The sequence below is a fragment of the Sulfurovum sp. TSL1 genome (assembly GCF_019972135.1).
Classification (GTDB): domain Bacteria; phylum Campylobacterota; class Campylobacteria; order Campylobacterales; family Sulfurovaceae; genus Sulfurovum.
Genome location: NZ_BPFI01000003.1, coordinates 1 through 57,671 on the forward strand (window position 1 = coordinate 1; position 57,671 = coordinate 57,671).

The window sequence follows — 57,671 nt, forward strand, 5'->3', positions numbered from 1 at the left end:
TGTACAGCTTTTTTCAATAGTAGATTACGGATTATTGAAGATTAGCCACTTTTAGATATTTAATCTGCAAGTGGCTCTATTTTATAAGGTTTTGAAAAGAAGACATTTCTGATATACTCTTCATACTAAAATATCATCGCCGAAGGATACCAATATGACTATAGCTCGTTTAAAAATATTCTTCTTAGGCATGATATTTGGTATGTTAGTATTGATTTTGTCTGTATGGAATTTTAGAGATAACATAATCAACAAATTGCAGACAATATCTTTTATGGGCTCATCTTTAAAGAATCAAGTAGTAGTTATTCAGAAAGATGCCAAGCTATATCAAGGAAATTCAGAAATAGGATTTCTAAAAAAAGGTACTGTTTTGGAGTATACCCAACATGTGGATAAAATAGATCACTATAATTTAAGTATCATTTTTGAAGCCAGCGCTCATGAAGAACCATTAAATATCTTTAAGCATGCTACTAAAGATTATTCTATTACTACGGATTTGATACCAAAATGAAAAAATCTTTCAATGAATATTTCCGTCAAAAGTACAAAAAAGATCCTGATGGTGTTATTTCTTTTGTCTTTCTTTTTATTCTTAGCCCAATTGCTTTATTCTACATCTTTGGCTTAATAAAAGGAACATTTGTCTTTTTGTCCTTATGGGTGGTTCTCGGAGCCATACCATATATCCTCCACTATTTGACAAGCTTGAAATTTGATATTACAGATATCATTTTACTGGGTGCAATTGGTATTTATTTGGTATGGATTTTTTGTATGTATTTATATCATGGTAACTTTGAATCTACTTTGTTTCTTACATCTATGGGGATGCTATTATATGTTATTCTTAGGATAGCAAGTTGGATAGGTTCATACATAAAGTAATTTAATCAATAACAAATACCAAAGCGCAAGAGAACACTCAAAACCATATAAAGTTATATATTTTATAAGGTTTTCTATTTGTCTTTTAATGGTTTTAGAATACCATTTTCATCAAATTCACATTTTTCTTTCGCCATTCCGGATGATCCATAAACTCCTCCACTAAGTTCTCTATTAAATCGTTCATACACCATATGTCGTTTTCTTGTATTGAATTGTATTTTATTAATTTCGCTACTTGTATCACGAAATGGGTCAAGTATATAAGTTTCATTATTCTCTTTTGAATAGTATTTCCAATACCCTATACAACCAACAATATTACTTATATGATTTCTTGTTTCTTTGGCTTTACTAGGATCAACAATCACCATATTATAAGCTCTTGCACTCTGCATGAAGATACCTATTTCTATGGGATGTTTATATGTCTTGTATATCCAACGCTCCACATCATCTCTTACACCATTATTGTTGGAGTCAATTCCAAGTAATGTAGAGTTGTTGATTTTTGGGTTTGGTTCAGGTGGTAGAGTGTGTCCATTAATGGTTTCGGAATAAGTATTTGAAGTAAAAAATAATAATAGAGTCAATCCAAGTTTTTTCATATATAGCCTTTCTATTCAATCAACTATATACTATCTTAATTCCCTAAAAACCAAAACCTTATAATCTAACATATTTTATAACGTTATTCGCTATATCGACGTTTGAGAGCCATAAATTTACACCCATCCATAGAAAACCTTATAAAATGTTCCATATTGGTATGTTTTATAATGAAAACTGTAATAAACGGGTAATAGTGATTTTTAGCATATTTTATTTGAAATAAAAATGGGGAGGTAAATAAATTTGCAAGGGGAAACCTTGCAGAAGATTCCAAGGGAAACCCTTGGAGAAAGCAGTCGAAATCTCTCGAAAGAGATTTTCCAAAGACAAACTTTGGGAAAAGATCGACTATCTTTTTGAGAACTGTGGAGATCTTCTCGCTTTTTTCTTTCCTGGTTTCTTTCTTTCAACAACTCTTGAGTCTCTAGTAAGAAGTCCCATTGGCTTAAGGATCGCTCTGAAAGATGGTTCAAACTCTACAAGTGCTTTCGTGATACCATGCTTAAGTGCATCCGCTTGAGCAGCATAACCACCACCAAGTGTAGTAGCTCTGATGTTCATAGACTCAAGTTGTTTAGTTGCTTCAAGTGGAAGTCTTACTTTCATTTTAAGTGTTTCGTGTCCACCTAACCATTGGTCAAGTGTTTTACCGTTGATAAGCATTTCACCGTTACCTGGAGTCAACCAGACTTTAGCGATCGCTGCTTTTCTTTTTCCTGTTGCGTACATAGTTGCCATGCTTACGCTCCCTTATTGATTTGAGCAGTGTGTGGATGTTCAGCACCTGCATATACTTTAAGCTTTTTCAGCATTGTTCTACCAAGAGTCGTCTTTGGAAGCATACCTCTAACAGCAAGCTTGTAAAGTTTCTCTGTATGGTTTTCTAACATATCACCAAGTTTTTTACTTTTAGTAGAACCGAAGTAACCACTGTGAGTAAAGTACTCTTTATCTTCAAGTTTCACACCTGAAAATTTTGCTTTTTCAGCATTGATGATAACTACGTAGTCACCACAATCTACGTTTGGTGTAAATGATGGTTTGTGTTTACCTCTAAGAAGTGCCGCTACTTCAGTTAAGATACGACCAAAAGTTTTACCTTCTGCATCGATCAAAACCCAGTCACGTTGTACTTCAGCAGGTTTAAGAACTGATGTCAATTTCATGAATTTTCCTTGTTTAAATAGAACGATTTACACGGTAAATGCTCTTTTGTGAACGGATTCTACCCACTTAAACTTAAAATTTATTTAAATTAAGACCAATTTAAGGTTTTAATTTCTATTTTGTCCTCTAAAAGATAAATGATCATCCCCTCCGTCCTTTTTCCGGTGATCCTCCCTATGGCCTTTTGATAATATCTTACCTGTTTTTCATGTTTCAGGGCATACTTTTTTGAACTTTTATAGTCTACGACCAGACAGTGATCCTCATATCCCAGCAAAAGGTCTATCTGTTTCAGTTCTCCCTCAAAACTGAGAGACTGCTCTTTTCTGACCTTGGCCCCATCAAGTCTCTGTTGGAATGCTTTATCATGGATCAGATATCTGATACGCATTTCTATCTGTTTCATACTCGGATCAGGCAACTGCTGTCCATAACGATTTTTCAATGAAAGCATGGCTACACCCAGACTCTTTTCATCAAATGAACCCAGCATCTCCAAGGTATAATGCAAGGCTGTACCGAACAAGATAGCCTCATAGTCCTTCTCTTCTTCCTCTTCAGCAGAAAGTACTTCTTGTGTACCATAGTTTGAGATCTTCAACGCTTTTACCGTCTCAGGTACACTCTTTTCACTCTCATGTATGGGCACTGCTTGAAGTTCACCCACAGTGAGTGGTGCCATGCTGATCTCATCAAAAATAGAGTCTTTGGGTTTTCTCAGAACGATAAGCCCTTCTACGGCGCGGGTCAAAGCCACATAAAGTATATTTTTTCTGTCTTTCAGTTCTGAGACCTTCCGTGCATCCATGATTCGTTGATATGCTTCATCAAAATGTTCCCTGCCTTTGATCCTGTAGAGTATCTTATCGATAGTAAGCTGATCATTGTAATGGTAGATCAGTGCCGATTTGTCACTGTTTTTACGCGTGAGTTTATCAAGCAGGATGACATACCCAAATTCAAGTCCTTTGGATCCGTGGATCGTCATGATCTTGGCTCCATGCGCTGTATTTGCCGCAACAGCAATGGAAGAAGTACGAAACTCTTCTATAAATGTAGGTATGTCTGAAAAATGCGACGCGAACTCCAAGAGTTTCAATATATTCATATCTCCATCAAAATACCCGAACCCTCTTACCAGTCTGTCTATCACTTGCAAAGGAGACATAAATGCCGAGAACCAGGAAGTATCCATATCTTCCAATTTTTTACCCACTTTTAACACCAGTGCTTGTGCATCTATTTTCTCTCCATAGAACAGATATGCCACCATCGAGACCAGTGCTGCTATTTTAGGAATATTTTTGAGTGAACTGGAAGTCTGCAAAAGTGTATCGATACCTTCTGAGATACAGGCTTCCTGCAGACTCACCCCATCTTTGTTCGTACTGACCAAAAAAGCGATGTCATTGACATCAACCCCTAATGCCAACAATCTTTTGGCTTGTCCTACCGCTTCTTCTATCAGTGTTTCGGACTCAATGACCTCTACATACCCTGCAGGAGCCCTATCTTGACTCTTTTGAGGTACATAGCCTTCCATCGCCGGTTCAAACCATCGGTTGACCTGTTCTACCACATTTTTGGAACTTCTGTAGTTGGTGTCCATCTGTTCTATGGTTACACCATAGTGTTCAGCGACTTTGTCGAACAGCTCTTCTACCCCACCGCGAAAACGGTACAGCGACTGTTTGGTATCTCCGACATAGAAAAAGCTCTTAAATTCACTCTGTCCCTGTCCTGAAAATATCTCATCTATAAGTGGTTTGAGCAGTAAGAACTGCAATGTAGAGGTATCTTGAAACTCATCCAGCAGTATATGTTTGAACTTGGAGTCTATCTTGAAATACAAAAACTCTTTGCTGAGACTCTCATGCAGGAGCCGGTAGGTAAAATAGGTCAGATCATCAAAACTCAGTACACCCGAAGACTTCGCATTGGTGATCGTCGCATTTTTATAGTAATCGTAGATCTTAAAGAGATTATGTAATACGATCGCTTCTTTTGCTTGTGACCAAAGGGCCAACTCTTTTTTGAGCAAGGCATAAAGTCCTTCTATCTCATCATTGGCTACTTTTTTAAACCATGAGTGTTCACCCAAAGTCTCTTTTTCAAAAAGAGATTTACCAAACAACGTTTTGATACTCTTTGTGTCAAACTGATTCATACAACGTGCCGGCGCCCCTGCATCTGTCAGTGCTTTTATAAGCTTGTTCCTCAAAGCTTCACATCTCTCCTCCTGTCTGGATAGAGAAAAACTCTCCTCCTCTTGCTGAGGCAATAAAGGATCGACCTTATAAAAGTTTTGCATCAGGTCAAAGATCTTCATAAAACGTTTGTCTTCGATATCCATGGAGAGCTTCACAAGCGAAGAGAGCAACCCTGCTGCCTGGACCTCATCCAGGAAATGTTTTTCCAGTGCATCTTCACCCTGCTCTTTGGTGACAAAGTCAGGTTCAAGCCCTATCTCCAAAGAGGCCGAACGCAAGATGGAAGAGAAAAAACTGTCAAGCGTGACAATGTAGGAACTGCTGGCCAGGAAGCGTGCCAAAACCTCAGGCTGTTTTTCTAAAAGTGCTTCACGTGAAAGTCCCGTCTGTACGCAGATCGCACTGGTGAACGCGTCATTGCGTTTATCGGCCAAACTACGCAGAGACTCTACGACCCTTTGACGCATCTCCGCTGCTGCCTTGTTGGTAAACGTGGCTGCCAGAATAGCGCCAGGAGATTCTCCCATAAAAAGCAGTGAAATGTACCGAACGGAAAGTGCGAATGTTTTGCCCGAACCTGCAGAAGCAGAGTAGGCTAAAAAAGGTTTGAAACTCATAGATACTCTCCTCTCTCACACATCAACGTAAATTCACAATACTTGCATTTTTGCAGATCCTCACACTTTTCAGCCGTAAAAGAGCTTGTTTGTTTGAGTGCTATGATATGTTGTGCCAAAAGTGCGTTTTTCTCTTCAAGGGCTGTGATCTCTTCTATGGTGCCTCCTTCGAGTATCTTGACGAATGCCAAATGGACATTCTGGTATTTTCCTGTAAGCATTTGGTGGTAAATGCTCATTTGAAAATCGCTAAGCTTCTCCAGGTTCTTGGTTTTGTTGGCCTCTGCTGTTGAGCCGCTTTTATAGTCAAGCACAAGTGTATCTGTTGCATTCTGGTCTATACGGTCTATGCGTCCCTTGAAGCGTAGACCCCCTATCTCCCCCTGTACTTCCACTTCTCTTTCCACCACGCTCCAGTCAGCCTGGAAATGCTCTATCTGAGAAGTGACAAACCCTTTTAATTTCTCTTTCCAAAGCAGTTTTTTATAGGCTGTTTGGGCATCATCCAAAGGGAGTAACCGATCTAACAGAATATCTATGTTTTTTTTCATCTCCTCTTGACTGTCATACGATTCCTTTTCTCTATAGAGGTGATCCAAGAGCAGATGCAAGAATGCACCCTCATTCAGCTCCTCTTCTCTCTTTGCCTCTATCTTTTGTATATATCGATAGTAATACTTTCGCTTACACTCCAGATAGGTTTTTAGTCTTGAGGCTGACCATATCATATCCTGCGCATTAAATTGCTCTACGATCGGATCTTTCTCCTCGACAAACTGTGAAGGTTCATCATAAAGCAGAGTGGTCTGTGCCTGTGCCGGTACTGCACCTTTAAGTCCCAGTTCATAAAGGAACTTTGAGGGAAGTTTATTGTCACTGCTGCTGTAGAGTATAGTGACCTCCTTGGCTTGTTCCAGTAAGCGTTTATAATACTGCTTCTGCAACGCTTCTCTGTCATGTTTCGTAGGAAGATTGGCAAAGGCACGGACCGAGGAGTTTAGAAACTGGTCTTTGCTTGAAGCTGCGGGGACAATACCTTCATTAAAATCGACAATGACCACGCCTTCAAAACATACGCCTCTGGTCTCCAGGACACCCATCACCGTGACCAACCCGCCCCTTACATCATCGATCGTGATCTTGGAAAGCGCTTTAAGCCAGAAAAACAGCCACTCTTTTACACTCAGCTCCTCTTTTGCAAAGATCTTCAGAAAATGCAGATACTTTTCATAGACGCGCTCATTCATCTTCTCTTTTTGTTCCCCCTCAAGCAGTGGGCACTCTAAGAGTCCTAATCCATCTATCGCACTGAAAAACGCTTCTATGTTGCAGCGTTTGGATGAAGAGAGTTTCTCTACCGTTTCAAGATCAAATCCGTAACGTTCCAACAGCTGTCTGTGTTCGCTGTCAAAGCTCTGCCAATATCTATAGAGTGCTTCAAGCGATTTGTAGATACGGCCGTTGGCGTAGTCATATCCCATCGCAAAGTTCAGGTTGTTGTGGGTGTCAAAAAGCGTAAAGTGTTCTTTAAAGTCTTCATCAGGCAGTATAAGCACGATCTCTTCGGGAGGTATACCCGAACGTACCATCTTTTCTACCTCTATGAATGCAACCGCTATCTGTTCCTGTCGTTCTTCCACGGAGAAGACATGGGCATGGATCTTTGCATCATTAGGCCGGGACGAAACTATTTTTTTCTCTGTCAGGTCAAAACTGACAGAGGCATGGTTTTCCAAGGTCATTCCCAGTGCTTCAAAACGTTCCTGCATCTTCACATTGAAGTGGCTGGTCGTATAGTGAATGATGAGCTGCGTTCTCTTGGCTATTTTTTCTAGAAGTTCCAGCTCAAAGTGGCTCAGATATCCTTCCAGATGTATCTCTATACGTTCATACGCCTGTAAAAATCCCTCATTGAGTCTATAGGAGTGAGGGATCAATGCTTTGTCTGTAAAACCCTGTGCCTCAAGCACTCTTCTATAATTCTCCAAAAGCTGTTCGAGGATACCCAGATGTGTCTCAAACTCTGCATAGGCATCCGCCTGTGCCAAAGCCTCAAAGCTTATCTGTTCGGCAGCCAACTCTTCAAAAAATTTGAACAGGGCGTCACTTTTGGTAAAGAACTTTACCAGCTCCAGATTGAGATTCAATGCCTCAAAAGCTTGAAAAGAGGCTGCTTCACGTAAAAGAAGGATACGCTGCAGCGGGTCTATCTGTACTTTGTCTTCCAAAAGGATAGCGCGCTGTTCAAACTCATCCATACGCATAAGTGCGGGTAAAAAACCATCCTGTTCTTTCTGGACAGCACTGACTGTTCTTAAGGCTCGTGATGTGGGATAAATATGGAGTTGATTCATGCTGAGTAGTATAGCATAGTGCAGAAGATAAAAACGAAAAATCTGTCAATATGACAGATAAAGATGATAAGAGGGTGCATCCCTCTCATCAGAGTGATACCTTAGGGTTTGAGATAAGCGGATACTTCCGAATAACCCATCGTATCACCGACCTCTGCTCTAAGCTGCAAGGTGTATCTTCCTGCCTTGGTGATATTCACATCTGTCACCTGATATTTCCCGTTCACATAAGGAATATGATTGAAAAGTTGATCTTCATTCCTGCTGTGGGGCCGTGTCAGTAAAAAGGTGACATTCGCATCCGATACCTTTGAACCGTCTTTGGCAACCACCTCATAGGCGAAGGTATTCATCCCCTGTGATAATTTGACAGGATTTGGCTGAGGACGGTTACTGTTCACATTGTCGGTCATGACCATCGTTTCCACATCCAAGAGATGGATCTCATATGCTTGATCAAATGCTCTTCTTTTCTCCATGATCTGATTGATATTCATATCAGCCATCTGGTATTTGAGCATATACTGGTTGGACTCTTGTACCGGTATCGATGATGCTGACTTTACCGTCCAGTAACTTAACGTGATCCCAAGCACAAGAAAGCCGAGTATCATATGAGGCCAGTATGTTTTTCCGCTATTTTTTGCCATGTTTCATCCTTATATAGAGTGGTCTGATTGCAAACAACCAGAGTACCAACAGTGAACCGATGTAGATAAGCACACTTAATCCCCAGACCATATACCGTGTCTCATTGGGTATCGTTTTGCTCAGTTCAACCCCTTTTGAGCGCGCAATACCTTCTGCGAGCTCTGAAAAAGCCTGTAACACACCGATATTATGTTTATCTTCATCCGAGTTACTGTCTTTAGAAGCGACAATATTCACTGCGGCATCTCTTACATCATCATAGTCATAGAGACTGCGAAGATCATCGGAGGAGGGGATCAATCCTACCCTGCCCTTTGTTTCGATCTGATCAGTGATCCGTGCCTGTGGTGCAAAGATAAATAATACATAAGGCTTGCTCATCTGCGCTTCATACTTCTTGCTGTACTCTACCAGGTTGAAACCTACAGGAAAGTGTTCATTGGTCGCTATCACATATCCATTGATACCTGTTTTCGAAAAAAGTTCATCACCCATCTCATTAATGAGTTGTGCAGCTTCAATTTTTAGAATGTCGTCTTTGAGTATGTGTGTGGCGTTGAGAAGAAGTGGAAGTACCAAAGCAAGCAAGGTTGCCCTTACTTTTGCTTTGAACATATGTTTATCCTACGTATAGAAGATTGCCACTGAGTGACAAATAGAGTGCCGCTGCCGCTGCAAATGCCATACACGCGATAAGTACTTTATCCATATATTTAATCATTATTTATCCTTTTTCTCTGCATCTATAAATGAATACTGTTTATTCTCTACATCGATCATTTTAACATTCTGGATATCTCTGATCTTGGTTGGATCATAAGGCTTTACCGCTGCATGTCTTTGTACAACGACTACCATGAGCATCAATGTAACCAGAATTGCAAGCAAACCCACGATCGAGATCAAGACCCCAAATATTCCATGTAGTCCAAATAGACTTCGTTTTGTATTTTCTGCCATATGAAACTCCTTACTTTGACAATGACTGGATATATACAGTCAAAGCTTTCTCTTGTATAGGTGTAATAAGGGTCTTAAATGATGGCATTTTACCGATCATACCCTTTTTACCGTTTTGCACTACATGATTCATCAATGTTGCATCATACGATACAAGATTCGGTGACATACCGTTGTTGCCTTTACCATCCATTCCATGGCAAGAACCACATGCTGCATATGCTGCAGGCTGTTCACCTTTCATACCTCCGGCAACATAGGCTGCGATCGCTTCAGCGTCTGCACCTTGTGCCATACCTGCAGGCATTGCACCCATAGGATACCCCAATTGGTTTTGACCATTATTGATCACATCCAATACTTGTTCTTTACTCATTCTGGCAGTAAAGTCATGTGCTTTACCTGAAAGACCATCACCTGTCACACCGTGACATTGCTGACACTGTACCAAAAAGATAGACTCACCCATCTCTTTCAGTGTTGCTTCATCGGCATTTTTGTGGATCTCTTCAAACTTCGCATTGTAAGCCAAAACATCTTCATTGTACTCACCGATCTGGCTATATGCATTCACAGGATACCCTATGAGTCCATACCACATAGACCAAAGGAAAACTGCCAAGAATGAATAGGCCCAACCTGAAGGAAGTTCATTCTCATATTCACCGATCCCATCCCAGTTATCCTCTGCAAGCTCACCAGATGGTATGTCTGTTTTCATCTGATTGACATACTTCACCGCAACCGCTGCAGTGATCGTTGCAACCGCTATTGCTCCCCCCATTGTGATCGCATTGACAGAGTCTGCAAAGATATCAATATCCAGACTCGTTACAACGGCAATCGTTGCTATGATCAATACCGCTGCAAACGCCAGCGCTTTTATCATTAATGAATTCATTTATTCTCCTCCTTATATTCTCTTTCTGATGCGGGTTTATCTTCTACGGGTGTACTTGTCACTTCATCATCAAGTGCAATATTCCCGTATTTTTCATAATCACGCTCACCTTTCTTCTCACTTCTGTACAGGTGTATAATATACCCGTACAGCATCACTACCAAAAAAATGGTCATAAAGAAACTGGCATAGCCTTGAAGATCCCTGATGTCCATCTTCGTCTCTCTATTTCAAGCTGTTAAGGTAAGCAATCAGTGCTACGATCTCAGGTACTTCACCTCTCGCAACTGCTTCTTTAACATCTTTGTTTTTCATATCATCTGCAATCGCTTTTGCGTCCGCAAGAACTTTTGGTCTGTGTGCTTCCCATGCAGCTCTGGTTTTTTGGAACTCAGGTCCGTATGGTGTGTGAAATGCATTTTTAACGGTGACTGCTTCTGCATAGGCAGTTTCGATGTCAGCCAGGTTTGTGAACTGATGTTTATAGGCCGGCATAATTGAACCCGGAACGATCTCAGCAGGATTCAGCATGTGATTTTCATGCCAATCTGTTGTTCTGTAGTTCCCTACACGGTGAAGATCCGGACCTGTTCTTTTAGAACCCCAAAGAAATGGTCTGTCATAGGCATACTCACCTGAAAGTGAATAATCACCGTAACGATCCGTCTCAGATTTAAATGGACGGATAAGCTGTGAGTGACAAGACATACAGTTGTCTTTAATATAGACATTTTTACCTGCAAGTTCAAGAACAGTACGAGGTTTAAGATCGACTACCGGTCTTGCCGCTTTCGCAAAGTTCGGTACGATCTCAATAAGCCCTGCAAATGCAATAACGATCGAGACCCCCGAAGCGAAGAAAAACGGATTTTTTTCTAACCAATGAAAAAACATAATAACCTACCTCCCTTATGCCATAGGTGTTCTAAACTGTGGTTCTTCTGTAATCTCTTTCGCAGAAGTCATAGTTTTATACATATTGTAAGCGAACATAATGAAACCAGTAAGGTACATTACACCTGCAAGCGCTCTGATCGTGTAGTAAGGGTGAAGTACATTGACCGTATCAATAAAGCTGTACATCAAGTTACCGTACTCATCTACCGCTCTCCACATCATACCTTGTGTAATACCTGCGATCCACATAGATGTAAAGTAAAGCACAACCGCTGTTGTCTGAAGCCAGAACTGTGTCTCCATAAGTTTTCGAGAGTAAATTTCTCTTTTGAACATACGCGGAGCCATGTGGAACAACGAAGCCATGATCATAAATGTTACCCAACCAAGTACACCATCATGCACGTGTCCAGGGATCCAGTCAGTAAAGTGTGCAATAGCATTGACCGATTTGATCGCTTGGATAGGACCTTCGATCGTTGATAACATATAGAATGTAGATGCAAGCACCATGAATTTGATCAGTGGGTTGTCTGTTAACTGATTCCATTCACCTTTCATCGTAAGAAGCATGTTGATCGCCGAACCCCATGATGGCAAGATAAGCACTATAGAGAACGCAGAACCCATTGTTTGCATCCAATCAGGAACCGTTGACCATAAAAGGTGGTGAGAACCCGCCCAAAGGTAAACGAACATCAAACCCCAGAAAGAAAGCAAAGAGAGCTTATAAGAGTAGATCGCCTGTCCGGACTCTTTTGGCAGGAAGTAATAGATCATACCAACGATTGGCACAGTAAACCCGAATGCAACGGCATTATGACCATACCACCACTGGACCAGTGCATCATTGGTACCAGAATACATAGATACCGAGTGAGTGATCGCACCAAGGCCTTCCGTTGCGAAATACGTAGGGATAGACATATTGTTGAAAAGATACAACATAGCAATACCAAGGAAACATGCAAGATAGTACCATATAGAGATATAAAGTGCTTTCTCTCTTCTGATTCCTATAAGACCCATCATACCAACACCCCAAAGTACCCAAACAACCACAACCACAAGGTCAAATGGCCACTCATATTGAGCATACTCTTTAGAGCTTGAGATACCTAATAGTAAAGAGACTGTCGCTGCAAGTGCCCCTACAAAGTAGATCCAGAATTGAAGGTTTCCGATCACCATTAAAAGCTTCGATTCTGCCATAGATACCTTAAGTACTCTTTGTCCCAGGTAAAACCAGGTAGCAAAAATTCCAGAAACTGTAAATCCAAATACCACGGTATTTGTATGAAGTGGTCTGAGTCTTGAGAATGTCCCATACTCACCCAATAGATAGTTTAATTCAGGAAATGCCATTTGCGCGGCAATAATTGTACCGATCAACATTCCTAAAAATCCAAACAAAATAGTTAAAAATGTAAACTTTTTTGCCAATGAATAATCATATTCCAATGCTGCGTTTGATTGCATACATACCCCCTTGAATAATTTCTATGTTATAAAATTACAACACTCAATAATAATTATAATCTTATTTGATTATATCTGTACTTAAAAAATTATTGAATGTATATATATGGGAGGAAAGGTTACATTTGACGTAATTTCGGAGTGAATTAAGACACCAAAAGAGAAATTAACTCTTCTTTAATCTATCAATTTTATTGATTTTTTTAGGAGTATATTACTCCTAAATATGCTTTTGAGGGGCTAAAGGGAATTTATTGAAACCAGCTTTTTATCGTAGCCCAGATCCCGGTTTCTATCCCTTTGTCTTCATTATCTAACTCAACAAATCGGTCACACCCGGCTTTCAATCCGGCATCACAACCTTTTTTGTAAAATGCTTTTTCTTTTGTTCTGTTTTTTTCGACACCGAAACCGCCACGATAGATGATAGCTACATTAAAGCAGGCATCACCGCTTTTGAGTGCACACGCCTTTTCATAGAACTCTCTGGATCTGACATCATCAGGTCTTACGTCATGGCCGTCACGATAGATCGTTCCCATCGCCTCACATGCAGACTTTATGCCTCTGCTGCATGATTTTTCAAGATAGGGTATAGCTGCACCGTAATTTGCATTCTTATAGTAGTTATCGCCCATAATATCACAGGCTCTATTCTCACCAAGTGTACAGGCTTTACGGATATAGCTCAACCCCTCCTCTTTGATATCCTGTACCTTCGCATTATCTCCGGTGACCATAGGGAGTCCATGCTCATAACAGGCTGTTGCATTATTCTCACTGCACAAAACCTGTAGCGAGGTACTCTGTGATGCTGAGAGCGCCGATAAGATGAATACGCTGATTACTATAAGATGCTTTAACATACTATTTACCTGCTCTTTTCTCTTTATCCTTTTTCATCGCCTCTACAAGGTGAGTGTTTTCAGCTTCCATCTGCTGGAACGCTTCACTCATTTTAGCCTTTAGTGCATCTTCTGCCAGACCATCAGCAAGTGCCGCTTCATAATATTTTTTAAAATCAGCGTAAGGTGTCACACCTGAAGAGAGAATCATTTTAAAATCAATACCGGGAAAATAGTCCTCCCATGCTTTAGTCGCTGTTTTTAATACCTTTTTGTTGTTAAAGTAAGAGACTGCCACAACGATCTGCATCGCAAACACAAGCAGTATGATATAAAATACAATGGCCTGTGCTATACCCAACTCTTTAAAAGAGAGGGGGTTGAATATAGCAGCATACATCGCAAACGGTAAAATTAGAAATGCCAATTTGATCCATGTGTTGCTCAGTCCTCCAAACTGTGCATTATCATAAATAAGCCTTTTGTCTATTTTGTGATTTTTTTCTTTAAACACACTCTGTATGATCGTTTGGATCGTGTATTGGTTCTCTTGCATGGTTGTTCCTTAAAATGTCATTCATATAAGTGTAATAGGTTTAAATAAAGTAAAGATTAATAGCAGAAAAAATCTGCTATTGTATCTATCGTTAGAGATGATGTTTTACATACTCATCAATACTAAGGAGTATGATGATACCTAAAAATGCCGCATTGATCTTCCAGAAGATCGCACGTGCATCTGTAAGTTTAAACTCTTTTTTGAGCAGTTGCAGGGATGTAATAAACGCCCATAGCCCAAGCGCTGCAGAGAGCACAACCGTAACCGTTAAATAGACATTAAACGTATAGACCAGATAGATACCTGCATGTATGGTCAGTATGAGCCAGACAAATGTGAGTCTTTGCAGTGTACCTTCACCAAACAGACGCATGGCCGTAGGATACCCGCCGTCTTTGTAATCTCCATGAAAGAGCATCACCAAAAGCCAAAAGTGTGGTACCTGCCAGATAAAATAATAGACTGCCAAAGCAATGAACTCTAACTCAAAGAGTGTATGGCCTGCCGCAAGCCACCCGATGGCCGGCGGGATAACGCCCAGTATTGCTCCAGGAACCACTGCTACAGCCGATCTCTTTTTCAAAGGTGTATACATCAGGTTATACCAAATGAATGCAAAAGCAAAAAAGTTGATACCTGTAAGCCCTAAGAGTGAATAGATCATCACAAATGAAACAAGGATCAATACCACTGCAATGATGATCCCTGTACGAGGGGACATACGACCCGCTGCGATAGGGCGATTTTTCGTTCTTTCCATCTTGGAATCTTCTTTGTACTCTTGTACTTGATTGAGGGTCGAAACCCCCATAGCTACTAAAAGTACAGAGAAGGTAGCAATAAACATATCTACACCAATCTCTCCCTTTGCCATAATATAGGCAAAGAGTGCAGATAAACTGACTGCAAAGGAGAGAATAAACTTGGTGACTACAAAAAAGTCTTTTATCATTTGGCGTTTTCGAGATATTCAGCAATTGTTGAAATCTCTTCTTCTGTCATATCAGGGTATGCTGGCATTTGACCTATCATACCTTTTTTACCATTATGCAATACATGACCTATAAGTGGTGCATCGTATTCTACAAGATTTGGAGACATACCGTTCATACCTTTACCATCCATTCCATGGCAAGAACTACATGCTGCAAATGATGCAGGTTGTTCACCTTTCATGCCACCAGCTACATACGCAGCGATCTCTTCAGCATCTGCACCTGTAGCCATACCAGCTGGCATTGCTCCCATAGGATAACCAAGTTGATCTTGACCATGATTGATGACATCCAATACTTGTTCTTCAGTTAATCTTCTAGTTTTAAGAGAAGGTCCAACTAATACTTTATCTGTTTTAATTGCATGACATTGTGTACATCCATGTCGTTGTACGAGTGCATCACCACCTTTAGCATAATTACCTTTTGGTGTATTATCTGTACCGTTAAACCATGCATCATACTCCTTTTTTGGAAGTACTACTACTCTAGAGTACATATATGAGTGGTCTGTACCACAGTACTCCGCACATTCCACATCATACTCACCTACTTTAGATACATTAAACCATTGTTTTGTTGTACGTCCTGGTACTACATCCTCTTTCATACGGAACGCAGGGATATAAAATGAGTGGATCACATCATCCACCGGTGCTGTCATCTCCAAGATAACATCTGTATTTACCGGTACATAGAGTGCAGAGATACCCATTGTACCCTCTTCGATCACTTTACCTTTCTCATCCATAACAGGTTTTTTGAAAGCGCCACCGACTTTATGTACATATCCGCTTTTATTTGCAGGATACTCATATTCCCACTTCCATTTAGAACCCTCAACCTTGACCACAACAGTGTCATCTGTGACTGTTGGAAGTGTTCTGAACATTTGCAGTGTCGTATTACCGTAATAAAAGAAAACCATTACTGCAATGATAGGAATGATCGTCCATGCCAATTCCAATCCAGTATGATGGGTTAATGTACCAATCTCTTCATCTTTAACCTTATCTGCACGATACTTCCATGCAAAGTAGAACATCGGTGCAACCACTGATAAAAATAGTGCAACTGAAATCCATACGTGCAGCCAAAACGCAAAATCAACATCTGCGTTAAAACTTGATGCACTTGTACTAAATCCTTCTAATGTATTACTCATATAATAAAACCCCTCTTAGTGTGCTGCAGGAGCAGTAATATGACTTTCAGCTCCAAATTGGAAATTGGCAACATCAATACCAATGACGATAATAAAGAAAACTGTCACTAATGCTAATGCAAACCATACCATAGCTGCAATCAGTTTCTCACCTTTTAAGTGCATGTAGTAGATTACGATCAACCAAGCTTTAACAACTGCAATGAGCATTTGTGCCAGAAATGTTGAATGTGTCATAAACATATGCGGTTGAATAAATGTAATCGCTGTTAACAACAATAGTCCTACAAGTACTTTATAATATATTTTTTTCTCTTCTTGATAATTTACTGTATTAGTGTCCACCTGTAGCTCCTCCTGCTCCGATCATATAGTAGTAAGGAAACACGAATACCCAAATAAGGTGTACGATATCCCAGTATAGTGCGATGTTCCAGTGTAATATGTGATGCTCTGGGCTCACTTTACCCGCATTGATTCTTTTCAGTAACCAAAGCATCAAACCAATACCAATGATAATGTGGAATCCGTGGAGTCCAGTCATTGAAAAGTAAAGACCAAAGAATAATTTTTGACCAAATGGTAAAGATGACTCAGGTAATAGCTTGTCATGCATCAAGAAGATACCGTGATGGTATTCAGCTGTCCATTCAAATCCTTTGATCACCAAGAAAGCAACCGCTAAAATGATAGTCGCCCAGATCATAAGCTTGGCACCTTTCACATCACCCGCTCTCATTCTAAGGAGTCCTAGACCCATTGTAAGTGCCGATACAAGCAGGATCACTGTATTGGTACCACCCAATAGTCTATTTAAAGATGCAGATGCATCCAAAAAATCTTGTGGGTGCAGTGTATTATAATAAGCAAGGGCAAGGAACATGGCCCCAAACATCATTACTTCTGTAAGCATGAACAGCCAGAAACCTAGTTTCCCGCCGTAAAAATCACCTTGCCAACCTTGTACTTCATGTTGATTCCCATCACGATCTATCGCGATCTCAGGTACGTATTCGTGTCCCATTAGTCTATCCTTTGCATCGTTTCATAATTAAATTTAACCACTGGCTCACCATGCTTATATTCATATGGATCAAAATCAACATATGGCACTTTAGAGTGGTTATCTAGTGGTGGAGGTGATGTTGGTAAGTGCCACTCAAGTGTTGTAGCATGCCATGGGTTAGGCGTCGTTGGTTCACCTTTTGTCCAACCTTTAAAGAATACCCAGAACATATAGATAAGACCCGTAATAAAGATCACTGCTCCTATAAATGAGATCTGGTGGTAAATTTGAAATTCTGGCAAGTAGTCAAAATAACGTCTTGGCATACCGTAGTAACCAGCGATGAACATTGGGAACCATAGTAGGTTGAATCCAATAAAATTCAAATAGAAAGCGATTTTTGCTTTTGTTTCATTATACATTTTACCTGTAATAAGCGGGAACCAATAGTGCATACCGGCAAACATCAAGAATACAACCCCACCAAGAATTGCATAATGGAAGTGTGCAACCGTGTAATACGTATCTTGTAAGTGTACGTCCATACCGATCATTGTAATAGTAATACCGGTAATACCCCCGATCGCAAATGTGATAATTGTTCCTAATGCCCAGATCATTGGTGTAGAAAGAACGATTTTACCTTGATACATTGTAGCAACCCAGTCATAGAACTTTACACCTGTCGGGATAGCAACAAAGAAAGTGAGGAATGAGAATACTGTTTTAGCAATATCCGACATACCTGATGTATAAAGGTGGTGACCCCATACAAGGTAACCGATACCTGCAATAGATGCCGAAGAAAGAGCGATTGTTCTGTATCCGAATACCTCTTTTCTTGAGAATGTAGGAATGATTTCAGACATAATACCGAATGCCGGAAGGATCATAAGATAAACAGCCGGGTGAGAATAGATCCAGAATAAGTGTTGGAACAATACAGGGTCTCCCCCTTTAGCCGGATCAAAGATACCGATACCGAAATATTTTTCCAAAATAGCCAATACAAGCGTAATACCGACAACCGGTGTCGCAAGAAGCTGGATCCATGCCGTTGCATAGATACCCCATACAAAAAGTGGCATTTTAAAGAAAGTCATACCTGGTGCTCTAAGTCTGTGAATCGTCACAAGGAAGTTAAGCCCAGTAAGAATAGATGCAAAACCAAGAACAAATGCAGCCACAAGCGCCATAATAACGTTTGTTCCTGTATTCATTGAGTATGGTGCATAGAATGTCCAACCTGTATCCGCTACACCTTCACCTATAAATAGTGATGCAAGTGCAATACAACAACCCGCAATATAGAGCCAGAATGTAAACCAGTTCAATCTTGGGAAAGATACATCCTTCGCACCGATCATCAATGGCATAACAATGTTTCCAAATATCGCAGGGATCCCCGGGATAATAAACAGGAAGATCATGATCACACCATGTAGCGTAAATGCCTGGTTAAACGTGTCTCCATCCATATATTGTCCCCCTGGTGCAAACAGTTCAAGTCTCATTGCAAATGCTGTAAATACAGCTACAAAAAAGAATACAAACATTACAGCTGCATACATAATACCAATTCTTTTATGGTCGATAGTAAGCATCCACTGCATGAATGTACTCTTAGGGTGCCCGATGGCACAGTGTGTTTCGTCGAAATAAGTTTTACTCATCTATGTCTCTCCTTTGGTTTAGATGTTCCTCTTGATCTCTTCTCCCTGCCTTGATAAGCCAGATAAAAAAGATAATCGTAATCGTTAATATTACTGTTGCTGCTATCTTCTCCCAGGCAAAAACATAAGTTTTGCCTTTTGGATCGTATGCGAAACAGTAAAGTAAGGTTTTAGCTATGGTCGGTCCAACCTTTCCTTGTGCTGACTCCAACACTGCCATTTTCACATCAAAAGGAAGCTGTTCGATACCGTTAAGGTAACGTGTGATCTTCCCTTCCGGTGAAATAATGATCAATGTTGCAGCATGAATCCACTCAACCACACCTGCTTTGGATACTTCCTTTTTATATGTAAATCCAACTTTGTCGGCCAAAATAGCCGAAGAGTTGTTTTCACTGAGTAAAAAGTGCCATGCATCCTTCACGTAAGGTCTGGTCATCGCGTCGAACATCGTTTTTCTTTTCGCTTTTGCTAAAGGCGGCGTTTCATCCGGTGCAAAACTGATGGTCAACGCTTTGTAGTCAGTATTTTCAGCCAAGTCAAGTTTAGACAGCATTTTTGCCATATCTTCTAGTTGTGGTGTACAGATACCTGCACATCTAAAGTAGTTCAAAGAGATGATCGTTGGTTTCCCGTCCATATACTCTTTGAGGGTTCTACTTTTGCCGTCTTCGTCTATAAATGTCAAATCAAGTGGAACATATTCACCTAACTTTTCATTTACGCCTAAAGACTCTGCTTGTAGTACAGTTAGAAACAGTAATACAAGCATCACAATTTTTTTCATCTACACTCCCCCCGTTTTGTCTATATTTGTAAAAATACGAACAATTCTATGGCACAATCACTTAAATGGCAATGAAAAAATATTGATTAAAGTATATTTAATTGATAAATAAGACTTTTAAGTTACAGAAAGTAATTTTTTTAATTATATATAATATTTTATAATTTTTAATATTATCTGAGGTGAAGTAATTTTGTAGAAGGCTTAGATATAAGGAAAAGTTTACACTTTTCCCTTACGTATTTTGATAGTGTGGAGAATGAGACTAGAAGACGTATCGTCAGAAAAGTTTAGGCTTTGCCTTTTGCACTTTGGATGGAATGGATATATTGGTAATCTACCGCTATATGTTGTTCTTTAGGCAGATGTTTTGAGAGTCTCTCTACCATGCCTTCAAAATCTTCGAACAGGTAGTTGGCCATGGAACCCGGAATAGGGTTGATCTCATTGAGAAAGACTTCATCCTCTACAACAAAAAAATCACAACGGATGATACTTCCTCTGAACAGAGGATCATAGATCTTTTTGAAACTCTCTTGGATCTTTGCTTTTAGCGCATCTGAAATATCCGCTGCCAAGACTTGTGAATCTCTGGAAAAGTCCATGTATTTTTTTTCAAAATCCAGGAACTCCTCTTTGTGCGGCTCTTCTATGATGGAAAGTTCCCACTCATCCGTGTATGTCCCTGCCTGGTTAAACTCTTTTACCCCTTCGATAAAAGGTTCAATGATCACATCTGTGTCAAATTCAAATGCCACATCAAGCGCATAGTCAAGTTCTGAAGCTTCTTTTACGATACTCACACCAATACTGGAGCCCAAACGGACCGGTTTGATGATCACAGGATAATCCATCGATATCTTTCTCTCGTCATTTTTAGAAAGATACTCATAGGCTACTGTTTTGACGCCTAGACTCTGAGCTAAGAACTTGGTATAGAGTTTGTTGTAAGAGAGAGCCGACGCTTCTATCCGAGGAGAGATGAAAGGAATAGAATAGAATTCCATCAGTGATGCTATCTTCCCATCTTCTCCGTCTCTTCCATGGATAAGATTCAATGCCACATCAAACTCTACAGGCTTGCTTCCGAACATACCGTCTATCTGGAAACCGCCGTTTTTAAGTGTCAATGCTTTTGATTTTTTATACTCACCCGATGAAAAGAGTTTGGAATTGATCTTCTGCGTATCCATAAGATAGAATTTTCTGTTGCTGCTCACAAAGATATAGAGAAGCGTAGCGTTTTTTAAGACTTTTTTCATTGTAATGGCGGAGACGATACTTATCTCATGTTCAAAACTGGACCCACCAAACAATATCGCTATTTTCATCTCTCTTCCTTAAAGCATTTTGGCAAATTCGCCAAAGATATAGGCACTCTCATGCGGTCCGGGGCTTGCTTCCGGGTGATGCTGTACCGACATGGTCGGAGAATCATTGTATTTAAGCCCTTCTATCGTATTGTCAAAAAGATTCATATGTGTGACAGTCGCCACTTCCGTAATGTCGTCAGGTACATTATAGTTATGGTTCTGTGCCGTGATCTCTATGGAACCTGTAACTACGTTTTTCACAGGGTGGTTACCGCCATGGTGTCCGAACTTCAGCTTGAACGTATCATAGCCGTGAGCAATAGAAAGCAACTGGTGTCCAAGACAGATACCGAAGATCGGTATTTTGCGAGCAATAAGTTTTTTGATCTTCTCATGTTCGTCTGTTAAAATGATCGGGTCGCCAGGTCCATTTGAAAGAAATACACCATCGCACTCTTTTGCATCAACCTTGGCAATGACCTCTTCGGCTGACATAGAGTTGGGTACAACCGTGACTTCCATACCTGCATGCGTCAGTTCATTGAGGATATTTCTTTTGACCCCGAAATCAAATGCAATGATCTTTTTTGTGGTATTGGGTGTATCATACTGGAATGTCGTGGTGTTGTAACGTCCTTCAGGATGGAGATAACTCTCTTTAGTGCTCACCTGTTCAATGTAATTCACCTCTTCGATACGGGGTGAAGATTCCAACACTTTTTTCAGTGCATCCTCATCATGTATCTCAGTGGAGGCTACCATCATCATCGCACCTTCATCTCTGAGCATTTTTGTTAAAAAACGCGTATCTATCTCTGTGATGCCCAGTACATTCTCTCTTTTGAGCAACGCTGCCAAGGTCTCTTCACATCTAAAGTTAGAGGGACGGTCCTGATAACTGCGTACGATGATGCCTTTACAGTGAGCATTTCTACTCTCCATATCTTGTGCATTACACCCTACATTGCCTATCTCAGGTGTCGTGAATGTCACAAATTGTCCTGCATAAGAAGGGTCTGTCGTGATCTCCTGGTATCCTGTAATGGATGTATTAAATACGATCTCTCCTACAGCTGTACCCTCTGCACCAAAACTTTTTGCTTCAAGCATCAATCCGTTTTCAAAATACAAAGATATCTTATTCATTACAGCATACCTCTCTTGGAAAGTTCTTCCTGATACAATCTTTCATAGAGCAGCTCATAGTCCTGGGAACCTGGGACCACTTCTCTCTCCATCCCTTTGATCTTTGTATAGACAATATCATCTATCTCATCATAGGCATCTGCAAAGGCTTTGAAAGATTTAAAGATCACATTCTTCACCTGGTTTTCATTCACAGTATATTCCGCAAGGTAGTTTTCATACAATTCATCCAGGATAAGGTGTGCCAGGTCATTATATCGGTCATCATAGTTCATGATCACACCATATTCAGGAGCCATTTTCTTTTTGATCATAAAAAAGAGCTGTCTCTCATCGGCATGTTGAAACTCTATCTCATCATAATTCTCATCAAGGATCTTTTTGACCTTTTCATCAAGAGCACGTTCTTTTTCAAGGTTTTCGTCTATGATCTTTTTTGCTGCAGCAACCACTGCTTCTCTTCCTTTTGGCAGAGCGATAAAAGGTGCATTGGCTAGATCTATCCCTATTTTTGTTGCTACATACCCAGTCTGTTGTGGTTTTAATCTCATTGCTACCCCTTATTTATTATCGAATTATTGTATCTTCACGCTCTGGACTTGTCGAGATGATCCCCATCTTTGTTCCTATCATCTCTTCTAGTGCTAAAATATATGATTTTGCTGTCTCAGGCAAGGCATCGAATTCTCTTATACCTTCTGTTTTATCCCAACCCGGGAAACTTTTATAGACCGGTTTTGCATCATCAAGTTCATACGGTACATAGTTGATCTCTTTGCCATCTACTTCATACGCTACACATACTTTTACTTCATCAAAACCATCCAGTACATCCAGTTTCATCAGTGCTACCTGGTCCACACCATTCACACGTACCGCATGACGCATCGCTACTGCATCGAACCAGCCACATCTTCTCGGACGTCCTGTCGTTGTACCGAACTCATGCCCATTTTTACGAAGCGTGTCACCTTGTACGCCAAACTCTTCACTCGGGAAAGGTCCGTTTCCTACTCTTGTGCAGTACGCTTTTGCGATACCTGTAACTTTTCCAAGGTCTTTTGGATTGATACCAAGGCCTGAACAGGCACCCGCACTCACAGTTGTTGAAGAGGTGACATACGGATAGGTACCATGATCGATATCAAGCATCGTTCCCTGTGCACCCTCAAGAAGTATCTTCTTCCCATCATCCATGATCTCCCACATCATTTGCGTCGTATCTGTGATAAACGGTCCCAGTATGGCTTTATACCCTTCCAGTTCAGCCAAAAGTTCTGACTCTTTCGGAGCTTCAACACCCATCGCATCAAAGATAGGCTGGTTCAGTGCAAAAAACTCTATGATCTTTGCCGTAAGCTTTTCAGGATTCAGCAATTCTCCCAGTCTATGTCCTACCCTGGCGATCTTATCCCCATAGGCAGGTCCGATACCTTTACCCGTTGTTCCTATGGCTTTGTCACCCTTCAGATGCTCTTTGGCTTGGTCGATCTGGGCATGGTAAGGTAAAAGTACATGGGCTTTGTCTGAAAGGAAAAGTCTTCCTTCCAGGTTATCGAACTGCTCCATCTCTTTAATAAAATCTTTGGGAGAGAGTACCACACCGTTCCCTACAATATTTTTTGCTTTGGGATTAAGTACACCGGAAGGAATTAGGTGGAGCGCATACTTCTTGTCACCTATGACGATCGTATGCCCGGCATTATGGCCACCTGCAAAACGACATACATAGTCATGTGTCTGTGCCATATGGTCAACGATCTTTCCTTTTCCTTCATCTCCCCACTGGAGACCTACGATCAAATCTGCTTTACTCATCTACCTTATCCTCTGTTCATTTTATTACTGATACACTCATCTGTATAGAGTGCAAATCCTGCTGCTTCTACGCCGTCTATGGTGTATATCCCGCCCATTGCCAAAAGACTGTTGCCTTCAAACATTCTGAATGTCAAAGAGTCATAGTATCTCATCTTCGCATAAAAGAGCGGGGAGATCACCATGTTGTTATACGCTACTTTATCTGTTGCCTCTTTGATCTTTTCAAGTTCCGCTTTAATGTCATCAGGGAACGGGCTCAGATCTTCAAGATCACTGACTGCATTGATTCTTACAAGCTGTTCGATCCAAGGCAGATCTGCCGCCATGATCTGTTCCACATGCATTGATTTCAATACGTCCAAAGAGACCCCGTATTTTTCATTTAAAAGATGAGGGATACGTATATTGGCTATCTGCATCACCGGTGCTGACCCTATCTGTTTTAAAAGCGTTGTTGTGGTTTCCGCGATCTCTTCAAAGCGCCCGTCGATCACTTCTGCCCCGATCTGATACTGCTCTTTTGTCGGGAATGTGACCGTGGGCTGGATATAAAACCACTTTTTAGACTCTGTACTGCGCCCCAGTCTTTTTGTCACGATACGTACCACATCTGCCGTTGAATCTGCACGTAGGGTGACTTCGTGATTTTCTGCATCATTGAGTCTGACCAGGAGCTTTTGATCCTCGAAACATTCATGCTGGTGGTAAGAGAAGAGCGGTGTAACGATCTCTTCAAATCCAAGCCCCTCCAAGGTTTCACTTGCGATACGTTCTATCTCTCTTTTTACTTTGGCACTTTGGCCAAAATAAAGCCTGCTCCCACTGGGGATCTCATGTTCAAATATCATCTAGTTACTCTTCTTAAAATACGTTTCGTTAAAGACACGGCTTGCCGTACCGTCAAACGCTCTTCTGCCCAGATCGGCCAATGCCAACTCAATGGCATTCACTACCCATGCAGACTCATAGACAGGAATAAGCCCCATCTGGTTGATACGGAATATTTTACCTTTGAGGTGGTCCTGGCCTCCTGCCATATTTACCCCGTACTTCGTTTTAAGGAGTTTTCTGATTGGCTCTGCATCTTCATCGAACACCGTACTCATAGACGGTGCCGGTGTTTGCGGATACATAGAAAAACCTATCGCTTCAAGCGCAGCCTGTGTTGCTGCTGCTCTTGCTGCCGTATTTGCATATAAGGCATCGATCCCCTCTTCATCGATCGCATCAAAGATGGCATTGAGCCCAATGATCAGTGTCGTAGCTGCCGTCCATGCTGTAGTATTTTGCTGCTGCTTTTTGATCTCTGTAGCAATATTAAAATAATAATCTGTCCCTGAACCTATCTTCTCAACTGCTGCATTTGAAAGACCGATCATAGCAAGTCCAGGAGGAAGCATCAATGCTTTTTGACTTCCCGTGACCAGTGCATCGATATTCGAGACATCGATAGGCTCTACACCCACCGCTGTGATACCATCCGCTACGATCATGATATCAGGGTTGATCTCTTTGGCTCTTTTCGCGATCGCTTCTACAGGATGGCGAAGTCCGCCGGCACTTTCACATACCTGGATGAAGATCGCATCGATATCTGCATTCTCATGCAAAGCATTTTCAACGTCAGTGACGGAACAAGGCGTATTCCACTCATAGCTGAGTTCCACTTTATCTCTTCCCATTGCATCAGCGATCTTGCCGAAACGCTCACCGAACTTCCCGGCGTTTACCGTCAATGCTTTTGTCTTACAGAGGTTCAACATACATGCCTGCATCGCACCTGTACCCGAAGAGGCTATCATCACACACTCATCCATGCCGAAAAGTTTTAAAAGTCTTTCACGGGCCTCTTTAAAGATAGCCTCGAACTCTGGTGTTCTGTGGTGTAACGTAGGTGTTGCCATAGCTTGGCGTACAGACTCCGGTACTGGTGTAGGTCCTGGGGTAAAAAGTAGCATAATCATCCTCGTTTTCACCGTTCAAAAGACGGCATAATTACGTGGATTATAGCGAAAATGAGGTTAGAGAATGGTGAAGGAAAATAATTAAATAATCGCAGAAGAGAAGGAACTCCCCTCTGCCGTGTTTTTACGAAAGTACGACAGTTTGCTGACCTATCTCTTTATATCTTGCATAATAGTGCTCTACAAACGCTCTGATCTCCTCTTTTACCGGTAAAAATACGCCATTTTCTTTACGTGCATAGGTACTCAAATAGAGCATTGCATCCACTTTTGAAAGATAATTTTCTGCCAAATTTCTATAGGCATTCTGATAGGCTTCTTTCATCTGCTCATACTTGCCGTAGTCGATGTGTATCACTCTGTCATAGGTGATGATACCCGAGCTGAAGAGGATATCAAGATGGATCAACCCTTCACAATAATACGGCAGGACTTCACCGACTTCACGCCATGCCATCAGCCCTACTGCGCGGGAGACAAGGTCATCGACAATGTGATCTTTAAGTGCTTCACGTTCATTATGGAAAAACGCCATCAAACCGCCTGAAGTGGCTTTAAACTCTTCGATATTTTTAAACTGCCCCGAGCAGTTCATCTTTTTTTCCGTATCTTCATCTATCCAGAGGATATGACCGTATTCATGTCCTACCGTAGAGATATCGTATATCTCCTGCCAAAGATCAGGATCTGTATCAATAAGCTCTCTTTGCGCCTTCACAAAATCCTCACCCATTGTTTCAACTGAAAGTTTCATGATGGGTTTGGATTTTTTAGACGCCATAACAAAGTCGGCATACGCAAAGATCTTTTTCCCAAGTTCTGAGGAAACCTGTTCATCGTTCGGTACGACCTGTGCCGAGAAAAGACCATTGAACTCTGCTCCGTAATAAAGGACGGGCTGACCTATATAGAGTTGGGTTTGATCCACCTGTAAAAGATTCTTGCTCATCGTATGCAGGGCTTCTTCACCGAAATCTTTTGCCATTTCATAGGCAAAAAGCTTAATGTTGTTACGGGTACTTGAGCCTTCTTGTAATTTGGGATTGACGATACGCAGATCCCATTCCAACGCAACAGCTTTTCTATAATGATCTTCATAATACTCTAACGGATGTCCTACCTGCAATGGTGTCGTAACCGCCATCCAGCGTCTGTCCACATCTGCCCATTTACCTATGAGTTCATCGGTTTTGGTATGCGTAAAAGCGATTTTGAGCGCTGTAAAATAGGCTATCCATTCTGCTTTCTGGTCAAATACATCATCTTCCTGTTGATTCAAAAGTGCAATGAGCTGTTCAAGTGCTGTCGTCACTTTTGCCACCTCTTCAGGAAATGCTTCCGCATAGGCAATGCTTTTATACCCCCCATCCTCTTTTTTAAGTACAGAGTAAGACCTGTCACCTACAGAACCGCTCTCGTCCGTATCTAACAGAGACTCGTTCTGAAGCATCTCAAAGACTTTTGCATCATCCCCATGAAACATTTCACTGAGCTCAAGGTTCACAGAATAAAGAATATGGTGTGTCCAGTGGCTTTGCCAGACGCTCATAGCAAGACCAACATGGTGTACACCCAACATCAATGAACGGTAAAAAGGGGTAAGAAGCTGCTTCTCCTCTACCCATGCAATGAAATTTTCATGCCGTGCGATATGCATCGTACTGACAAAACCGTATGCCAACTCTTTTTTCACTCTGATCTCATCTTCAGAACAACCATGTTTTTCCAATACCTGTTCCAGCGCATCTTCACGAAGATTAACGATACGTGTCAGTGCAGCCATCGTAGCATCATCATCTCTGGGTATATCGATGAGAGTTAAAAAAGCATCCACAACCTCGTTGGCTTTGTCATGTCCCTTATCTAAAAGTTCATAGTAGGCATTAAGACTTGCCTGTCTGCTTTGTAATTCGTCATAAATGACCTGCAGATCTTCCATAAATTGTTTTTTCATGCTTTCCCCTTTAACATTTGTATGATCGGTTGTGCCAACTTCAATGCTTGTGCCCTGTGTGATATCTTTTTCTTCACATCATCATCCAGCTCACCCAGCGTTCTGTCATATCCTGAAGGGATAAAGATGGGGTCATACCCAAACCCTTTGTCCCCTCTCACTTCATCTATGACATCCCCATGCATCCATCCATGCACCACATACTCTCCATATTTGGAGACGATGGCGATGGCTGCCGTATAGTATGCCGGTGTGGACTTGACCCCTTTTTGCTTAAGTGTTTCTATAAGTTTATGGAGGTTCTCTTTATCTGTGGCACCTTCTCCTGCATAGCGTGCTGAATAAATACCCGGAGCTCCGTCAAGTAGTGGCAGAGAGATACCGCTGTCATCGGATATTACCAGATATTCTTCCCCAAGCTTCTCGTAGATCGCACGTGCTTTTATGAGTGCATTGGCCGCAAAGGTATCACCGTCCTCTACGATATCGAATTCACCTAAAAGTTCGGAAAAAGCGACCACTTCATCTTCACACATCTGTTTGAATTCACGCAGTTTCCCCTTGTTTCCTGTCGCTAGAACGATACGCATTTCAGTCTCCTTTGCAAAGCGTGAAACCGTGTGGACATTCCTTCCACTCCGGCTTCCTCGTTTTCGAGAGATGAGAGATCTTTACCTTTATCATCTACTCTTAAATATTTCGTTATATAATGAGAGAAATTTTATCTAAATAGAGGTATCACTATGATTAAACAGATCATGCCGCTCAGTCTGATCGTGGGACTGAGATTTTTTGGACTCTTTATCGTCCTTCCTGTTCTTTCCATCTATGCACTTGATATGGAAGGTGCGACACCTTTCCTTGCAGGCCTTGTTGTAGGGGGTTATGCACTGACACAGGCAGCTTTTCAAGTCCCTTTCGGACTGGCAAGTGACAAACTGGGACGTAAAAAGACCCTGCTTTTTGGTCTGATCATCTTCATTATCGGTTCCGTGATCGCTGCGATGAGTGACAATATTTACATGCTGCTTATCGGGCGTTTTCTTCAGGGGGCAGGCGCCATCGGTTCTGTGGTCTCAGCGATGGTTGCAGACCTGGTTAAAGAAGAGCAGCGGGCACATGCCATGGCGATCATGGGCGGGACGATCGCACTGAGCTTTGCCGCAGCGATGATCATCGCGCCTGTCGTGGGCGGCCACTGGGGGATAGACAAACTCTTTTGGCTTACCGCTGTGCTTTCAGTGATGGCGATAGGTATTTTATTTACTGCCGTGCCCCAGCCTCCAAAGATCGTACACAGCTATGCAGAAGAAGAGTCCAAGATGCTAGAGGTCTTTAAGGACAAGTCTCTGACACGTATGTATATTACTTTTCTTTTCCATTCGTCTATTATGACCATGGCATTTTTTATCATTCCGGTGGTAATGACACAGGGGCTCACGGATGGTGGCTTTGGCTGGGAAAAATCTGAACTCTGGAAAGTCTATTTCCCTGCGATGATCTTTGGTTTCTTTGCTATGGCACCTGCAGCCATATTCGGAGAGAAGTACGGCAAAGGGAAACAGGTCTTTATGATCTCGGTTTCTGTAATTTTCTTAGGTTTTCTTGCGATGGGATTTGCCAGTGCTGCATGGGTCTTTGTTGTGGGTGTGGTACTTTTCTTCATCGGATTCAATATGTTTGAACCCCTCTTACAGAGTTTCGTGGCCAAGTTTGCCAAGGTCCATCAAAAAGGTGCGGCACTCGGTGTAGCCAATACCTTTGCCTATGTGGGTATCTTCCTGGGTGGCCTGCTTGCAGGTTGGCTCATGCAGCACTATGACAGAGCAACCCTGGCCGTTGTAGTAGCCATGATCTCTGTCGTATGGTTCATCTGGGTAGCGACCATGCCAAACCCGAACAACAGAGGAAATGTCTACCTCCCATTAGACATTTTTGACCGTGAAAGGGTTGCTTCTCTGACAAGTCATGAAGCGATCGTAGAGAGTTATGTGAACGAAACAGAAAACATCGCTGTCGTCAAATATGAAAAAGACCTCATAGATGAAGACGAGATCAGAGGGATGTTGAGCTGATGCTTATACCTCTCATCAAAGAGCTCCAAGAGGCACTGCAGCATAGCGCTTCACATATACAGATACAAGAGTCCTTGCATCTTCTCTTTAATGAGAGTACTTTTGGCTGTCAAAAAGAGTATCCTGTCGCTGTGGTCCATGAAAAAACCAGGCTCACAGAAACCTCATCCCTTGCATTTTTCACACAGAACGACCTGATAGATACAGAGGGGTTTACGCCTGGTGCCTATGATGATACACAGATCGAACAGATCGTTGCACACGCACCTGAGTACATCCAAAGGGTAAACTTTATCGTAGCCAAAAACAAAACCATTCCTCAACCGACATTTTTCAATAAATTCAAACATGACTACTGGAAAAAAATCCAAAGTGTTGATGGATTGGAAGCGCTTATCGATGTCACTGTGTTTCATAAAGAAGCTACCGATTGTGAAGTTGAAGCCTCGTTACGTGCCATTATCCGTAAACGTAAAGAAGTGCATCAGTTAAAAAAACTGACCTTTGTCTGGATCGCAGAGACAGAAGGCCAAAGTCCCTCTATAGAAACCGTACTGCAACACTATTTTCAAGAAGACCATACCGTTATAAAAAATGCAGAAAAAAACTACTACATAGGATGGAGTTCTCCACTGCAAAGTATCAATATGCGATACTTTGTCTGTCCCCCTGAATAATGAAGACATAAAGCATAAAACTTAAAGCTTACACTCTCCAAGTTCTACTTCTCTATACGCTACATCCATTAGTGCACATGCACGTTTCATGATACCCTCTTGGGTAAATCCGAACTTCTCAAAGAGCTGTTCTGCCGGCGCCGAAGCTCCGAAACTTTCCATACCAAGGACATCATCTGCATATCGGTAGTACTCTGTTCCTGTCGCTGCTTCAACGGCAAGTACTTTGGTATTTTGATCGATCACTGCCGCTTTATACTCTGCATCCTGCTCATTGAAAAGATCAAGACACGGTACAGAAACCACATTCGCTTTGATACCCAGTACAGCCAGGTGGCATGCTGCCTTCAGACAAGGCATCAACTCAGAACCTGAAGCCATCAGTGTCATGTTCGCATCTTTTCTTTTTTTGACAATGTAGGCGCCTCTGCTTACATCTCCGAAATCTCTCTTTGGCTTCAGTGTTTGAAGTTTTTGACGGCTCAGTACAAAACCGTGCGGTGCCTGTATGGTCAATGCAGTTTTCCATGCTTCCACATTCTCCGTTGCATCTGCCGGTCTCCATACATAGAAGTTAGGCAATGCTCTGAAATGAGACATATGCTCGATAGGTTGATGTGTAGGGCCATCTTCCCCTACACCGATACTGTCATGCGTCCATACGAAGAAGTTTTGGATCTTTGTCAATGCTGCGATACGTGCTGCCGGTTTAAGGTAATCAGCGAATATAAAGAATGTTGCATTGAACGGGATCGTCGTACCATACAGTGCCATGGCATTCGTAATCGCTGCCATAGCGTGCTCACGGATACCAAAGTGCAGGTTTCTTCCTTTAGGGAAATCTCCCAGATCTTTGAGCTCTGTTTTGTTCGACGGTGCCAAGTCTGCCGACCCCCCAAGGAAAGAAGGGACCGCTGTTGCAATGGCATTGAGGATCTTACCGTTTGAGTCTCTTGTTGCCATCGCAGCCTCTCCAGAAAAATCCGGGAATTCGATCGCTGAAAAATCAGGGTTAAGAAGTCTAGCCAACGCTTCGTTCTGCTCGATAAGCGGTGCCTCTTTTTGTCTGTGTATCCACTCTTTTTCCGCAAGTTCACCCTGCTCCAATGCACATCTGAATCTCAGCAGCACATCTTCGGGAATCTGGAAGAATGCTTCAGGGTCAAACCCTTCTTTGGCTTTTGACTCAGCGATAATATCTGCACCTAGAGGTGCCCCATGTGTATGATGAGACCCTTCCATCTCACCTGCACCCTTACCGATGATCGTGTTGGCGATGATAATGGTAGGTTTAGTGGCTGTTTGCACCTCTTCCAACGCTTTTTCGATCTCATCATAACAGTGCCCGTTGATCTTCATCACGTTCCAGTTCTGCGCTTCAAAACGTTTTGCGACATCTTCACTCCATGCAAGGCTTGTGTCACCCTCGATCGTGATCTCATTGTTGTCATAGATAAGCACCATATCCTTAAGTCCCAAGTGTCCGGCAAGTGCACAGGCTTCGTAAGAGATACCTTCCTGCAAATCACCGTCACCACAAAAACAATAAACTTTATGGTCTATCAGTTCACAGGTCTCTGAGTTTACCTGGTTCGCCGTATAGGCTTCTGCCATCGTAAAACCTACTGCATTGGCGATACCTTGCCCTAAAGGACCTGTCGTGATCTCTACACCATCCGTATGCCCGTATTCCGGATGTCCCGGTGTTCTGGAGTCTAATTGACGGAAATTTTTCAGATCATCAAGCGTCACATCGTAACCCCAAAGGTGTAAAAGAGAGTAGATCAGTGCCGATGCATGTCCCCCTGAGAAAACCAATCGGTCACGGTTGAGCCATTTTGGGTTTTTAGGGTTATGGCTCAGTTTTTCACTCAAAACCACTGCGATATCTGCAAGCCCCATAGGTGCACCCGGGTGTCCTGAATTTGCTTTTTGTACCATATCAGCGGCTAAAAATCTGATCGTATTTGCCATCTTTCTGCGCATCTTGTTCTGCTCTGTCATTGCCATAGTTATTCCTTTAGTTGTGTCTGTATAGGTATGTGTTCATTAAGGGTTGTAAAGCTGTCTGTAGCTTCTTATCGAAGTCTTCAAATCGTCTTTGCAAATCTTTTGCCAGAGTGTCTGCCTCTTCAAGCGTCTTCTCCAGTCCTAAAAGATTTACAAAGCTATTTTTATCGCTGTCGTTTCCTGTGGGTTTTCCCGCCTCTTCTTCACTCTGCGTTTCATCTATGATATCATCTTGTATCTGGAACAGCAGTCCCAGATCGATACCGAAATCATAGAGCGCATCCTGGACTCTCTTCTCAAGTCCTACGATCACCGCTCCCATCTGCATAGAGGTGGCGATGAGTTTGGCCGTTTTGTTTTTATGGAGTGTCTTGACCTGTTCTAACTCCAATGGCTGGTTTTCAAAATAACAGTCTATGGCCTGTCCAAGTACCATACCGCGCCCGCCTCCGTCACGTGCAAGCAGCTCGACCAGTTTTATTTTCACATCTGCACGCAGCGGTGCCTTGGCGATGAGATAAAAAGCATCGGTGTTGAGTGCATCTCCTGCAAGTATCGCGGTCACTTCATCGAAACGTTTATGCAGCGTCTCATGTCCACGGCGAAGGTCCGCATCATCCATCGCAGGCAGATCATCATGTATAAGCGAATAGGTATGGAACATTTCAAGTGCAAGAGCAACGGGCAATGCACCGTTATAAAGCATAGGCTCATAGGCATCAACGATATTGAGAAGCAACATAGGACGGAAACGTTTTCCCCCGGCAGTCAGCATCACACCGAGTGCTTCTTCATACACGGGATGGAAACTTGGTACTTTTGGTAAGTTTTCATTTAGATACGTTTCAAATCGTTGCATTTATACTCTCGAAGTTTATTTGTTGAAATTATATCAAATTTGGATAAAATAAGCTTATGAAAAAAGAAATATCACTCTTACTTATCACATGGACCAAACGGCTGCTGGGCTTGACCGCTTTTTTCGTGTGGGGATATGTTATTTTTACCATCTCCCGATCACCGGCCCCATTTATGGAACAGGCACCCTACTGCATGGGTAGTACCATACTGATATTCGGCTTGCTGACCGCTGCCTATAAAGGGTTGGATCACTGGAGTCTACAAAATAAGTAAGTAGCAACCTCATTATGTATAAATTCTGTTGTGGCGAACGCCCTTTGTAAGCAAAGCGATTCGAGAGCCACGACGCTTTTTTCTAACGAAGTTTTCACTACGTGAACCGCATTTGCTAACTTTGCTTCGTTTTTTTTAAAAAAATGAAGAGAAAAACAACGCCATAGATTGAATAAAAAGGCAATTGAGTCAATCAAATAAAATTTAAACCTTACATTTCTTAGCAATTTGCTTGATCTGTTCCTCTAACGTAAGATTTTCCACATCTATGACCACATCCGCCACTTTTCTATAGGCTTTTTCACGTTCATGATAGAGTTTCTTAGCCTTTTTTTCATCTGAAAAAAGTGGCCGTTTTGCCAGTTTTGATTCAGAGTTCTTCGCTGTTTTCAAACGGTTGTGTATCCATTCAAACGAAGCATCAAGCAACACGACCGTACCCAGTTTCTTAAGGTTGTCCACTTTGTAGAAACCGCCGCCGCAAGAGATCAGTGTACCTGTCACACATTTCTCTATCCAGTCGGCAGTCTCCTGTTCCAGTGTCCTGAAATACGCTTCACCTTTTTTATCAAATATTTTTTTGACCTCTTTGTTCTCTTTGGATTCTATAAGGTCATCTGTATCTATAATATAGGTACCGTATTTTTTTGTAAATGCACGGGCTGTCGTACCTTTACCCACGCCCATGAAACCTATAAGGATAATATTCTTTTTCAAAGCTTATACCATGTTGTAGCGGTCAATGATTCTTGACAGACGTTTACGTAGATTTTTCAATGCCTCTACCGCATTTTCACCTTCAGCAACAAGAGATTCAAACTCATCGAACTGTATCTTGGCAACCCAACCTATCTTTGTATGTTTTTTGATCCCTACAAATCGTACTTCACCAAAATGTTCTTTTGCCATTTTATAAATTCGCTCAATTCTTTGGTCTAAAGTTTTTACTTCCTTATTACTCATTGCTTTCCTTTTTGAATGAAATATATCCCGTTAAAACATCATGTTTTATGAGACTTTTACTTTCTGATATAATTATATCATATCAAGATGGCAAATATATTACAAAAGGATGAGAGTGATGAAAAACGTACTGATCACAGGTGTGAGTTCGGGGCTTGGTGAAGCTTTGGCTGAAAAATATTTGAAAAACGGTGACAGTGTCTATGCCATAGGCAGAACTTTATCCAAAAAACTTGATCATTATCCCCATTTCTTCTTTTTCCCTTATGATCTGAGTGATACTTTCATGATCCAATCGACACTCAAAGAGTTTTTACAGCATCGTTCATTTGACATGGTGATCCTCAATGCCGGGGTGTTAGGTGACATCAAGGCACTCTCCCAGACTGACCTCATGGATGCCAAGGAAGTCATGGAAATCAATGTCTGGGCGAATAAAGAGCTCATAGACACCCTCCATGCACATGCACAGGTCAAACAGATCGTAGGTATCAGTTCAGGTGCTGCAGTGAACGGTTCCAAGGGCTGGGGAGCCTACGCACTCTCCAAAGCAGGTCTCAACATGTTACTCAGTGTCTACGCCAAAGAGTTACCGGAGATCCATTTTACCGCACTGGCACCCGGCGTCATCCGTACCCCTATGGTCGAGCATATCATAGAAGAAGTGGATGATACCCTCTTCCCTTCAGCCAAAAGGCTCAAAGAGAACCCTATCCAAACAGCGGAGGAAGCCGCCGAAAACCTTATCGCAACTTTTCCCAAACTTCTAGCGTATGAGAGCGGAAGTTTTTTGGATGTAAGAACGATGTAAAGCAAGATTGAGCAATGATCTAATGTGCAGTAGATTTTGTCTTTGAGTCTTGAAGGACTGGTAAATCTAGTTCGAAAGGCATAAAGATTAAAGATGCTATGCAGTAGATCATTTAGACTTTGATCTTTTGCCATTCACCTTTATCGAAGGTCCTCCAGAGCCATGTGGCTTTGACAAACGTATCTGATATCATGGCGATATAGACCAGCAAGATGGACTCAAAATACCAGCTTAACACAAACGCAGGAATGATGCGGACCAGCCACACGGAGACAAGATTGATCTTCAATGTCCGCTTGGTATCTCCCGCACCTCGCAGAGCACCGGAAAGGACAAAATTATAGGCCAACGGGATCTGTGAAAATCCTACGATACGCAAATAGAGACTCGCTTCTTCAATGGTCTGTGCATCATCGGTAAAGAGCCATACGATCTTCTCTGGCATAAAGATCATAAAGAAAGAGAGGAAGAACATGAAGCCCACCGTATACTTGAGCACGAGAATGACATCCTCCCTGGACTGTTCAGGCTTTTTTGCACCCAAACCCTGCCCCATGAGTGCCATCGCAGCAATGGTAAATCCAACGCCCGGCATGAAAGCCAGTCCTTCCACACGAAGCCCTATCTGATATCCTGCCAGTACCTCTGTGCCATACTGTGCAATGATCACCGTGCACAGCATAAAACTTCCAAATGTGAGGGAACGTTCAAACGAAGCAGGGATGCCCACTTTCAGTGCACGCTTCAAAAGTGATCTGGAGTAATGCCAGGCAGGGATATAGGGTGTTTTATATCGAAGGTAGAGAACCAGATAGACGAGCATCTCCAGGATGTTGACGATCACGGTACCTACCGCTGCACCCATCACACCCAGTTGTGGAAACCCATGGTTACCGAAGATCAACAGGTAGTTTAAAAATACATTGAGTGCAATGGACGCTATCTTGATCTGCATAGGTGTTTTGGTATCCCCTGCAGCATTGAGCGCAGTGACAAATACCAGTTTAGCCAGGACAAACGGCAACATCCATGTCAACGTTTGTACATACTCTTCACCTAATGTGACAACTTCGGGTGCGGTGCCAAACCATACATAGACATTGGATGCAAAAAAGTACCAGAACCCCATCACAGGCAAAGAGAGAAAGAGAGCAAATTGAAGCAAAGTTGAAAGCCCCGTGGAGGCACGCCTGAGCTGCCCCGCTCCCACAAAACGTGAAAGCAGTGCAGAAGTACCTATATGGAGCAAAGAAAGTATAGCAAACAAGAACATCAGCGACTGCAAGCCCAATCCTACGGCTGCCACGGCAAATGCAGAGATCCGTCCCACCATGATAAGATCCGTGATCACTTGAAGCATATCGAGCAGTGAATTCACTGCCGCGGGGAGCGAAAGCTTGAGTATCTTTTGGTGTTTTTTAGGAAAAAATCGTATCAAGAAAAACCATTACCCTACGATCTGTGCGACATAGATATAAAGCAGTACAATGATCAGCGATGCGGTGGCCATCGTCCATATAAAGGCGCCCATCATCCTGCCTGCATTGAACATTTGTCTATATTTGTAAAGGAGAATAGGGAAAATGACCAGTGCCACAAACACGGGGAAATACATCACAGAACTTAGACTATACTCTTCTATAGCATACCCTACCGCCACAAAAGAGGTATAGATGATGATGTACACCATAGTGAGCACGACCATTTGCACGATCATAAAGAGCACTTTGGCGCCTGCTTTGTTTTGTTCATCGTCGTAGTACTGCATATCTCTATTCCTCTATGGTATCTTTGCGGCATTATAGCACACCGTTCGCTTCATGAAAGAGAGAGCCGGAAATTTTATAGGATTACGCTTTCTTTTCATAATGATTTTAAAGATTAAGCCATTTCAATCACTCTTCTTCTATGTATATAACATACATGCAAGAGTAAGCATTGCAATATTGATGATCAATACAAGCCAAACAAATACCTTATCTTCCTTTTTGTACCAATGACAAATACTTTTTACTATCTTTTGCATCTTTATTAATCCCTGGAAACAGTATTGACAATATTAGATGAAGTAGATGTCACATTTATGTCACACGAAGGCGTCCACTTGGTTTTACGAAGTTTCAGTAGATCAAAAAAAAGCATATAAATCTATCACTTTATAGGGTTGTATTTGGCTAGGCAGCCGCAAAAACTAGCGTGCTGCCATCCTAAGAAGAAAGTATAAACTTATATTTAGACATCCGGCCAGTCACCGAATGGCCATGGTTTCTCGTCTGTATTGAAACCTACATAAGAGACCAGCTGTTTTGCGTACTCTGACAAACCTTCTGTAAAGTGCAAGATCTTCTCATTGGGTTCGCCTGTCAGCCAATAGTAAATATATTGCGTAATGGCTATCACAAAAAGCACCATCGAGATAAATCTGCCTATGACCAGATATAAAAGAATATAAAGCGCTCTTACGATACCCGGTTTTTCACGTTCATTCGTTTCGATCTCTTCCATTTTGACTCCCTTTTTGATTTGATTATATCAAATTTCTTCCTCTTCCTGCAAATACGATCTGTCTATAAAACAAGCACTTCTAAGGAATGGTTTCCAATTCCATTTTCAGTGCGATATACTCAAGCAGGTCCTTGAGTGTGAGGATACCGATAATTCTATCATCTTCAACGACCAGAATACGAGTGTATCCGCTTTCGTTCATTCTGTTCAGGGCATCATCGATAGGCGTATTGGATGCGATTGAATTGGATGGATTGGGTTCTTCCATGACCTGTCCGACAAAAAGATGTTTCCACTCTTCATGTGTATGCTGTTTTAGCAACTGAACTGTGATAAGTCCGGAGATCTTACCCCCTTTGACCACGGGGAACATTTTATAGTGATAGTGATAGAGATACCTGTCAACAAATGCTTGCAATGTGATATCAAAAGGCACGGTCACGGGTGTCGTGTTCATAAAATGGCGTACGGTTTTTCCTTCAAATGACTCCTTGATCAATAATCTTTGATACGAAGCATTCGCTGCGAAGAAAAGAAAAGATCCGATAAGTATCCACCATAATCCTCCTATGGCGTTACCTCCTATCATATGCATAAATCCCATAAAGATAATCACAACGGCAAACATCAGACTGATACGTGAAGCGAGCTGCGTCGCCCAATGGATATCCCCCTTTATCCACCACAAAAGAGAACGAAGCACCCGTCCCCCATCGGTTGGGAATGCGGGTATCAGATTGAAAACCGCAACCAAGAGATTGATCATACTCAAATAGCTCAAAATTGCTATCACAGGTAGGGAGAACTTCATGGTCTCTGCGACTTGCGCCAATCCGCCAAAGAGTATAGAGAGTGTAAAGCTGGCTATCGGTCCTGCGATCGCCATCAAAAATTCACTTTTAGGCGTGCTGGGTTCATCCTGCATCTCAGCCACACCCCCAAAGATAAAGAGTGTGATACCCTTGATCTTCATGCCGTATTTACGGGCGATCAAGGCATGGGAAAACTCATGGATGATGATGGAAACAAAAAGCCCTATGGCTCCGATAACCCCCATCCACCAGTAGGTTTGCATGCCAAGTCCCGGGAAATAGCTCGGGAAGAAACCCTTAGCGAGCGACCATACCACCAAAAAAAGGATAATACCCCAGCTCACATCGAGCGATACGGTAAAACCAAGCAGTTTGAATAGTGCTATTTTTCTTTTTAACATGCCGTACCTTTACAACTTTTATAAGATCATTTTTTAATTATAGCGATTTTTTATGCTATCTTCTTTTCCTTTTCACCTTCAGCGTATTCCTCGACAGAATCAGTTTACATCTAAAGGAAAAAGTAAAAAAGTATGTCAAAATGTCATAATGCATTATAAAAAAGGCAACTTCCATGAGACTCTTCATCGCTTCACCTGTCATCCTTAATGATTATACTTCTATCAAAGAGGACTTCAAAGAGATTATTGAAGGAAAGTGGGTAGAAGAGGAAAGTCTGCATCTGACCTGGGTATTTCTAGGGGAGGTGAAAGAGGTAAACACCGTCATTGATAAACTCAAAGAGCTCTCTCCTTTGGAACATCAAACCACTATGAAAGCATTAGGATATTTTGGACGGCCGCCGAAAATATTTTTTGCCCAATCAAAAGAGACAGTACTCTATAATAAAGCGAGGGAGTTCAGAGATGCGGGTTTTGATCTTTACCGTTTCAAACCGCATATTACACTGTGTCGTATCCAAACCATACATGACTACAAAGCCTACAAAGAGAAACTCAAGGCCTATCGTGAAAGATCTTTAGGGGTGATACTCCCTGAGATATACCTTTATGAGAGCAAACTCACTTCTAAAGGCGCACAATACAGTCGCAGATATACCGTCAAAAAAACTTAGCCGAGCACCTTTTGAATGGCTTCCACCAGTGCCTCTTTTTCAATACTCCGTACCTTCTTGTCAAAAGCTTCAAAGCTCAGCCCCTCTTTGGCCACCTCTTTTTGCAGGATCACCTCTCCTCCATCAAGTTCGGAAGTGACATAATGCACCGATGCACCGCCATGGGTATATGCATCTTTATAACTCTTCTCTATGGCATTCATCCCTTTGTGTCTTGGGAGCAGAGAGGGATGCAGGTTGATACTTTTGACCTGCTCTGTAAAGATAGGGGTCAAGATACGCATAAAGCCTGCAAGTACCGTGAGGTCGGGTGTGTACTTTTGCAGGCATTCCACCACTGCAGAATCAAAGGCTTCTCTGCTCTCATACGTTTTTGAGTCGATGATCTCAAGAGGGATGAATGCTTCTTTGGCTATGTTTATCCCCTCTGCATCGGGATTATTTGTCAAGGCAACAACCACTTCATACCCTTTATGGTGTAAAGTCTTGACAATATACGCGAAGTTGCTTCCTTTACCGCTAAAAAGTACAGCTATTTTTTTACCCTTTGCCATTCAATGCTTTCCTGCCTTGGTCTATCATGCTTATGTTCGTCGAATTGTAGCGTTTTAGCCCTTAACTGTACACTCTAGTTTTCCTATCTCTTCTACCAGGTCCGTAGAGAGCATCGCATATGAAGAGCCCTCATACTGATGTGCAGCGATCACTAAGGCCAAAGAAGCCTGAATGGCTGCATCAATAGCCGTATATCCTTGTGCAAGCAGTGCAACAATGAGACCCGAAAGCACATCTCCGCTCCCTCCTTTACTGAGTTTGGAACATCCCAAAGGGTTGATGTAGAGTCTCTCTTCCTGCATGATCAGGGTATTGGCCCCTTTCAGCAGAAGCGTAATATGCGGATACCTGGCGTTGAACTTTCGCACCATTTCAAAACGTTTGTCTTGTACCTGGGTCACTGTCAACTGTTCCCCTGTCAATGTTTTCCACAGTACGACAAACTCTTTAGGGTGCGGGGTGATAACGATCTCCCTCTCTTTTTGTTCCAAGACAGCCAAGATCTCTGTATTATAGAAACTGTCTGCATCCAAGACGATAGGCAAGTGGCTTTTGACCACATACTTCTGCAAAAATTCACTCTCAAAGTGACACCCCAGCCCCATACCTATGGCCATGGCCGATGCATTGTCAGGCACAACCGTGGTGTGCATCAGATAAGGAGGCGGTGTGATCCTTTCATGGACCACCAGTGTCGTAAGCCCTGCACCAAATGTAGCCGCAGCCATGCCAGAGATGATCCCCGCACCCTCCTTTTCTCCACAAAATACCGCGGCATGTCCGAAGCTGCCTTTATGCGTGGATTGTGCCGTTCTGCTGGGAAGTTTCAGATCAGACTTCTCAAGCAGAAAGGTGTGACTCTCTCCTTCATAGAACAGTGAACTGACGCCAAGATCAACACGTAAGAGTTCACCTACCACATCTTTACAGGCATCCAAAAACAATGCTTCCTTATAGGCTCCCATGGTCAAGGTCACATCTGCATGAAATGCCATAGACATGAGTGTGCCTTTCTCTCCTACACCTGTAGGGATATCACAGGCGATCTTGTGTGCTTTGAGTGCATTGAGCTGATGCAGTAGATGTTCTGTATTCTCATCGATGTTCCGATTGAGGCCTGCACCAAAAAGCGCATCCACCACTATATCTGACTGGCTTACCTCATCGACTGTTTTAAGACCTAAAAGCGTGGCGCGTTCCAACTGCACTTTTGCCATCTCCGAATGCAAGCCAAAAGGGATAAAGAGTTTGATCTTGTAATCTCCATGAAGCTGACGTCCCAATGCAATACCGTCTGCGCCATTGTTCCCGGTGCCTGCTACGATCAATACAGAGGCACCCTTGGGGAAATATTCACGGATATAGTCAGCCATACCTGCAGCTGCGTGCTCCATAAGTATGTCTTCATTCAGCCCATAGCTTTCATAACATCTTTTATCCAAGGCATAACAATTTTCAAATACTTTTTGCATCCTGACTCCTTCGATTACTTATATTTTCCCATTTTATCACAAATTAATACTAACTCGATATAATCCCATTCATAATTTATCTATTTTGGTTCAGAACCAAAAAATCTTGATAAGGAAGGGGGTGCTTTTCGATGCCAGGAATTATACTATCACAACGTGACTCTTTTGATGATGCTTACAGAAAATTCAAAAGACAATGCGACAGAAACCTTATCGTGACAGAAGCTAGAGCTAGACAATATCACGAAACTGAGACTGAAAAGAGAAAAAAAGAGAAGATTGCAACACGCAAGAAAATCCTTAAAAAACTCTTCATGCTTAGAAGATACGAGTCAAGACTGTAATTTTTACAGCAGCAGGGCCTTTGCCCTGCGACTCATCTCACTTTTTTACTTAAACCACACAAATTTTCCGTTAACTCATTACACATTATTTAACTTTTCGCTAGAATAATCTCATATTTTTTCGAAGGTTTTCTTATGACATTTACGACCACATTACAAAAAGACGCTATTAAAATCATGCTCCTGGGTTCAGGTGAACTGGGTAAAGAAGTGGCTATTGAAGCACAACGACTTGGTATAGAAGTTATCGCAGTAGATAAATATGAGAATGCCCCTGCGCACCTTGTTGCCAACCGCTCTTATGCCATAGATATGCAGGACAAAGAAACCGTACTCGCACTGATAGAAAAAGAGCAGCCGAGTTTTATCCTGCCTGAGGTTGAAGCGATCAGCATCGCAGCGCTCTTTGAAGCAGAAGCCAGAGGTTTTCATGTGATCCCAAATGCCGAAGCGGTCAATAAAACAATGAACCGTAAGAACATCCGTGTGTTTGCAGCCGAAGAGCTGGGACTGAAAACAAGTAACTATGAGTTCGTCACGACACTCGATGGGCTCAAAGCAGCAGGTGAACGTATAGGTTTCCCTTGTGTCATCAAACCGGTGATGAGTTCCTCAGGTCATGGACAGAGCATTGCAAGAACCCCGGATGATATAGAAAGATCCTGGGAGATGGCAAAAGAAGCACGGGGAGATGCCTCTGAACTGATCGTAGAAGAGTTCGTACCTTTTGACTATGAGATCACGCTTTTGACCGTACGTAACGAAACAGGTACCACCTTCTGTGAACCCATAGGACACGTCCAAAAGGATGGAGATTTCATCCTCTCATGGCAGCCGATGCAAATGACTCCGGCATCACTTCAAAAAGCGCAAGAGATCGCAAAAGCAGTGACTGACGGCCTGGGTGGTCGCGGTATCTTCGGCGTGGAATTCTTCGTGAAAGATGATGAAGTCTACTTCTCCGAACTCAGTCCGCGTCCTCATGATACAGGCATGGTCACACTCGTGACACAAAGCCAAAGTGAATTTGCACTGCATGTAAGAGCAGTACTTGGACTCCCTCTTGACTTTACCTTCTACGGTTCTGGTGCCTGTGGTGCCTACAAAGCCAAACATGAAAGCCATACTCCTACACTTGAAGTACCGGACACTGCCTTTACCAAAGACAGTTTTGTCAGGGTCTTTGGTAAACCCGAATCACATGTAGGCCGTCGTATGGCAGTCAGTCTCGTACTTGATGAAGTAGAAGAAGCCAAAAGAAGAGCCGCACAGATCGTAGAATCCATTTCAGACAACTAGGGGGAGCACTGATGCATTTTTTTGCCAGGGTGTTTTTACCCTTTTTACTCTTTGTCTACATTGCTATTGAAACCTATCTAAGGTTACAACATACCTCTCTTTGCGGAGAAGTCGGTTGTGCACTGGCAGGAGAACTCCTTAGATTTGACCATGTCTATCTCAATTATTTTGGTTTGGCCGGCGTATTCTCTTTGATCATTGCCGGCTACCTTTCACGCAAAATCCGTTTTTTTGACACACTCTTTTTCATAATGCTTTATGCGGGTATAGCCTTTGAAGCAACCATCATTGGCTACCAGTTCATAGCCAACCCTGAACCCTGTCTCTTTTGCCTCAGTGTCTTCTCCTCTCTGCTTCTCATTGCACTCTTCAGTCAAATAAGGCATTTTGCTGTTGTTCTGGCTACCGTGCTTTTCATTTTTTTAGGTTTGAATACACTGACCATTCCCAAAAATAGATCTTTTGTGACCACACCCGGTCTCTACCTCATACAGTCAGAGACATGCAGCCATTGTAAAAGAGTCAAAGCGTATTTTTCTGAACATGATATAGCCTATACCCCTATCGCTTCAAAAGAGATCAATGCCAGAGGATTTTTAAAATTTGTGGATATCGGTACTATACCTGTGCTCATTATCAAAGAGGCCTCAAGCATGACCATTTTAAAGGGTGATAGAAAGATCATTGCATATTTTGATGCACAGCATAAAGCAGAGATGGTTAAAGACGCGACAGAATCTACACCGGTACAAAGCAGTACACTGGAACTCTCTTCTGATTTCCTGGGGGCAGGAGGGGATGCAGGTTGTGCCCTGACCATCACAGAAACACCCTCCTGTGCAGACACGAATGCTACACCCATACCTCAACACCAAGGCAATAGATGAATATCGTATTACTAGACGCTAAAACACTGGGTGGTGACCTGGACATCACTGCACTTAAGTCTTTTGGCGCACTGACCGTGTACCAGACCACTTCCAAAGAAGAGACACTTGAACGCATCCAAAATGCAGATATCATTATCACCAATAAAGTGGTCATCACTGCAGATATGATGGAAGCAACCCCTTCAGTGAAACTCATCTGCATCGCTGCCACAGGCATGAACAATGTAGACCTGGAGGCTGCCGGATCAAAAGGGATAGAGGTCAAGAATGTTTCGGGATACTCAACCAAGAGTGTGGTACAGCATACGTTTGCCATGGGGCTTTATCTCCTTGAAAAAATGGCATATTATGATACCGTGGTAAAAGATGGATCATGGAGTGCATCAGGGCTTTTTACCGATGTCAGTCAACCCTTTTATGAGATCTCAGGGAAAAAATGGGGGATTATCGGGTTTGGAACCATAGGCCAGGAGGTTGCCAAGGTCGCCACAGCATTCGGGGCAGAGGTCTCTTACCACTCCACAAGCGGGAAGAATCTTCATCATGCCTACCCGCATCAAAGTTTAGAATCTCTGCTCAAATCATGTGATATCATCTCTATTCATGCACCGCTCAATGAGGATACCTATAACCTCATCAATAAAAACAACCTTCCTTTTATCAAAGAGGGAGCGATCCTTCTCAACCTCGGACGGGGAGGCATCATCAATGAAACAGACCTGGCCTTGGAGCTTGACAGACGAACCTTGTATGCCGGACTGGACGTGCTTGAACAAGAGCCGCTCATACTCAACAACAGACTCAATGAAATCAAACACAAAGAGAGGCTCCTGATCACACCGCATATGGCGTGGGCAAGTATCGAAGCGAGAAAAAAGCTTCTTGAAGGTATTGTAGAAAATATTCAACTATTTATGGAGCGCATATGATAGATGTACTGATCATCGGTTCTGGCGGTGCCGGACTCACAGCGGCACTTGCAGCAAAACATGCCGGGGCTTCGGTCGCTGTAGCGGGGAAAGCCTATCCTACCAATTCACAGACCTCTATGGCTCAAGGTGGTATGAACGCTGCCCTTGGCAATGTCGGTGAGGATGATATCGATTCACACATTGCAGATACCGTCAAGTCGGCAAAGGGACTTTGTGATGAAGCAATGGTCAGATATATGTGTGAAAATGCGCCCGGGACCATCGCATGGCTAGAGCGTTTGGGTGTACCTTTTTCAAGACTTGACAACGGAAAATCCGGTACCCAAACCATCGCCCAGCGTCAAATGGGTGGAGCCTCGGCAAAACGTGCCTGTTATGCCCAGGACTACACCGGACTCAAGATACTCCATACCCTTTATGACACCTGTTTAAAAGAAGAGATCGACTTTTTGGATGAACACTATCTACTCAATCTCGTTACCAATGAAGGAACTGTCAAAGGTGCCACCTTTTTGGATATACGTACAGGTGAGGTGAAACAGATCAGCGCAAGATCTGTGATCATCGCCACAGGCGGATATGGCGCACTCTATCATGGATTTACGACCAATGCCTACGGTTCTACCGGAGATGGTGTAGCAGCCGTACTGCGTGCAGGCGGGGCAGTCTCTGACATGGAATTCATCCAATTCCACCCTACAGCGCTCAAACACTCCTCCATTCTGGTCTCTGAATCTGCCAGAGGAGAAGGCGGCTATCTGGTCAATGAGAAGGGTGAGCGTTTTGTGGATGAACTCAAACCGCGTGATGAAGTGGCCCGTGCCATCTTCAGTCAGATCCAAGAGGGGCAGCGTGTCTTTTTGGATGTACGTCATTTGGGAGAGGAGAAGCTCATGGAACTGCTTCCGCAGGAGGTGGAACTCTGTAAATTGCATGAACATGTGGACCCTGCAAAAGAGCTTATCCCCATCCAACCCGTTGCCCACTACACGATGGGTGGGATAGAGGTAGATCAGGCGTTGGAGGTCCAGGGGATCAAGGGATGCTTTGCCGTGGGTGAATGCTCCAATGTAAAAGTACATGGTGCCAACCGCCTTGGCGGGAACTCCCTGCTTGAGATCACAGCGTTTGGAAAACTGGCAGGAGAACATGCCTATCAATATGCGCTTGATGCAAGTTCACAACCTGTTGATGACACACAACAACAAAAAGATGCAGAAGCGATTGAAGCACTCTATACACAAAAAGCGGGTGTCAACTTTTACCCTTACAGAGAGAAGCTGGGGAACCTTTTTTATAACAAGGTTGGTATCGTCAGGGACAATGCGCATCTCCATGACGCACTGAACGAAGTGTCCGCTATGCAAGAGATGCAAAAAGAGATGGGGATTTCCGATAAAAGCCGCTCGAACAACCAGAACCTCATAGACTTTTTGGAGTTTCAAAATGCCCTGATTTTAGCCCCTATGATCATCACTTCGGCCATTGCCAGAGATGAAAGCCGTGGGGCTCACTACAAGGTCGGGTTTGAACAGGAAGATGAAGCACTGAAAAAACATACTGTCATCCAGTGGAAAAAGGAAACAACATGCAAATAAAGATCCTTCGCTCTGAAACCAATACCCACCAATCCTATACACTGCCTGCAGGTGAGATCCCTCTTTTGAATGCCTTGAGCTATATCAAAGAGACACAAGATGCCACACTGACCTTTTCTGCAGGATGCCGTGCTTCGGTCTGCGGTACGTGCGCCGTACGTGTGAACGGTAGAGAGGAACTTGCCTGTGCCTACAAAGTAAAACCCGGAGATATCATAGAACCGCTACAGTACCATCCCGTACTGCGTGACCTCAAAGTAGACAAACACAGAGCCAAGGAGACCCTCCTAAAAAGTACTGCATGGCTGCACACTTCACAGGAAGCTTCACTCACACATCGTGATGAAAAACTTTCTGAAAGACAAACCGACTGTATACTCTGCGACTCCTGCTACTCTGCCTGCCCTGTCTATGCAGTCAACCCTGACTTTCTCGGACCTTTCGCACTGACGCGCGCGTATCGTTACACTACGGACAAACGTGAAAGCAATGCAAAAAACATTATAGATAATGTTCAGAGTAATGGGGTATGGGATTGTATCTTATGTGGAGAGTGTACGGCTGTGTGTCCTAAGAGCATAGACCCAAAAATGGACATTACGATGTTAAGAGGACTCTCTGTACAGGAGGGATATCAGGATCCCTCTTTTACCACACAGAGTTTTGGCACGCCGGATTTTGGCGGCGGAGGATTTGGGTTCGACCCCAATGCAGGATTTTAGAGGTCTCTAGGATCCACGATCTTCCCTGCTATGGCTGAAGCTGCAGCTACCGCTGAGTTCGCCAAGTAGATCTCTGAGGTTCTTGCACCCATACGGCCTACGAAGTTACGGTTGGTGGTAGCCACACAACGCTCACCGTCTCCGAGTATTCCCATATATCCACCCAAACATGCACCACAAGTAGGGTTAGAGACCACGGCACCTGCTTCGATAAGGATATCCATCAAACCTTCATGCTGTGCCTGAAGAAGTATCTTCTGTGTAGCTGGCGTTACGATCATACGTGTATGGCGTGCCACCCTTTTGCCTTTCATGATCTCCGCTGCGATACGAAGATCCTCGATACGTCCGTTCGTACAAGATCCTATCATCACCTGGTCTACCTTTAAGTCATCCGCAACCGCTTGCTCAATAGGCTTACCGTTTGACGGCAGGAAAGGATAAGCGACCACCGGTGAAAGTGCTCCAGTATCTATCGTGATCACTTGACAATACTCGGCATCTGCATCAGAAACATGGATCTTGGGTTCGGCTCTTAAACCACCATTGATCTCTTTTCTCTCTTCAAGGTACGCCAAAGTGATATCATCCACGGCAAAGATACCATTTTTAGCCCCCGCTTCGATCACCATATTCGCGATAGAAAACCTGTCTGCCATACCAAGGTGCTGGATCGCTTCACCTGTAAATTCGATGGCTTTATACAAAGCACCGTCCACACCTATCTGTCGGATCAGTTCCAGGATGATATCTTTCCCGTAAATGTGTTCACCCGGTATACCTGTCAACTCCACTTTGATCGTCTCAGGTACCTTGAACCAGTTACCGCCCGTGATCATCCCGAATGAAAGGTCTGTACTTCCCATACCTGTTGAAAATGCACCCAGGGCACCATGGGTACAGGTGTGGCTGTCTGCGCCGATGATCACATCACCAGGAACAACCAACCCTTTTTCCGGAAGCAGTGCATGTTCGATACCCATATCTTTTTCATCGAAAAAGTATTTCAAATCATGTTTATAGGCAAAATCTCTGGAAATTTTTGCCTGGTTCGCTGAAGCAATATCTTTTGCCGGAATATAGTGATCCATTACGATACAAAAATTGTCCGGTCTTGCCAATTTTTCCGCACCTGACTCTTCAAATGCTCTAATGGAGATAGGTGTGGTAATGTCATTTCCGATGATCATATCGATATCTACTCTAACGATCTCTCCTGCATGCACTTCACGCCCTGCATGCTCCGAGAAGATCTTTTCTGTCATAGTTTGTCCCATAGGTTGTCCTTTTATTCTAGAACGTTTTTTGAACACAGTCCAAAAAACCATGCTGCCGCCATGGCAACTTACTTGATCGTTCTAATTATGATAATATTACGCGAATTATAGCGAAAAAAAATTATGCTAGAATTTCACTACAATTATGAAGAAAGACCCACATGAAATTATACGAACTCAAAGCCATCGCCGAACGTCTGAATGACTTCTCTTTTATCAGTCGGGCCAGACGTGTTGAGGACAATACGATAGAGTTGGTATTTGACAAATATGACAGCTACTTTTTCAATATGACCAGAGGGCACAGTTTCATCTACAAAGCCCCGTCACAAAGGCCGATCCAAGGCTATAATGCACCTTTTGACACCCTGCTTCATACCCTTCTCTCCGCCAGCAGGATACTCTCCGTGGAGGTACCGAACGAAGACCGGATCCTGCGTTTGACACTCGCGCCCAAAAGTTCCTATAAGGACAAGATCATCTATCTGCAGTTGGAATTTACAGGTAAAAATACCAATGCGATCCTCATCGATGACAATGAAGTCGTTATCGAGGCGCTGAGACATATTGATGCGGACAGCTCTTTCCGTGTCATCCGTCCAGGTATGGAGCTTCTTGCCATACCCCCTTTCAGACGCACAGAAGAGAGCAAAAAGATACCCGATGTTGATACGTATCTTGAAGAGCAATATCGTCAGGTACATGCGAAAAAACTTTCCGAGTTAAAAAAACAGAAACTCTCACTGACCGATAAAAAGATCCAAAAACTGAACCAGGTTTTAGAGAAACTTCCCGATGAAGCGCAATTGAATGATGAAGCGCAGATGTACAAAGCGTATGCCAACCTCATCTTGGCCAATCTCTATCAGATAAAGCCCTATGACACAAAGCTTCAGACCTATGATTTTGAAGGCAATGAAATTACCATAAAGTTGCCTAAAGATACGAAGGTCAACCGTATGAGTGATCACTTTTTCAAGCTCTCCAAACGTGCTAAGAACAAGGCCAAGAATGTGCATATAGAAAAAGAGAACCTGCAAAGCAAAAAAACGTTCTATGAGAATATCTACTATGCGATCGAACAGGCAAAAGACCCGTATGAACTTGAACTTCTTGTACCCAAACGGGGAAAGTCCAAACGTAAGAAAGAGCGTCTGAAAGAGGGAGAACTCTTCTGGATAGAAGACTATAAAGTTCTGGTAGGACGTAACAGTCATGAAAATCAAAAACTCCTGGAAATGGCAAAAGCCAACGACCTTTGGATGCATATACGTGATGTACCGTCAAGCCATGTCATCATCAGGACCGATAAACAAAATCTGCCCGATTCCGTACTCAAAGCTGCCGCAAAGCTCTGTGTAGATTTTTCTGTCAAAAATCCCGGGGATTATGAGGTCGATTACACCAAACGTAAATTTGTCAAAGTCCAAGAAGGGTCCAATGTACTTTACAACAAATACGACACGATCTCTGTCACAAAAGAAGGCGTTGAGATCAGAGTCTAGTACCTTCTAACCCAAAGCGTGCTATAATATTCTTCATTTAAAAAACGAGGGTATCGCCATGACAAAAATATTTACAGATTATCAAGAACGATGGCTTACGGGTATTGGACTATTGGCAGTTGTTGGATTGATCGGTTGGATAGATAGCTTTTTTATTATGTGGGCTTTTTTAGGTCTTATCTATATGTTCGCCTTTTATGAAGCGATGAAACTTTTCAAACTTACCGGTCCCTCTATGTATGTATGGGCTTCTCTTTTATGGCTGGTTGCCTATTTTTACCCTAATCCGGATGACCTGTTCTTCTTCATGGCCGTCATATTTGCTTCTTCTCTTGCCTATTTTCATAATTTTGACAAAAGGCTGCTCCTTCCTTTCCTTTACCCGGTGAGCGGCATACTCTTCTTCCTGATCCTCTACCAGGATTTTGGTATCGCGTCTATGTTCTGGCTCCTTGTCACCGTAGCACTTACGGATGTCGGTGCATTTTTTACAGGCAAAACCATAGGCAAAACAAAATTTTCAGATACCTCTCCAAACAAAACACTCGAAGGTGTTTTTGGCGGAATTATCATAGCCACCCTTGCAGGTAGTTTTGCCGGACTTTTTGTCGTAGAATGGAAGATCGCGATCATTGTTACGGTTGTGACTTCCGTAGCCTCAGTATTTGGAGATCTTTTTGAGTCATATCTTAAACGTGAAGCGGGAGTAAAAGACTCCGGAGATCTGCTCCCCGGACATGGCGGTATACTGGACCGAATAGACGGTTACCTCTTTGGTGCAGTCATCATGGTCATCGCACTCAGATCCCTGCTCTAATCTATGTCCAGCATCGTTTTACTCGGTTCTACCGGCTCCATTGGGGTCAATACCCTCATCATCGCAGAACGCTATAACATTGCCATAGAAGCGCTTGCCGCAGGCAACAATATCGACCTGCTGAATGCCCAGATCAAAAAACACCGACCCAGAGTGGTGGCTATCGCCAACGAAGCAGACAAAGCCAAAGTGGATCATCCCCATGTACTCTGCGGGGCACAAGGTATTTTGGATCTGATAGAGATGTCTTATAGCGACACGGTGGTGAATGCGCTCGTAGGCTATGCCGGTCTTGCTCCAACCCTCAAAGCCACCGGTCTTGGCAAACGCGTTGCATTGGCGAACAAAGAGTCTCTGGTGGTTGCAGGAGAATTCATAGATATGTCACTTATCACGCCGATAGACTCTGAGCACTTTGGACTCTGGTACCTCATGAATGAACGGCCTATCTCTAAACTCTATATCACTGCAAGCGGCGGTGCATTTAGAGACTGGGAACTGGACAAAATGAAAGAGGCTACCTTTTCAGATGCCCTCAAACACCCTAACTGGTCCATGGGGAACAAGATCACCATCGATTCAGCCACGATGACCAATAAACTGTTCGAACTGCTAGAAGCAAAATGGCTCTTTGATACCACAAAGGTAGATGCAGTGATAGAAAAGAAGTCGATCATCCATGCACTGGCAGAATTCACAGACGGTTCTACCACAGCACACTTTGCGGGGGTGGACATGAAACTCCCTATTGCCTTTGCACTCAGAGGAGAGGTAGAAGAAGCCATCCTGCCTCCCACAGACCTGCTCAGCATAGGTGCCTTGGAATTCCTGCCGATCGAAACGGAACGTTACCCTATCTGGAGTATCAAAGAACACATCCTGGAGCATGCCCATTTGGGTGTCGTGGTCAATGCAGCCAATGAAGAAGCGATACAGGCATTTCAGGAAGATCAATGCTCTTTCTTTGGTATGAGTGAAATGGTTTTAGATGCCTATAAGAAGTTTGAAGCGGTGAAAGCATCGAACATCGATGACATTATCCAAATAGATCAAGAGGTAAGAGCGTATGTCAAACAACGATAAAGTACTCATCCTGCATGGCTGGGGAGGCAGCGATGCACCGCACTGGCAAGCAGAACTGGCTGCTGCCATCGCCAAAAACTATGGGACAGTCTCTTTCCCTCTGCTTGACAACTGTCACTTTCCCAGCAAGAACAGGTGGATCAAGCAACTCAAAGAGATACTTAAAGATTTTAAACCAGATACTGTTGTGTGTCATTCTTTGGCCAATACACTTTGGTTTTGGCTCTGCCAGGAAGAAGTACCTTATATAAAAAGACTTTTTATGGTCTCTCCACCGAGCCTCACAACTGAAGTTGATACCATCAAAACCTTTTTCCCTTGCCAACTGCCGGAAAAGCTCTATGCCAAAGAGGTACAGATGATCGTTTCGGACAATGACCCGTATATCCAGGTGGGAGAGGCCACAAGTATCGCACAACAGTATGATATCCCCCTCACTGTGATCAAGGATGCGGGCCATATCAATGCTGACAGCGGCTACGGTAAATGGAACCTTATAGAAAAACTTGTATTGGACAGAGCATGATCTTAAGTATTGAATCCAGCTGCGATGACAGCTCCATAGCTATCACTGAAATAGCCACCAAAAAAGTCCTCTATCATAAGAAGATCTCCCAGGAGGCACAACACTCCTGTTACGGAGGTGTGGTCCCTGAACTTGCATCGAGACTACATGCTGTTGCATTGCCTGAGATCCTGAAAGAGACCCAGCCCTACTTTGAAAAGCTCAAAGCCATAGCGGTCACCAACCAACCCGGACTGGGAGTCACGCTGCTTGAGGGTATAGCGATGGCGAAAACCTTAAGTACGCTGCTTGAGATACCGCTTATCCCTGTACATCACCTCAAAGGGCACATCTACTCACTTTTTATCGAAAAAGAACCTATTATGCCCCTGCTTGTACTTCTCATCTCAGGAGGGCATACACAGGTCATCAGGGTTGAAAGTTTTGAGCATATGGAGATCCTTGCTACCAGTATGGATGACTCAGTGGGGGAAAGTTTTGACAAATGTGCCAAAATGATGGGCTTGGGCTACCCCGGAGGACCCCTCATAGAAGCATTGGCTCTTAAAGGAGATGAAAACCGTTTCGATCTGCCTGTACCGTTACGCAACTCTCCCCTTATTTCCTTTTCACTCTCGGGACTGAAAAATGCCGTCAGACTTCAAGTAGAAGCACTTGGCGGCAGTGAAGGTATGAGCGAACAGGATAAGGCAGATCTCTCTGCATCCTTTCAAAAAGCGGTCAAGCTTCACCTGCTTCAAAAAAGCAAAAAGATCTTTGCCAAAGAGAAGATCAGAGACTTCGCCATTGTCGGCGGAGCCTCCGCAAATAAATACCTGCGGAATGCCTATCAAGACCTGTGTGATGAATTCGGGAAAACGATGCATGTGGCACCCCTTGAATATTGTGCAGACAATGCGGCCATGATAGGAAGATATGCACTTGAAGCCTATCAAAGAAATCTCTTCATTGATCCCAATGAGATAGATATTGTAAGCAACAAAAAACAACAAAACGGGATGCTTCTTTGATTGTCACTGTAATCCCCGTTTGATAACGAAATATCTAAGCTAGTTTTAGCTAAAATATATATACTTATACCCCCACAAAATGGAGTCTTAACATGTCAGAATATGGTGCTAGTAATATTAAAGTTCTTAAAGGACTAGAAGCGGTAAGAAAAAGACCTGGTATGTACATTGGTGATACATCGACAAAAGGTCTTCATCACCTTGTATACGAAGTCGTAGATAACTCTATCGATGAAGCGATGGCAGGGTTCTGTGATACGATCAAGGTCACACTTACTAAAGAGGGTTCCGCCATCATTGAAGATAATGGCCGTGGTATCCCTGTCAAAGAGCACCCAACCGAAAAAATATCAGCAGCAACAGTCGTACTGACCGTCCTACATGCCGGTGGTAAATTCGATAAAGATACCTACAAGGTTTCAGGTGGACTTCATGGTGTGGGTGTCTCTGTTGTAAATGCCCTTTCCAAAGACTTAAGCCTTACCATCTTTAAAGACGGTGAGATCCATGAGCAGTCATTTAAAGCAGGTATCCCGCAGGAGGTACTGAAAGCAACAGGCACAACAAGAAAACATGGTACTAAAGTAGAGTTCTGGCCGGATGAGACCATCTTTCAAGACAGTGTCACTTTCCAAAAAGAGATCTTGATGAAAAGATTCAAAGAACTCTGTTACCTGAATCCAAAGATCACTATCGAATTTAAAGATGACCGTGATGGTACGAAAGAAATGTATCATTTTGAAGGTGGTATCAAGCAATTCGTTGAAGATATGAATACAAAGACACCTCTTTCAACGGCACAGTTCTTCCAAGGTAAAATGGATGATATCGAAATCGATATCGCACTCATGTATTGTGATTCAGACTCAGAAAAATCACTCTCTTTTGTCAACAACATTAAAACAGCGGAGGGCGGTACCCACGAGGCAGGTTTTAGAGCGGGTCTTACACGTTCTATGGCAACATATATCGCTAAAAATGCCAATGCAAAAGAAAAAGGGACCAAAATCACAGGTGATGACTGTAAAGAAGGTCTGATATCCATCGTTTCTGTACGTGTCCCTGAACCACAATTCGAAGGACAGACCAAAGGGAAACTGGGATCTTCTTATGTACGTCCTTTGGTACAGAAATTCTTCTCTGAACACTTTAACAAATACCTTGAAGAGACCCCTTTGGAAGCAAAAGAGATCATGGGACAGATACTTCTTGCCGCGAGAGGTAGAGATGCAGCGAAACGTGCAAAAGACTTGGTAAAACGTAAAGACTCTATGAGCGTGGGAACACTCCCGGGTAAACTTGCAGACTGCCAAAGCAAAGACCCTGAGATCTCTGAGATCTACCTGGTGGAAGGGGATTCTGCCGGTGGTTCTGCCAAGCAGGGGCGTGACAGGGTTTTCCAGGCGATCCTGCCGCTCAAAGGTAAGATCCTTAACGTAGAGAAAGCACGTTTGGAAAAGATCCTCAAATCTGACGAGATCAAAAATATGATCACGGCACTGGGTTGCGGTATCGGTGACGAGTTTGATGAAGAGAAATTAAGATACCACAAGATCATTATCATGACCGATGCCGACGTGGATGGTTCTCACATTCAGACACTGCTTATGACCTTCTTCTTTAGATTCCTGAAACCGATCATTGAAAAAGGGTATCTCTATCTTGCACAGCCACCGCTTTACCGTTACAAAAAAGGTAAAAATGAAGTCTACCTGAAAGATGAAAAAGCGCTCAATGATTATCTGATAGAGAACGGTATCTCTGCGATTGAAAGCAGTACTATGGGGCAAGCAGACCTTGTGGACCTCTTTAAACTGGTAGCATACTACCGCATGACACTCAAAGAGATAGAAAAACGTTTTGCATTGCCTGAAGTACTTCGTTATATGATCGAAAACCCTGATGTGATAGGCACAAATAACCAAGAACTTGCAAAAACAATAGAAGCCTACATTGGTAAACTGGGTTATAACATCCTCAACAAAACCATCACTGAAGATACGATCCATCTCTTTGTACAAACCAATGATGGACTCGAAGAACTCATCGTGGATGAGCTACTCTTTACAAACCCTCATTATAATGAAGCGATACATATACACCAAAAGATCAATGACCACATTACCGATGAATTTAAAGACCAGGACCTTCTTACGCTCTTTACCGAGGTTGAAAGTTCAGCAAAAAAAGGTGCCTATATCCAGCGCTATAAAGGTTTGGGGGAAATGAACCCCGAACAACTTTGGGAAACAACCATGACGCCGGAGAACAGAAGACTGTTACAGGTGACCATAGAGGACGATGAGAGTGCCAGTGATACCTTCACACTCTTCATGGGAGATGAAGTAGAACCTAGAAGAAACTACATTGAAAGCCATGCCAAAGATGTAAAACACTTGGATGTTTAATGCTCTACTCACAAAAAGAAGAAAGAGGACGACGTTTTATACTGGCGCTTAGAGCCGGTATGCCCATACTCATTCTTGTTTTTCTTGTTTTTTACACAACACTGGATCATGAAAATACGATCAACATTGGGCTGAAAGATGGGGTACTGCTTGCTGCCATCACTTTTATTGCCATCTACTACATTTATTTTTTAATGAATCTCAGTGTGCAGGAAACGTTCCTCGACCAAACCACACAGGGGTTCAATAAAAAAACATTTGTCAAAAAACTTCAAGCGTATAAACCAAAATCTCTGGCATGCCTAAGTATTGAAAACCTTCCTTTGTTAAGTGAAAATTACAGCAGCGACCAAATAGATAATCTTCTTTATACCGTATCCAGGAAATTGAACCTCATATTCAAACAAAACGGTTTAGAAAAGGTACTGATAGGCCGGGGACGCGGTTCAGAATTTTTGATCGCACTGAATGACAACTATACCCATATAGAAACGATCTTGGAAACGCTGATACAAGAGAACGGCAGTATCAACGATATTGACGTGGAGTTTAAATTTGCGATTATCACGAATCCCCATGGAGACTTTACGAAAGCCATACTGCAACTTCGGGATATCCTCGCAAGCCAATCTGAAGAGGACAGTCAAGAGAAAGATAACCCTAAGACAAAAGATGCCCAGGAACTTTCGGGTATAGAAAAAGAGGTGATTGCTACGATCCAAAAGAAAAAATTACTTTTATCGTTCAGGCCTCTCATGAACACATCCAGCCATAAGATCGATACCTACGAAATCTCGGTCAAGCTGAAGTCAGAAACCCATAAGGACATCCTGCCGCGTGTATTTCTACCTATTATTAACCGCTTGGGTCTGGGAAGAGAGTATGACTTCACATTGATCACACATGTCATAGACCTCTTGCCCCTTGTGGATGAGACGATCTCCTTTACCTTTAATCTCTCACCTTTTTCACTCAGAGACCACTCTTTTCAGGCAAAACTCTTTGCCTACCTAGAGGCAAAAAAGGTCGACCCGTCTCGTCTCATTATCCAGCTCTATGAACGTAAAACACACCATGACCTTAGCGGATACCTTAAAACCCTCAAGAATTTTAGATCCCTTGGGATACGTATCTGCATCGATAATTTTGGTTCCTCCAATGCTTCCATGGAATATATGAAGCATTTTAAATTTGACATGATACA

The 57,671-nt window shown here is 42.7% G+C and carries 58 protein-coding genes (1 of these 58 running past the window's edge); 19 read left to right on the plus strand and 39 right to left on the minus strand.

The genetic code is table 11. The features are described from left to right. Positions 1-154 precede the first annotated feature (154 nt). Positions 155-517 carry a hypothetical protein gene (locus tag LDM98_RS10435; protein ID WP_223899354.1) on the plus strand — a complete coding sequence of 121 codons (363 nt, stop codon included), beginning with the start codon at positions 155-157 and terminating at the stop codon, positions 515-517. A gap of 448 nt (positions 518-965) precedes the next feature. Here the strand turns inward: LDM98_RS10435 and LDM98_RS10440 are convergent, their stop codons facing one another. The 28 genes from LDM98_RS10440 to rdgB all read right to left on the minus strand — a co-directional run bounded on the left by LDM98_RS10440 (position 966) and on the right by rdgB (position 28,557). Further along, positions 966-1,499 (minus strand): hypothetical protein, encoded by a 534-nt coding sequence (locus tag LDM98_RS10440; RefSeq protein ID WP_223899355.1) that lies wholly within the window; start codon positions 1,497-1,499, stop codon positions 966-968. Positions 1,500-1,851: 352 nt separating this feature from the next. Then, positions 1,852-2,241: a 30S ribosomal protein S9 gene (gene rpsI, locus LDM98_RS10445; protein ID WP_223899356.1), complete on the minus strand. Its 390-nt coding sequence runs from the start codon at positions 2,239-2,241 to the stop codon at positions 1,852-1,854. Positions 2,242-2,243: 2 nt separating this feature from the next. After that, positions 2,244-2,669: a 50S ribosomal protein L13 gene (gene rplM, locus LDM98_RS10450; RefSeq protein ID WP_223899357.1), complete on the minus strand. Its 426-nt coding sequence runs from the start codon at positions 2,667-2,669 to the stop codon at positions 2,244-2,246. A gap of 89 nt (positions 2,670-2,758) precedes the next feature. Then, on the minus strand, positions 2,759-5,497 hold the full coding sequence (locus LDM98_RS10455) for a RecB-like helicase (RefSeq protein ID WP_223899358.1): 2,739 nt from the start codon (positions 5,495-5,497) through the stop codon (positions 2,759-2,761). After that, positions 5,494-7,851, minus strand: a complete 2,358-nt coding sequence (locus LDM98_RS10460; protein WP_223899359.1) for a PD-(D/E)XK nuclease family protein — start codon at positions 7,849-7,851, stop codon at positions 5,494-5,496. The genes LDM98_RS10455 and LDM98_RS10460 overlap by 4 nt, the downstream gene beginning before the upstream one ends. A gap of 101 nt (positions 7,852-7,952) precedes the next feature. After that, complete coding sequence (locus LDM98_RS10465) at positions 7,953-8,501, minus strand: FixH family protein (RefSeq protein WP_223899360.1); 549 nt, start codon at positions 8,499-8,501, stop codon at positions 7,953-7,955. Next, entirely contained in the window at positions 8,488-9,117 is a 630-nt protein-coding gene (locus LDM98_RS10470; protein WP_223899361.1) for a hypothetical protein, read from the minus strand. The genes LDM98_RS10465 and LDM98_RS10470 overlap by 14 nt, the downstream gene beginning before the upstream one ends. Positions 9,118-9,222: 105 nt before the next feature. Further along, complete coding sequence (locus LDM98_RS10475) at positions 9,223-9,462, minus strand: DUF4006 family protein (protein ID WP_223899362.1); 240 nt, start codon at positions 9,460-9,462, stop codon at positions 9,223-9,225. A 10-nt stretch (positions 9,463-9,472) separates the two neighbouring features. Further along, positions 9,473-10,363 (minus strand): c-type cytochrome, encoded by an 891-nt coding sequence (locus LDM98_RS10480; protein WP_223899363.1) that lies wholly within the window; start codon positions 10,361-10,363, stop codon positions 9,473-9,475. Continuing rightward, positions 10,360-10,578, minus strand: a complete 219-nt coding sequence (locus tag LDM98_RS10485; RefSeq protein ID WP_008245682.1) for a cytochrome c oxidase, cbb3-type, CcoQ subunit — start codon at positions 10,576-10,578, stop codon at positions 10,360-10,362. The genes LDM98_RS10480 and LDM98_RS10485 overlap by 4 nt, the downstream gene beginning before the upstream one ends. A gap of 10 nt (positions 10,579-10,588) precedes the next feature. Next, positions 10,589-11,257: a cytochrome-c oxidase, cbb3-type subunit II gene (ccoO, locus tag LDM98_RS10490; RefSeq protein WP_223899364.1), complete on the minus strand. Its 669-nt coding sequence runs from the start codon at positions 11,255-11,257 to the stop codon at positions 10,589-10,591. 15 nt (positions 11,258-11,272) lie between these two features. Next, positions 11,273-12,739 carry a cytochrome-c oxidase, cbb3-type subunit I gene (gene ccoN / locus LDM98_RS10495; RefSeq protein WP_223899365.1) on the minus strand — a complete coding sequence of 489 codons (1,467 nt, stop codon included), beginning with the start codon at positions 12,737-12,739 and terminating at the stop codon, positions 11,273-11,275. Positions 12,740-12,990: 251 nt separating this feature from the next. Further along, on the minus strand, positions 12,991-13,605 hold the full coding sequence (locus LDM98_RS10500; protein WP_223899366.1) for a tetratricopeptide repeat protein: 615 nt from the start codon (positions 13,603-13,605) through the stop codon (positions 12,991-12,993). A 1-nt stretch (position 13,606) separates the two neighbouring features. Further along, positions 13,607-14,140, minus strand: a complete 534-nt coding sequence (locus LDM98_RS10505; RefSeq protein ID WP_223899367.1) for a hypothetical protein — start codon at positions 14,138-14,140, stop codon at positions 13,607-13,609. A gap of 91 nt (positions 14,141-14,231) precedes the next feature. After that, on the minus strand, positions 14,232-15,095 hold the full coding sequence (locus tag LDM98_RS10510) for a protoheme IX farnesyltransferase (RefSeq protein ID WP_223899368.1): 864 nt from the start codon (positions 15,093-15,095) through the stop codon (positions 14,232-14,234). Further along, the gene (gene coxB, locus LDM98_RS10515; RefSeq protein WP_223899369.1) at positions 15,092-16,303 is read right to left on the minus strand and encodes a cytochrome c oxidase subunit II; all 1,212 of its coding nucleotides are present in this window, start codon (positions 16,301-16,303) and stop codon (positions 15,092-15,094) included. Before coxB ends, LDM98_RS10510 begins: the two co-directional genes overlap by 4 nt. A 15-nt stretch (positions 16,304-16,318) precedes the next feature. Beyond that, positions 16,319-16,648, minus strand: coding sequence for a cytochrome C oxidase subunit IV family protein (locus tag LDM98_RS10520; RefSeq protein WP_223899370.1), 330 nt, complete (start codon positions 16,646-16,648; stop codon positions 16,319-16,321). Continuing rightward, on the minus strand, positions 16,638-17,327 hold the full coding sequence (locus tag LDM98_RS10525; protein WP_223899371.1) for a cytochrome c oxidase subunit 3: 690 nt from the start codon (positions 17,325-17,327) through the stop codon (positions 16,638-16,640). The genes LDM98_RS10520 and LDM98_RS10525 overlap by 11 nt, the downstream gene beginning before the upstream one ends. Further along, entirely contained in the window at positions 17,327-18,982 is a 1,656-nt protein-coding gene (locus tag LDM98_RS10530; protein ID WP_223899372.1) for a cbb3-type cytochrome c oxidase subunit I, read from the minus strand. Before LDM98_RS10530 ends, LDM98_RS10525 begins: the two co-directional genes overlap by 1 nt. Then, positions 18,975-19,769, minus strand: coding sequence for an SCO family protein (locus tag LDM98_RS10535; RefSeq protein WP_223899373.1), 795 nt, complete (start codon positions 19,767-19,769; stop codon positions 18,975-18,977). The genes LDM98_RS10530 and LDM98_RS10535 overlap by 8 nt, the downstream gene beginning before the upstream one ends. Before the next feature lie 290 nt (positions 19,770-20,059). After that, positions 20,060-21,100, minus strand: coding sequence for a D-alanine--D-alanine ligase (locus LDM98_RS10540; RefSeq protein ID WP_223899374.1), 1,041 nt, complete (start codon positions 21,098-21,100; stop codon positions 20,060-20,062). A 9-nt stretch (positions 21,101-21,109) separates the two neighbouring features. Next, entirely contained in the window at positions 21,110-22,228 is a 1,119-nt protein-coding gene (carA, locus tag LDM98_RS10545) for a glutamine-hydrolyzing carbamoyl-phosphate synthase small subunit (RefSeq protein ID WP_223899375.1), read from the minus strand. Beyond that, entirely contained in the window at positions 22,228-22,779 is a 552-nt protein-coding gene (locus LDM98_RS10550; protein WP_223899376.1) for a DUF507 family protein, read from the minus strand. The genes carA and LDM98_RS10550 overlap by 1 nt, the downstream gene beginning before the upstream one ends. A 16-nt stretch (positions 22,780-22,795) precedes the next feature. Further along, a complete protein-coding gene (locus tag LDM98_RS10555) occupies positions 22,796-24,046 on the minus strand; it encodes an adenylosuccinate synthase (protein WP_223899377.1) in 1,251 nt (416 codons plus the stop codon). A gap of 5 nt (positions 24,047-24,051) precedes the next feature. Continuing rightward, positions 24,052-24,897: an ATP phosphoribosyltransferase regulatory subunit gene (locus LDM98_RS10560; RefSeq protein WP_223899378.1), complete on the minus strand. Its 846-nt coding sequence runs from the start codon at positions 24,895-24,897 to the stop codon at positions 24,052-24,054. Continuing rightward, the gene (locus LDM98_RS10565) at positions 24,898-26,007 is read right to left on the minus strand and encodes an alanine--glyoxylate aminotransferase family protein (RefSeq protein ID WP_223899379.1); all 1,110 of its coding nucleotides are present in this window, start codon (positions 26,005-26,007) and stop codon (positions 24,898-24,900) included. A 130-nt stretch (positions 26,008-26,137) separates the two neighbouring features. Then, the gene (gene ciaB, locus LDM98_RS10570; protein ID WP_223899380.1) at positions 26,138-27,967 is read right to left on the minus strand and encodes an invasion protein CiaB; all 1,830 of its coding nucleotides are present in this window, start codon (positions 27,965-27,967) and stop codon (positions 26,138-26,140) included. Next, positions 27,964-28,557, minus strand: coding sequence for an RdgB/HAM1 family non-canonical purine NTP pyrophosphatase (gene rdgB, locus LDM98_RS10575; protein ID WP_223899381.1), 594 nt, complete (start codon positions 28,555-28,557; stop codon positions 27,964-27,966). The genes ciaB and rdgB overlap by 4 nt, the downstream gene beginning before the upstream one ends. 153 nt (positions 28,558-28,710) lie before the next feature. Between rdgB and LDM98_RS10580 the strand changes: the two genes are divergently transcribed. Next, positions 28,711-30,042, plus strand: a complete 1,332-nt coding sequence (locus tag LDM98_RS10580; RefSeq protein WP_223899382.1) for an MFS transporter — start codon at positions 28,711-28,713, stop codon at positions 30,040-30,042. After that, positions 30,042-30,719 (plus strand): hypothetical protein, encoded by a 678-nt coding sequence (locus LDM98_RS10585; RefSeq protein ID WP_223899383.1) that lies wholly within the window; start codon positions 30,042-30,044, stop codon positions 30,717-30,719. Before LDM98_RS10580 ends, LDM98_RS10585 begins: the two co-directional genes overlap by 1 nt. A 21-nt stretch (positions 30,720-30,740) precedes the next feature. On the opposite strand, the gene tkt is transcribed toward LDM98_RS10585, so the two are convergent. Both tkt and LDM98_RS10595 read right to left on the minus strand, forming a co-directional pair. Continuing rightward, the gene (gene tkt, locus LDM98_RS10590) at positions 30,741-32,729 is read right to left on the minus strand and encodes a transketolase (protein WP_223899384.1); all 1,989 of its coding nucleotides are present in this window, start codon (positions 32,727-32,729) and stop codon (positions 30,741-30,743) included. Positions 32,730-32,739: 10 nt separating this feature from the next. Then, on the minus strand, positions 32,740-33,588 hold the full coding sequence (locus tag LDM98_RS10595) for a polyprenyl synthetase family protein (RefSeq protein ID WP_223899385.1): 849 nt from the start codon (positions 33,586-33,588) through the stop codon (positions 32,740-32,742). A gap of 56 nt (positions 33,589-33,644) precedes the next feature. Between LDM98_RS10595 and LDM98_RS10600 the strand changes: the two genes are divergently transcribed. Continuing rightward, the gene (locus LDM98_RS10600; RefSeq protein ID WP_223899386.1) at positions 33,645-33,863 is read left to right on the plus strand and encodes a hypothetical protein; all 219 of its coding nucleotides are present in this window, start codon (positions 33,645-33,647) and stop codon (positions 33,861-33,863) included. A 204-nt stretch (positions 33,864-34,067) separates the two neighbouring features. On the opposite strand, the gene LDM98_RS10605 is transcribed toward LDM98_RS10600, so the two are convergent. Next, complete coding sequence (locus LDM98_RS10605) at positions 34,068-34,580, minus strand: shikimate kinase (RefSeq protein ID WP_223899387.1); 513 nt, start codon at positions 34,578-34,580, stop codon at positions 34,068-34,070. A 3-nt stretch (positions 34,581-34,583) separates the two neighbouring features. Further along, complete coding sequence (locus LDM98_RS10610) at positions 34,584-34,826, minus strand: hypothetical protein (protein ID WP_223899388.1); 243 nt, start codon at positions 34,824-34,826, stop codon at positions 34,584-34,586. Between the two features lie 118 nt (positions 34,827-34,944). Between LDM98_RS10610 and LDM98_RS10615 the strand changes: the two genes are divergently transcribed. After that, a complete protein-coding gene (locus tag LDM98_RS10615; RefSeq protein ID WP_223899389.1) occupies positions 34,945-35,637 on the plus strand; it encodes an SDR family NAD(P)-dependent oxidoreductase in 693 nt (230 codons plus the stop codon). A gap of 112 nt (positions 35,638-35,749) precedes the next feature. On the opposite strand, the gene LDM98_RS10620 is transcribed toward LDM98_RS10615, so the two are convergent. From LDM98_RS10620 to LDM98_RS10635, 4 genes are all read right to left on the minus strand, one after another. Continuing rightward, positions 35,750-37,075, minus strand: a complete 1,326-nt coding sequence (locus tag LDM98_RS10620; protein ID WP_223899390.1) for an MATE family efflux transporter — start codon at positions 37,073-37,075, stop codon at positions 35,750-35,752. A 9-nt stretch (positions 37,076-37,084) separates the two neighbouring features. Then, positions 37,085-37,405, minus strand: a complete 321-nt coding sequence (locus LDM98_RS10625) for a hypothetical protein (RefSeq protein WP_223899391.1) — start codon at positions 37,403-37,405, stop codon at positions 37,085-37,087. Positions 37,406-37,869: 464 nt separating this feature from the next. Next, a complete protein-coding gene (locus LDM98_RS10630; protein WP_223899392.1) occupies positions 37,870-38,142 on the minus strand; it encodes a DUF4389 domain-containing protein in 273 nt (90 codons plus the stop codon). 79 nt (positions 38,143-38,221) lie between these two features. Next, on the minus strand, positions 38,222-39,355 hold the full coding sequence (locus tag LDM98_RS10635) for a site-2 protease family protein (RefSeq protein ID WP_223899393.1): 1,134 nt from the start codon (positions 39,353-39,355) through the stop codon (positions 38,222-38,224). 173 nt (positions 39,356-39,528) lie between these two features. Here LDM98_RS10635 and thpR point away from each other — a divergent pair, with 173 nt between their 5' ends. Beyond that, complete coding sequence (gene thpR, locus LDM98_RS10640) at positions 39,529-40,029, plus strand: RNA 2',3'-cyclic phosphodiesterase (protein ID WP_223899394.1); 501 nt, start codon at positions 39,529-39,531, stop codon at positions 40,027-40,029. On the opposite strand, the gene purN is transcribed toward thpR, so the two are convergent. After that, positions 40,026-40,583 (minus strand): phosphoribosylglycinamide formyltransferase, encoded by a 558-nt coding sequence (gene purN / locus LDM98_RS10645; protein ID WP_223899395.1) that lies wholly within the window; start codon positions 40,581-40,583, stop codon positions 40,026-40,028. The two genes, thpR and purN, sit on opposite strands and share 4 nt — an antisense overlap. A gap of 54 nt (positions 40,584-40,637) precedes the next feature. Then, positions 40,638-42,056, minus strand: a complete 1,419-nt coding sequence (locus LDM98_RS10650) for an NAD(P)H-hydrate dehydratase (protein WP_223899396.1) — start codon at positions 42,054-42,056, stop codon at positions 40,638-40,640. Positions 42,057-42,187: 131 nt separating this feature from the next. Between LDM98_RS10650 and rpsU the strand changes: the two genes are divergently transcribed. The 6 genes from rpsU (at position 42,188) to LDM98_RS10680 (ending at position 47,841) form a co-directional block, all read left to right on the plus strand. Next, positions 42,188-42,400: a 30S ribosomal protein S21 gene (rpsU, locus tag LDM98_RS10655; protein ID WP_223899397.1), complete on the plus strand. Its 213-nt coding sequence runs from the start codon at positions 42,188-42,190 to the stop codon at positions 42,398-42,400. A gap of 135 nt (positions 42,401-42,535) precedes the next feature. Next, positions 42,536-43,699 carry a formate-dependent phosphoribosylglycinamide formyltransferase gene (purT, locus tag LDM98_RS10660; protein ID WP_223899398.1) on the plus strand — a complete coding sequence of 388 codons (1,164 nt, stop codon included), beginning with the start codon at positions 42,536-42,538 and terminating at the stop codon, positions 43,697-43,699. A gap of 11 nt (positions 43,700-43,710) precedes the next feature. Continuing rightward, positions 43,711-44,586 (plus strand): hypothetical protein, encoded by an 876-nt coding sequence (locus LDM98_RS10665; protein ID WP_223899399.1) that lies wholly within the window; start codon positions 43,711-43,713, stop codon positions 44,584-44,586. Then, complete coding sequence (locus tag LDM98_RS10670; protein ID WP_223899400.1) at positions 44,583-45,518, plus strand: D-2-hydroxyacid dehydrogenase; 936 nt, start codon at positions 44,583-44,585, stop codon at positions 45,516-45,518. The genes LDM98_RS10665 and LDM98_RS10670 overlap by 4 nt, the downstream gene beginning before the upstream one ends. After that, complete coding sequence (locus tag LDM98_RS10675) at positions 45,515-47,119, plus strand: FAD-binding protein (RefSeq protein WP_223899401.1); 1,605 nt, start codon at positions 45,515-45,517, stop codon at positions 47,117-47,119. The genes LDM98_RS10670 and LDM98_RS10675 overlap by 4 nt, the downstream gene beginning before the upstream one ends. Beyond that, the gene (locus tag LDM98_RS10680) at positions 47,110-47,841 is read left to right on the plus strand and encodes a succinate dehydrogenase/fumarate reductase iron-sulfur subunit (RefSeq protein WP_223899402.1); all 732 of its coding nucleotides are present in this window, start codon (positions 47,110-47,112) and stop codon (positions 47,839-47,841) included. The genes LDM98_RS10675 and LDM98_RS10680 overlap by 10 nt, the downstream gene beginning before the upstream one ends. Here LDM98_RS10680 and LDM98_RS10685 read toward each other — a convergent pair. After that, positions 47,838-49,118, minus strand: coding sequence for a 3-isopropylmalate dehydratase large subunit (locus tag LDM98_RS10685; protein ID WP_223899403.1), 1,281 nt, complete (start codon positions 49,116-49,118; stop codon positions 47,838-47,840). The two genes, LDM98_RS10680 and LDM98_RS10685, sit on opposite strands and share 4 nt — an antisense overlap. Before the next feature lie 161 nt (positions 49,119-49,279). Between LDM98_RS10685 and LDM98_RS10690 the strand changes: the two genes are divergently transcribed. The 7 genes from LDM98_RS10690 to LDM98_RS10720 form a co-directional block, all read left to right on the plus strand. Continuing rightward, a complete protein-coding gene (locus LDM98_RS10690; RefSeq protein WP_223899404.1) occupies positions 49,280-50,623 on the plus strand; it encodes an NFACT RNA binding domain-containing protein in 1,344 nt (447 codons plus the stop codon). A 58-nt stretch (positions 50,624-50,681) separates the two neighbouring features. Beyond that, on the plus strand, positions 50,682-51,440 hold the full coding sequence (locus LDM98_RS10695) for a phosphatidate cytidylyltransferase (RefSeq protein WP_223899405.1): 759 nt from the start codon (positions 50,682-50,684) through the stop codon (positions 51,438-51,440). A 12-nt stretch (positions 51,441-51,452) separates the two neighbouring features. Then, positions 51,453-52,523, plus strand: a complete 1,071-nt coding sequence (gene dxr, locus LDM98_RS10700; RefSeq protein ID WP_223899488.1) for a 1-deoxy-D-xylulose-5-phosphate reductoisomerase — start codon at positions 51,453-51,455, stop codon at positions 52,521-52,523. Further along, complete coding sequence (locus LDM98_RS10705) at positions 52,507-53,049, plus strand: alpha/beta hydrolase (protein ID WP_223899406.1); 543 nt, start codon at positions 52,507-52,509, stop codon at positions 53,047-53,049. Before dxr ends, LDM98_RS10705 begins: the two co-directional genes overlap by 17 nt. Next, on the plus strand, positions 53,046-54,059 hold the full coding sequence (gene tsaD, locus LDM98_RS10710) for a tRNA (adenosine(37)-N6)-threonylcarbamoyltransferase complex transferase subunit TsaD (protein ID WP_223899407.1): 1,014 nt from the start codon (positions 53,046-53,048) through the stop codon (positions 54,057-54,059). The genes LDM98_RS10705 and tsaD overlap by 4 nt, the downstream gene beginning before the upstream one ends. A 92-nt stretch (positions 54,060-54,151) precedes the next feature. After that, on the plus strand, positions 54,152-56,467 hold the full coding sequence (gene gyrB, locus LDM98_RS10715) for a DNA topoisomerase (ATP-hydrolyzing) subunit B (RefSeq protein ID WP_223899408.1): 2,316 nt from the start codon (positions 54,152-54,154) through the stop codon (positions 56,465-56,467). Then, on the plus strand, positions 56,467-57,671 hold the 5' portion of the coding sequence (locus LDM98_RS10720) for an EAL domain-containing protein (protein ID WP_223899409.1). Its footprint extends 223 nt past the window's final position; 1,205 of the gene's 1,428 nt are visible here — the first part of the coding sequence; its start codon is at positions 56,467-56,469; its stop codon lies off the right edge, out of view. The genes gyrB and LDM98_RS10720 overlap by 1 nt, the downstream gene beginning before the upstream one ends.

Coding starts and splice junctions, on each gene's coding strand:
- LDM98_RS10565 (WP_223899379.1), bottom strand. CDS start 26,007: ATGCTACTTTTTACCCCAGGACCTACACCAGTACCGGAGTCTGTACGC.
- LDM98_RS10540 (WP_223899374.1), bottom strand. CDS start 21,100: ATGAAAATAGCGATATTGTTTGGTGGGTCCAGTTTTGAACATGAGATA.
- LDM98_RS10510 (WP_223899368.1), bottom strand. CDS start 15,095: ATGATAAAAGACTTTTTTGTAGTCACCAAGTTTATTCTCTCCTTTGCA.
- LDM98_RS10500 (WP_223899366.1), bottom strand. CDS start 13,605: ATGTTAAAGCATCTTATAGTAATCAGCGTATTCATCTTATCGGCGCTC.
- LDM98_RS10535 (WP_223899373.1), bottom strand. CDS start 19,769: ATGAAAAAAATTGTGATGCTTGTATTACTGTTTCTAACTGTACTACAA.
- LDM98_RS10530 (WP_223899372.1), bottom strand. CDS start 18,982: ATGAGTAAAACTTATTTCGACGAAACACACTGTGCCATCGGGCACCCT.
- coxB (WP_223899369.1), bottom strand. CDS start 16,303: ATGAGTAATACATTAGAAGGATTTAGTACAAGTGCATCAAGTTTTAAC.
- LDM98_RS10695 (WP_223899405.1), top strand. CDS start 50,682: ATGACAAAAATATTTACAGATTATCAAGAACGATGGCTTACGGGTATT.
- LDM98_RS10455 (WP_223899358.1), bottom strand. CDS start 5,497: ATGAGTTTCAAACCTTTTTTAGCCTACTCTGCTTCTGCAGGTTCGGGC.
- LDM98_RS10650 (WP_223899396.1), bottom strand. CDS start 42,056: ATGCAAAAAGTATTTGAAAATTGTTATGCCTTGGATAAAAGATGTTAT.
- LDM98_RS10610 (WP_223899388.1), bottom strand. CDS start 34,826: ATGAGTAATAAGGAAGTAAAAACTTTAGACCAAAGAATTGAGCGAATT.
- LDM98_RS10665 (WP_223899399.1), top strand. CDS start 43,711: ATGCATTTTTTTGCCAGGGTGTTTTTACCCTTTTTACTCTTTGTCTAC.
- LDM98_RS10615 (WP_223899389.1), top strand. CDS start 34,945: ATGAAAAACGTACTGATCACAGGTGTGAGTTCGGGGCTTGGTGAAGCT.
- LDM98_RS10480 (WP_223899363.1), bottom strand. CDS start 10,363: ATGAATTCATTAATGATAAAAGCGCTGGCGTTTGCAGCGGTATTGATC.
- LDM98_RS10680 (WP_223899402.1), top strand. CDS start 47,110: ATGCAAATAAAGATCCTTCGCTCTGAAACCAATACCCACCAATCCTAT.
- LDM98_RS10555 (WP_223899377.1), bottom strand. CDS start 24,046: ATGAGTAAAGCAGATTTGATCGTAGGTCTCCAGTGGGGAGATGAAGGA.
- tkt (WP_223899384.1), bottom strand. CDS start 32,729: ATGGCAATGACAGAGCAGAACAAGATGCGCAGAAAGATGGCAAATACG.
- LDM98_RS10560 (WP_223899378.1), bottom strand. CDS start 24,897: ATGATATTTGAACATGAGATCCCCAGTGGGAGCAGGCTTTATTTTGGC.
- ccoO (WP_223899364.1), bottom strand. CDS start 11,257: ATGTTTTTTCATTGGTTAGAAAAAAATCCGTTTTTCTTCGCTTCGGGG.
- LDM98_RS10675 (WP_223899401.1), top strand. CDS start 45,515: ATGATAGATGTACTGATCATCGGTTCTGGCGGTGCCGGACTCACAGCG.
- rdgB (WP_223899381.1), bottom strand. CDS start 28,557: ATGCGTATCGTTCTAGCGACAGGAAACAAGGGGAAACTGCGTGAATTC.
- LDM98_RS10685 (WP_223899403.1), bottom strand. CDS start 49,118: ATGGGACAAACTATGACAGAAAAGATCTTCTCGGAGCATGCAGGGCGT.
- LDM98_RS10460 (WP_223899359.1), bottom strand. CDS start 7,851: ATGAATCAACTCCATATTTATCCCACATCACGAGCCTTAAGAACAGTC.
- LDM98_RS10470 (WP_223899361.1), bottom strand. CDS start 9,117: ATGTTCAAAGCAAAAGTAAGGGCAACCTTGCTTGCTTTGGTACTTCCA.
- LDM98_RS10625 (WP_223899391.1), bottom strand. CDS start 37,405: ATGCAGTACTACGACGATGAACAAAACAAAGCAGGCGCCAAAGTGCTC.
- LDM98_RS10525 (WP_223899371.1), bottom strand. CDS start 17,327: ATGGGACACGAATACGTACCTGAGATCGCGATAGATCGTGATGGGAAT.
- rplM (WP_223899357.1), bottom strand. CDS start 2,669: ATGAAATTGACATCAGTTCTTAAACCTGCTGAAGTACAACGTGACTGG.
- ciaB (WP_223899380.1), bottom strand. CDS start 27,967: ATGAAAAAACAATTTATGGAAGATCTGCAGGTCATTTATGACGAATTA.
- LDM98_RS10705 (WP_223899406.1), top strand. CDS start 52,507: ATGTCAAACAACGATAAAGTACTCATCCTGCATGGCTGGGGAGGCAGC.
- LDM98_RS10600 (WP_223899386.1), top strand. CDS start 33,645: ATGAAAAAAGAAATATCACTCTTACTTATCACATGGACCAAACGGCTG.
- LDM98_RS10465 (WP_223899360.1), bottom strand. CDS start 8,501: ATGGCAAAAAATAGCGGAAAAACATACTGGCCTCATATGATACTCGGC.
- LDM98_RS10635 (WP_223899393.1), bottom strand. CDS start 39,355: ATGTTAAAAAGAAAAATAGCACTATTCAAACTGCTTGGTTTTACCGTA.
- thpR (WP_223899394.1), top strand. CDS start 39,529: ATGAGACTCTTCATCGCTTCACCTGTCATCCTTAATGATTATACTTCT.
- LDM98_RS10580 (WP_223899382.1), top strand. CDS start 28,711: ATGATTAAACAGATCATGCCGCTCAGTCTGATCGTGGGACTGAGATTT.
- ccoN (WP_223899365.1), bottom strand. CDS start 12,739: ATGCAATCAAACGCAGCATTGGAATATGATTATTCATTGGCAAAAAAG.
- LDM98_RS10585 (WP_223899383.1), top strand. CDS start 30,042: ATGCTTATACCTCTCATCAAAGAGCTCCAAGAGGCACTGCAGCATAGC.
- LDM98_RS10595 (WP_223899385.1), bottom strand. CDS start 33,588: ATGCAACGATTTGAAACGTATCTAAATGAAAACTTACCAAAAGTACCA.
- purN (WP_223899395.1), bottom strand. CDS start 40,583: ATGGCAAAGGGTAAAAAAATAGCTGTACTTTTTAGCGGTAAAGGAAGC.
- LDM98_RS10670 (WP_223899400.1), top strand. CDS start 44,583: ATGAATATCGTATTACTAGACGCTAAAACACTGGGTGGTGACCTGGAC.
- purT (WP_223899398.1), top strand. CDS start 42,536: ATGACATTTACGACCACATTACAAAAAGACGCTATTAAAATCATGCTC.
- LDM98_RS10485 (WP_008245682.1), bottom strand. CDS start 10,578: ATGGACATCAGGGATCTTCAAGGCTATGCCAGTTTCTTTATGACCATT.
- LDM98_RS10505 (WP_223899367.1), bottom strand. CDS start 14,140: ATGCAAGAGAACCAATACACGATCCAAACGATCATACAGAGTGTGTTT.
- rpsU (WP_223899397.1), top strand. CDS start 42,188: ATGCCAGGAATTATACTATCACAACGTGACTCTTTTGATGATGCTTAC.
- LDM98_RS10690 (WP_223899404.1), top strand. CDS start 49,280: ATGAAATTATACGAACTCAAAGCCATCGCCGAACGTCTGAATGACTTC.
- carA (WP_223899375.1), bottom strand. CDS start 22,228: ATGAATAAGATATCTTTGTATTTTGAAAACGGATTGATGCTTGAAGCA.
- LDM98_RS10630 (WP_223899392.1), bottom strand. CDS start 38,142: ATGGAAGAGATCGAAACGAATGAACGTGAAAAACCGGGTATCGTAAGA.
- LDM98_RS10550 (WP_223899376.1), bottom strand. CDS start 22,779: ATGAGATTAAAACCACAACAGACTGGGTATGTAGCAACAAAAATAGGG.
- tsaD (WP_223899407.1), top strand. CDS start 53,046: ATGATCTTAAGTATTGAATCCAGCTGCGATGACAGCTCCATAGCTATC.
- LDM98_RS10475 (WP_223899362.1), bottom strand. CDS start 9,462: ATGGCAGAAAATACAAAACGAAGTCTATTTGGACTACATGGAATATTT.
- gyrB (WP_223899408.1), top strand. CDS start 54,152: ATGTCAGAATATGGTGCTAGTAATATTAAAGTTCTTAAAGGACTAGAA.
- rpsI (WP_223899356.1), bottom strand. CDS start 2,241: ATGGCAACTATGTACGCAACAGGAAAAAGAAAAGCAGCGATCGCTAAA.
- LDM98_RS10440 (WP_223899355.1), bottom strand. CDS start 1,499: ATGAAAAAACTTGGATTGACTCTATTATTATTTTTTACTTCAAATACT.
- LDM98_RS10435 (WP_223899354.1), top strand. CDS start 155: ATGACTATAGCTCGTTTAAAAATATTCTTCTTAGGCATGATATTTGGT.